This is a genomic window from Amycolatopsis lexingtonensis, from assembly GCF_014873755.1.
GTDB lineage: Bacteria > Actinomycetota > Actinomycetes > Mycobacteriales > Pseudonocardiaceae > Amycolatopsis > Amycolatopsis lexingtonensis.
In genome coordinates, this window is the sequence record NZ_JADBEG010000001.1 from 9,978,678 (window position 1) to 10,036,348 (window position 57,671).

Genomic DNA, 57,671 nt, shown 5'->3' on the forward strand with positions numbered 1-57,671 from the left:
GCGTGACGATCGGGCCGGGGCCCGGCGCGGAGCGGCGCTCGCCGCTCCGGCCGGGCAGCCCTTCGTGCACAGCGGTCATCAGCGCTCCGGGAGGTACGCCGCGACGCACGTGTTGACGGTGAGGCTCGCGGCCACGCACGTGTTCACGACGAGGCTCGCCGCGACGCAGGTGTTGACGACCAGGGCTTCCGGGGCGGTCTCGACGGAGAACTGCTCCTGCTTCATGGTGTTGCCCTTTCCATCGACGGCCCACCACCGGTTCCGGTGGCGGGTGCCGGGGATCGCTCCCCGTTCCGCGCGTCGGAGGCGCCCACCTCGCGCGGAAGCTTGGTACCGAACGCGAACCCCGCGGCGGCCAGCACGCCAAGAGCGGCGCACGCCGTCCAGACGGCCGCGGGGCCACCGCGATCGAGCAGCCAGCCGCCGCCGGCGGGCCCGAGCAGGGCCGCGGCCGACCACGCGCCGGTGTACAGCGCCGCGTACCGGCCGCGCTGCGTGCCGGGTGCCCGGTCCGCGGCCACGGCGCTGCCGACGGGCAGCTGCAGGATTTCCCCGACGGTCCAGACCAGGGCGATGACGGCGAAGCCGAACAGCCCCTCGGCGAACAGGTTGAGCCCGAAGCCCCACCCGATCAGCAGGGCACTGGCCACCAGGACCGGCCGTCGCCCGTGCCGCCGGCCCCACCGGGTCAGCGGGAGCTGCAGGAACGCGATGAGCAGCCCGTTCAGGGCCTGCACGAGACCGAACGCACCCACGGTGAGCCCGGCGCCGACCATGACGACCGGCAGCGTCGTCGCGCTCTGTTCGTAGACGGAGCCGATCGCGAGCGTGGCGAGCAGGAAGACGGCGAACCGCCGGTCGAACCGCAGCGGCGGCCGGGGGACGCGGGTCCGCGGCGGGCCCGGCGGCCGGGTTTCGGGCACCTTCAGCAGCACGACGAGCGCGCACAACGCGGTCGCGGCGGCGTCGGCGACGAACACCACGGGGTAGCCGAAGCCGACCATCACGCCGGTGAGCGCGGCGGACACCGCCACGCCGACGTTGACCGCCCAGTAGTTCAGCGAAAAGGCGGCAGGCCGGTCGGCGGGCGGGACGACGTCGGCGAGCGCGGCGTTCATCGCCGGCCGGGCCGCCACCGAGCCGGCACCGACGGCGAAGGCCGCCACTTCGAGCTGCCAGCGTCCGCTCGCCGTGCCGAGCGCGACCATCGCCACCGCGGTGACGACGTGCGCCAGCACCAGGGTGGGCCGCCGGCCCAGCCGGTCGGCGAGGACGCCGCCGGCCACGGTGCCGAGCACACCACCCAGCCCGATCAGGGCGATGACGTACCCCGCGTAGGACACCGGGTACCCGTGCCCGGCCGTCAGGGACAGCGCGAGCACGGGCCGGGTGAAGGCGCCGGCCCAGTTGACCAGGAGGCTGATCCAGATCCACCAGAACACCGGCGGCAGGTTCCGGGGGCTCCGGCGGGACGTCATCGTGTGCGTCACCGCCGGCCCCCTTCCCCGTTCCACTGGTTCTCGTCCCGAGCCGGGTGCCGTGACCGTCTGGATCGCAGCGGCGTGGGCGTACCCGGGGCTCCTCGCAGGAGAGCCTGTTGTGCGGTTCTCCCATCGAGCCGGGTGCCTTCCGCTGGGTCTCAGCTGGGAGGCGCACCCCCGGACTCATGGATAAATCATGGCTTCCGGCATGGAGATCGCTCCTCTCCTCGATTGCCCGCTGATCGGCGGGCACCCGTTGACAGTGCCGAACCGGTTGGGGCAAGCCCGCTCACGCTGGGCCGCGCCGCGGTCCGGGCTCGGGTGCCGCGATCGGCATAGGTCTGGAATGAGTCATTCAGGACCTCCGAGGTCCTGAATGACTCATTCAAGACGCCGACTCGCCCGCCGGCGCCGCTGAAAGATCCACGAGCGGGCCCGGCGGCACCCGTTGACAGTGCCGAACCGGTGGGGGCAAGCTGACCCTGTCGGTAAACTGAAATGAATGCGGCGACGCCTCCATTTCAGGTCGGCTGATCGGGGTAGGGGCCCCGATCCGGGGAGGACGTCGTGAGGGTTGTGCTGCTCGGCGGAGCGGGGGCGCTCGCCGGCGGGAGCGGTCGGTGGGGTGCGCTTTCGCTGGTACAGGGCGCCGTTCCGCGGCTCGTGCTGGTGCCGGTCGTGTTCCGGCTGGCGTTGTTCCTCCAGGCGCTGTGGGCCGGCGGCGGGCCCGCCGCGCCGGTGCTCTGGCTCGCCGTGGCGTTCTTCCTGGTGCCGAACCTCCTGGAGGTGGCCTGGGTCTTCCGCCGCGCCACCGGCATCCGGCCGGTGCTGGTCGCCGACACCGCGTACACGCTCGTCACCAGCCTGGCCGCGGCGGCGTTCGCGCCCGGCCTGCTGGCGCTGACCTGGCCGAACATCATGGGCACGGTCATGGTCTGGACCCTGCTGCGCGGCGCGCCCGCCGGTGCCGCGGCGATCGCCGGCGCCGTGCTCCTGCGCTACGGCATGGCCGCCGTCTCGGGCACCTCCGCGCCGGCGACGTGGATCCTGCTCGCGCTGCTCGCGGCCCTCGTCACGGCGCTCGCGATCGTGCTGCTGGTCGCCGGCTCGATGCGGTTCGCGCACCGGCTGGGCGAGCAGCGCGGCCGGGCCGCCGAACGCGAGCGGCACCGCCGGGACGTCCACGACACCGTGCTGCAGGTGATGGAATCCCTCGCCCTGCCGGCGCCCCGTGACGCCCTCGACCCCATCGGCAGCCTCGACGAAGTCCGGCGCACCGCCCGCGCGCACGCCCTGCGCCTGCGGCTGAGCCTCGACGGCGACGCGCCCGCCGAGCCGGGCGGGCTCGAACACCGCCTCGGCGCGCTGGCGGTCGAGATGACGGCGGACGGCCTGCGCGTCGACCTCGTCGTGCTCGCGAAGGCCGCCGACGTCCCCGAAGCCGTCGTCAACGCGCTGCACGACGCAGCCCGCGAAGCACTGCGAAACACCCTGAAGCACGCGAAGACCACCAGAGCCGTCGTCTGCCTCGAAGAGCGCGAAGGCGTCGTCACGGTGTCCGTGCGCGACCACGGGACGGGCTTCGACCCCGGCGCCCGCCGCGCCGGGTTCGGCATCGACAACTCCATCCACGCGCGCCTGGCCGAGATCGGCGGTGCCGCGCGCATCGATTCGGCGCCCGGGCAGGGCACCCGCGTCGTGCTGACCGTGCCGCTAGAGCTGCGTTTCGCCGTCGGGTGAGTCCCGCCACTGGGCGAACGGGCGGTCCAGCGACCACTTGCCGTCCTGCTCTTCGAGGACGCGGTACTCGCACGTCCCGGGGTTGGACAGCGACTCGAACAGCTCGATGCTCCAGCCGAAGAGGCGGCGGCACAGCAGCCGCAGCGTGAGCCCGTGGGAGACGATGAGAACCGTCTCCGGGTGACGTTCGTCGCGCAGCCGCAGGTCCGAGAGGAACGCCGCGACGCGGTCGTCGACGTCCGCGCCCGACTCGCCGAACGGCAGCCGGTAGAAGAAGTGCCCGAACTCGTTGCGCCGCGCCTTCTGGACCTCCTGGTCGGCCGGGTCCTGCAGGTTCCCCCAGTCCTGCTCGCGCAGCCTCGGCTCCTGCAGCAGCCGCTCGCAGGACGCCTCGATGTCCAGCAGCCGCAACGTTTCCCGCGTGCGCAGGTACGGGCTGACGTAGACGGCGGGCCGCTCGCCGCCGAGCAGCCGGGCGATCTCCGGACCCGCCGCGCGCGCCTCGCGCTCGCCCTTCGGCGTCAGCGGCAGGGCGTGGTCGGGGATCCGCGTGTAGGCGAGCTCGTCGACGTTGCCGAGCGACTCGGCGTGCCGCACCAGGATCATCTTCACGTTCCCATCCTGCCCGTCACACGGGCCTGACCGGGGCTGGGCATACCCTCAGGGGCGTGTCCGAGCAGTCCGTGAAGGAACCCGACGTCCCCACGCAGCGCCGGGCGAGTGTGCTGCCCCTGCTCTCGGTCGGCGTGCTGCTGGCCGCCGTCGTCGCGGTCGGGCTGATCGCCCTCACCGGCGGGGCCGGGTACGTCATCGCCGGCCTGCCCGATCCCGGCCTGGTCACGCAGTACGGCGTCACCGTCGTGCGCGTGCTGTCCGAGGCCGCGTCGGTGATCTGCGTCGGGTCGCTGCTGCTGGCCGCGTTCCTGGTGCCGCCGCAGCAGTCCGGCACGCTCGGTCCCGAGGGCTACGGCGCCCTGCGCGCGGCGGGGATCGCCGCCTGGGTGTGGTTCGCCGCCGCGCTGCTCTCGGTCGCCTTCACCGCCGCCGACACCGCCGGGAAGCCGTTCGGCGACGTCCTGGACCCGCAGACGCTGCTCGACCTCGTCGGCGCCATCGAGCAGCCGAAGGCCTGGCTGTGGACGGCGCTGATCGCGGTGCTCGTCGCGCTCGGCTGCCGGCTCGCGCTCACCTGGGGCTGGACGGCGGTGCTGTTCGGCCTCGCCGTCGTCGGCCTGGTCCCGGTCGCCGTCACCGGGCACTCCGCCAGCGGCGGCTCGCACGACGTCGCCACCAACAGCCTGCTGTTCCACCTGGTCGCCGCGGCGCTGTGGGTCGGCGGGCTGATCGCGCTGCTGGCGCTGGGCTACCGGCGCGGGAACCACCTGAGCCTGGCCGCGCGGCGGTTCTCGCGGCTGGCGCTGGTCTGCTGGATCGTGATGCTGCTCTCCGGCGTGGTCAACGCGCTGGTCCGGATCGGCCTGAACGACCTCTTCACCACCGATTACGGCCTGCTGGTGGTCGCCAAGACCGTCGCGCTGCTGCTGCTCGGGGTGTTCGGCCACCAGCAGCGCGAAAAGGGCGTCGCGAACCTCGTGGACGGCAAGGGCGGCGCGCAGCTGCTGCGCCTCGCGTCGGTCGAGATCCTGATCATGTTCGTGACGATCGGGATCGCGTCCGGGCTCGCGCGGACACCGCCACCGGCGGACGCGATCACCCAGCCCTCCACGACCGAGCTGCTGATCGGCTACGACCTCGACGGTCCGCCGACGCTGTGGCGGCTCCTGTTCGACACCCGCTTCGACCTCGTCTACGGCGTCCTGGCGCTGGTCGTCGGCGGGCTGTACCTGGCGGGGGTCCGGCGGCTGCTGCGGCGGGGCGACACGTGGCCGGTCGGCCGCACGGTCGCCTGGATCAGCGGCTGCGTGGTGCTGCTCATCGCGACGTCGTCCGGCATCGGCCGGTACGCGCCCGCGATGTTCAGCGTCCACATGGGCAACCACATGCTGCTGTCGATGGTGGCGCCGGTGCTGTTCGTGCTCGGCGGCCCGGTGACGCTCGCCCTGCGCGCGCTGCCCGCCGCGGGCAAGGAGAACCCGCCGGGGCCGCGCGAGTGGCTCGTCGCCTTCGTGCACTCCCCGGTGTCGCGGTTCCTCACCCACCCGGTGGTCGCGCTGCTGCTGTTCGTCGGCTCGTTCTACGCGCTGTACTTCTCCGGCCTGTTCGACAACGCGCTGAACTACCACTGGGCGCACCTGGTGATGAACGGGCACTTCCTGCTCGCCGGGTACGTCTTCTACTGGCCGGTGATCGGCGTCGACCCGGCGCCGCGGCGGATCCCGTACCTCGGGCGGCTCGGCATGATGTTCGCCGCGATGCCGTTCCACGCCTTCTTCGGCGTGATCCTGATGAGCAAGCAGACCGTCATCGGGCAGTCGTTCTACAGCCAGCTGCACCTGCCCTGGGTGTCCGACCTGCTCACCGACCAGCGCCTCGGCGGCGGCATCGCCTGGGCCGCCGGCGAGGTCCCGGTGCTGCTCGTCCTGATCGCGCTGCTGGTGCAGTGGGCGCGTCAGGACGAGCGCGAGGCGAAGCGGCGTGACCGGCGCGAGGCGGTCACGGGCGACGAAGAGCTGAACGCCTACAACGCGATGCTCAAGAACCTCGCCGAGGGCAAGCGACCCTCGGGTTCCAGTTGAGGTTGAGGGCTGGTCGGGACGCGGCGAAAACCACGCTCGCGGTGATCCCGGCCTGACAATCGGTAGTCCGGTGGTGACCGGCGTCGAGACGCGATCAGGCGCGCTCTACGATCGTGGGTATGGCCGAGTTCATCTACACCATGAAGAAGGTGCGCAAGACCGTCGGGGACAAGGTCATCCTCGACGACGTCAGCACCGCGTTCTACCCCGGCGCCAAGATCGGCGTGGTCGGGCCGAACGGTGCCGGTAAGTCCACCGTTCTCAAGATCATGGCGGGGATCGAGCAGGCCAGCAACGGCGAGGCGTTCCTCCAGCCCGGTGCCTCCGTCGGCATCCTCATGCAGGAGCCGGAGCTCAACGAGGACAAGACGGTCCGCGAGAACGTCGAAGAGGGCCTGGGCGAGGTCAAGGTCAAGCTCGACCGGTACAACGAGGTCCTCAAGCTCATGGAGACCGAGTACACCGAAGAGCTGATGGAGGAGATGGGGCAGCTCCAGGAGGAGCTCGACCACGCCGACGCCTGGGAGCTCGACTCGACCGTCGAGCAGGCCATGGACGCGCTGCGCTGCCCGCCGCCGGACGAAGGCGTCTCCCACCTCTCCGGTGGTGAGCGCCGCCGCGTCGCGCTGTGCAAGCTCCTGCTCTCGGCGCCCGACCTGCTGCTGCTCGACGAGCCCACCAACCACCTGGACGCCGAAAGTGTCCTGTGGCTGGAGCAGTTCCTGGCCCGCTACGCCGGCGCCGTCCTCGCCGTCACCCACGACCGGTACTTCCTCGACAACGTGGCCCAGTGGATCATGGAGCTGGACCGCGGCCGCGTCGTCGGCTACGAGGGCAACTACTCCACGTACCTGGAGAAGAAGCGCGAGCGCCTCGAGGTCCAGGGCAAGAAGGACGCGAAGCTCGCGAAGCGCCTGAAGACCGAGCTCGACTGGGTGCGGTCCAATGCCAAGGCGCGCCAGACGAAGTCGCGCTCGCGCCTCGACCGCTACGAAGAGATGGCGGCGGAGGCGGACAAGCACCGCAAGCTCGACTTCGAAGAGATCCAGATCCCGCCGGGCCCGCGGCTGGGCAACGTCGTGGTCGAGGTCGAGAAGCTCAAGAAGGGCTTCGACGACCGCGTTCTCATCGACGGCCTGTCGTTCGACCTGCCGCGCAACGGCATCGTCGGCGTGATCGGCCCGAACGGCGTCGGCAAGACCACGCTGTTCAAGACCATCGTCGGGCTCGAGGAGCCGGACGACGGCGTGGTCAAGATCGGCGAGACGGTCAAACTGTCCTATGTGGACCAGAACCGCGGCGGGATCGACCCGAAGAAGACCGTCTGGCAGGTCGTTTCCGACGAGCTGGACTACATCCACGTCGGCCAGACCGAAATGCCGTCGCGCGCGTACGTCAGCGCGTTCGGCTTCAAGGGCCCGGACCAGCAGAAGCCGGCGGGCGTGCTCTCCGGTGGTGAGCGCAACCGGCTCAACCTGGCGCTGACGCTCAAGCAGGGCGGGAACCTGATCCTGCTCGACGAGCCGACGAACGACCTGGACGTCGAAACCCTGGGCTCGCTGGAGAACGCGCTGGAGCAGTTCCCCGGCTGCGCCGTCGTGATTTCGCACGACCGGTGGTTCCTCGACCGGGTCGCGACGCACATCCTGGCCTGGGAGGGCACGGACGAAGACCCGGCCAAGTGGTTCTGGTTCGAGGGCAACTTCGAGGGGTACGAGAAGAACAAGGTGGAGCGGATGGGCGCCGAGGCCGCCCGCCCGCACCGTGTCACCCACCGCAAGCTGACCCGCGACTGAGGGGGCGGGTTTCCCCGTGGAAGCCAGCAAAACGCACCGGACGGGCCCGCTCTCGCAGGAGAGCGGGCGCGCCGCCAATGCCGGGGGAACCCTCTCCGCAGTCGGCAGGCTGATCGAACGCGCGGACGCGCTGCACCTGCGCGCGCCCGAGCTCGCGCTGGTCCTCGGCGAGCGCGCGGCCGCGCTCTCGGAGGCCGCCGGCGCCGACGAGCAGTGGATCCGGGCCGAGAGCCTGGTCGTGTCCTCGCGCGTCCGGCTCGGGATGCGCCCCGCCACCGTCGGGCGGGCGGTCGCGGCCCTGCGCGCGGCCGAGCACGCCGGCTACGGCGACATCGCCGCACGCCTGCGCATCGACCTCGCCGTGTGCGCCCGGAGCCTGGGCGTGCCGTTGACCGGCCTCGCCGCGTTGCGGCCGGTGCTGACCGATCCCGTGGTCTCGCCGGTGCACCGCGCCGCCGCGCTGAGCCACCTGGTCGGCTGCCTCGGGCTGCTGGGACGGAAGGCCGAGCTGGACCGCGTGCTCGTCGAGGCCGACAAGCTCGTCCTCGGCGACGAGTCGGCGGGCGCCGACACCCAGCTGCTGGTCCGGGCGCTGCTGCGCGTCGGCACGGCGGCGCACCGGCGGCGCCACGGCGACCTGACGGCCGCGGCCGACGCGGCCCGCACCGGGCTGGGTTTCCTGGAGAAGCTCGACAACCCGGCCGACGACGGCGGCCTCGTCCGCATCCGGCTGGTCCTGCTGCTGGTCAGCACGCTCCTCGACCGCGGCGACACGGAAATGGCGTACGAGATCGCCGAGCCGGTACTGGCCGAGCCGGTCCGGGCGGCGGGCGTCGCCCCGATGGGCTGGCTGCGGCTGGCCGTGGCGACCCGCATCCACCTGCCCGCCGGTTCGGGCGAGGCGGCGATCGAGCTGGTCCGCGAAGCCGTGGCGAGCACCGAACGCCACGGGCTCCCGGCGGTCACCGCGCGGTTGTGGCTCGAGCTGGCGCAGCTGGAGGAGCGGTTCGGCCGGGCCGAGGAGGCCATCGCGTGCCTGTACCGCTCGCGGGCGGCCGAACAGCTGCACGCGCGCGCCCGGCGGCAGGCGTGCAGCGTGCTGGCCGGCGAGTTCGGGACCGGTGAGCCGGCTTCGGTGGACCTCGACGAGGTGTTGAAGGCGGTGCCTTCGCGGCCTGTTCCGGTGGTCGAGCCTTCATCTTCGGCGCCTGCGTGGTCGTTCGGGCGCGAGGAGAAGGCGACGCCCGCGTGGTCGTTCGAGCGGCCGCGGGTGACGGCGGACGCGGCCGAGACGACGGTGATGCCGGCGATCCGCGACGAGCCGGCGCGCCCGGAACCCGTCGTGGTGGAGCGGCGTCCGGAGCCCGTGGCTTCGCGTCCTGAGCCGATCGAGGTGCGTTCGGAGACCCGGCCCGCGGTGCGTGCGGTGCCGAAGCGTGGTCGCGAGGCGGCCGAGGTCCGGGCTGCCGTGGAGCGTGAGCCTGAGTTCCGTGCGGCGCCGGTGGAGACGCGGCGCGAGCCCGTCGAGGTGCGTTCGGAGCCGGTCGAGGTTCGGCGGGAGCCGGTCGAGGTGCGGCCAGTGCGTGCGCGGGCGGTGGAGTCGCGGGCGGAGCCGGTTGAGGTGCGTTCGGAGCGTGCGCGGGGAGCGGAGCCGGTCGAGTCGTTCGAGAGCGAGCGGCGTCGGTCCGAGCCCGTGCAGGTCGAACGTGGGCGTGCGGACTCGCGGCCGGAACCCGTCGAGGTGTCCGAGCCCGTGCCGACCGGACGTCGCCGTGAAGCGGAGCCGATCGAGGTGCGGTCCGAACCCGCGCCTGAGGTGGGCGGAAAGACGAAGTTCTCCTGGGCCGCGCTGGCCGAAGCCCGGCTGAAGGAGACCGCCGCCGAGCGGGAGTCGGCGCCCACGCGCGTCACGCCCGCGCTGCCGCTCGCTCCGGAGCCCGCCGCCGAGCGGGAGCCCGAGCCGCGGTCGCGCCGCGAGCCGCAGCCCTCGACCCGGCACGACTCCGAACACGGGTCCGTCGCCGCACGGTCGGTGCTGGACCGCCTGGGCATTTCGTCGTCCGGTGGTGCCGGGGGCCGTCGCCGCGCGGAGGATTCCGACACCGCCCACGCCGACGAGCGGCCGGAGCCGCAGCTCGCGCCGCCGCCGCGTCCGGAGGACCAGCCGCCGTCCGCGCCGGATTACCGGGACGAGGCCGAGCCCTGGCTGCCGCGGCTGCGGATGCCACCGTCGCTGGAGCCGATGGAGGACTTCGGCCACTGGACCCCGGCCACGGCGCCGTTCCCGGAGAGCTACGCCCGCGCCATCGCGGAGGACGAGCCACCGCCGGACGCCGGCCTCGCCGACCTCCTCGCCCGCGCACTGGCCGAACACCAGGCGGGCACCGCCAGCGCGGCCGCGCTGGTGAAGCAGCTGGGCTCCGAGGACACGGGCCGCCGCAACGGCCACGGCCGCAACGGCCACGGCGCCGAGGTGTCGGACTCCCGCCGCCACGGCTCGGGCGACTGACTCGCTGCTCGGGGCCGACTCACGCCGCTCCGCTGCTGTCTTGAATGAGTCATTCAGGGCACCAGAGGTCCTGAATGACTCATTCAAGACCCTCGTGCACCGCCAAGCCGCTCCGAGCGGGAACCAGCACGCGCGGCGTCCGGCGAGCAGAGCAGCGTTCGGCCGATCCCCGCCCGGGTCGCCGAGACGTCCCGTTTCGTCGCCGACCTGTCCCCACCCCCACCCCCGCGGGACCCGCCTCCGTCCGGGGTCGCCGACCGGCCGACAACGTTCGCCGAGCGGTGCCGGACCCCCACAGCTGAACCGATCACGACGCCCCGCCGCCGGACTACCGCCCTCCCGCGTGGCTGGTCAGCGCCACGCGAGCGGCTCCTACGCAACCCGTCGGTAGCTTTACCGATACCGCGAATCCGCTGGCCCAAAAGGGTTTTCACCGTCGATCCAACCTCCGGGTCTTCGTGTGGGCCGACGGCCCGGCGCATTAGTGTGGGGTGGGTCCGGCTCAACGACGAGCCGGCGCGGTGCCACCTCACGCAAACTGGAGAGTTGTCTCAAATGAGCTCGACCGGAGTCTCGTCCCCATCCGGAACCGGCGCGGAAACCGAACCCGAGTTCGGCCGGCGCGCCCCGGCCAGTCCGGAGCAGATCAGGGACGACCTGATCGACGCCGCCGCGGGGCTGGCGCCGGAGATCGGTGAGCTCATCCGGCTGTACTACCGGCACATCCCGGCCGAAGAGATCGTCGGCGACGAGCCCGTCAACCTCGTCGGCGCGGTCCGCTCGCACCTGCAGCTGGCGAAGCACCGGATGCCCGGCCGCCCGGCCGTGCGGCTGCTGAACCCGACCGTCGCCGAGGACGGGTGGGCTCGCGAAGCCACCGTCGTGCAGGTCGTCACCGACGACATGCCGTACCTGGTCGACTCGATCGCCGCGGAGTTCGCGCGCGACGGGGTGCAGGTGCAGCGGATCGTCCACCCGATCGTCGTCGTCACCCGCGACCTGACCGGTGAGCTGCAGGAAGTGCACCCCGACGCGGACCCGGGCGAGCCGCCCGCGAACTCGGCCGCCGAGTCGTGGATGTACATCGAGATCGACTTCGTCACCGATCGCAACCGCGCGCGCGAGCTCGACAACCGGCTCTCCAGCGTGCTGGGCGACGTGCGCGAGGTCGTCGAGGACGCCGACAAGATGGCCCAGACGGCCTGCCAGCTGGCGAGCGAGCTGGAAACCGACCCGCCGAAGCTGCCCCAGGCCGAGGTGGCCGAGGGTGCGCGGCTGCTGCGCTGGCTTGCCGACGGCCACTTCACCTTCCTCGGCTACCGCCGCTACGAGCTGGTCGACAACCCGCACCCCGACTCCGACGACCCGGCCCTGCGCGCGGTCCTGGCCTCCGGCCTCGGCGTGCTGCGCCAGGACAGCCTCGCCGCCCGCGGCCTCACCGCCGGGCCGGACACCGCCGCCACCGCTCTCGCGCCGTCGCTGCTGGTGCTGACCCAGGCGAGCGCGCCCTCGACCGTGCACCGGCCGGTCTACCCCTACTACGTCGGCGTGAAGACGTTCGACGCCGAGGGCACCGTCACCGGCGAGCACCGCTTCCTCGGCATGTTCACCACCACCGCGCTGCACGAGAACGTCCTCGACATCCCGGTGGTGTGCAAGCGGGTCCGCGAGGTCATCCATCGCGCCGGCTTCCCGATGGAGTCCTTCTCCGGGCAGCGGATGCTGGAGGTGCTGCAGAACTGGCCGCGCGCCGACCTGTTCTCCGCCGACACCGACTCGCTGTACGCGACGACGACCGGCGCGATCACGCTGTCCGACCGCCGCCGGCTGCGGCTGTTCCTGCGCCGCGACCCCTACGGCCGCTTCTACTCCTGCCTCGTCTACCTCCCGCAGGACCGCTACACGACGCGGTCGCGGCTGGCCATGCAGGAAGTCCTGCTCGAAGAGCTCGAAGGCACCCAGCTCGAGTACAGCGCCCGGATCGGGGAAACCGTGCTGGCGCAGGTGCACTTCATGGTGCACACCGATCCGGCGCGCCGCCTGGAGCCGGACACGCAGCGGATCCAGGAGCGGCTCAACGCCGCGGTCCGCAGCTGGGACGACCGGATGGTCGAGGCGGTGCTCGACGAACGCCGTGAGCGCTCGGACGGCGGGGTCGCGGTCGGGATCGTCGGCGAGGAGTCGGCGACCGAGCAGGGCCAGCGCTACGCGGGCGTGTTCCCCGAGGGCTACAAGGAGGACTTCACCGCCGAAGAGGCGCTGGGCGACCTCCGCGCGCTCGACTCGCTGACCGACGAGGGCGACCTCGCGCTGTCGTTCTACCTGCCGGCCGGCGCCGAGCCCGGCGAGCGGCGCTTCAAGCTCTACCTGCGCGGCGAGGGCGTGACGCTGTCCAAGGTGCTGCCGGTGCTGCAGGCGATGGGCGTCGAGGTCGTCGACGAGCGGCCGTACGAGCTGCACCGCGAGGACGGCGGCGCGTGCTGGATCTACGACTTCGGCCTGCGCATCGACCAGAAGGTCATCGCCAAGACCGACGCCGGGGCGATCACCGAGCTGCGCGACCGCTTCCAGGACGCCTTCGAGGCCGCCTGGCGCGGCGAGGCCGAGGTGGACGGCCTCAACGGGCTCGTCCTGCGCGCCGGGCTCACCTGGCGGCAGGTGGCCGTGCTGCGCGCGTACTCGCGGTACCTGCGCCAGGCCGGCAGCGCGTTCTCCCAGGACTACATCCAGAACACGCTGCTGAACCACACCCAGGTCGCCACCAAGCTGCTGCGGCTGTTCGAAGCCCGCTTCGACCCGCAGCTGGGCGAGACCGACCGCGAAGCGGCCACCGAAGCGCTGGCGAGCGAGCTCGGCTCGATGATCGACGAGGTCACCAGCCTCGACGAGGACCGGATCCTGCGCCGCCTGATGGCCGTCATCCGGGCCACCCTGCGGACGAACTACCACGTCACCGACGCCGCCGGGGCCAACCGGCCGTACCTGGCGATCAAGCTCGACCCGGCCGGCGTGCCCGAGCTGCCCGAGCCGCGGCCGAAGTTCGAGATCTTCGTGTACTCGCCCCGCGTCGAGGGCGTGCACCTGCGCTTCGGCGAGGTCGCGCGCGGTGGCCTGCGCTGGTCGGACCGGCGCGAGGACTTCCGCACCGAAATCCTCGGCCTGGTCAAGGCGCAGGCGGTGAAGAACGCGGTGATCGTGCCGGTCGGCGCGAAGGGCGGCTTCGTCGTGAAGCGCCCGCCGGCCGCGACCGGTGACGCGAGCATCGACCGCGACGCCCAGCTGAACGAGGGCATCGCCTGCTACCGCATGTTCATCTCCGGCCTGCTCGACCTGACCGACAACCGGATCGAGGGCAAGACCGTGCCCGCGCCGGGCGTCGTCCGGCACGACCCCGACGACTCCTACCTGGTCGTCGCGGCCGACAAGGGCACCGCGAAGTTCTCCGACATCGCGAACGAGGTCTCCGGCCAGTACGGCTTCTGGCTGGGCGACGCGTTCGCCTCCGGCGGCTCGGTCGGCTACGACCACAAGGCCATGGGCATCACGGCGAAGGGTGCCTGGGAGAGCGTCAAGCGGCACTTCCGCGAGCTGGGCAAGGACACCCAGACCGAGGACTTCACCGTCGTCGGCATCGGCGACATGATGGGCGACGTCTTCGGCAACGGCATGCTGCTGTCCGAGCACATCCGGCTGGTCGCGGCGTTCAACCACATGCACGTCTTCCTCGACCCGGACCCCGACGCGGCGACGTCGTTCGCCGAACGCCGCCGGCTGTTCGACCTCCCGCGCAGCTCGTGGGACGACTACGACCGCTCGCTGATCAGCGAGGGCGGCGGGATCTACCCGCGCACGGCGAAGTCGATCCCGATCAGCCCGCAGGTGCGCGCGGCCCTCGGCCTCGACGAGGGGATCACCGCGCTGGCGCCGATGGACCTGATCCAGGCGATCCTGCTGGCGCCGGTCGAGCTGCTGTGGAACGGCGGCATCGGCACCTACGTCAAGGCGGAGACCGAAACCCACGCCGCCGCCGGCGACAAGGCCAACGACGCCATCCGCGTCGACGGCAAGCAGCTGCGCGTCAAGGTGTTCGGCGAAGGCGGCAACCTGGGCCTCACCCAGCTCGGCCGGATCGAGTTCGCCCGCAACGGCGGCAAGATCAACACCGACGCGCTGGACAACTCCGCCGGCGTCGACTGCTCGGACCACGAGGTCAACATCAAGATCCTGCTCGACCACCTGGTGCAGACCGGGAAGCTCGAGGAGGCGCAGCGCAACGAGCTGCTGGCGGAGATGACCGACGAGGTCGGCGCACTGGTGCTGGCGGACAACTACCGGCAGAACGCCGTCCTCGGCGTCAGCCGGGCGCACGCCGCGCCGATGCTTTCGGTGCACCAGCGGCAGGTCCAGGCGCTGGTGGCCGCGGGCGCGTTCGACCGGAAACTCGAAGCCCTGCCGAGCAACTCGGAGTTCCGCGAGCTGGAGAAGGCGGGCAAGGGCCTCACGTCGCCGGAGCTGGCGACGCTGCTGGCCCACGTCAAGCTGGAGCTGAAGGGCGAGCTGCTGGCCAGCGACCTGCCCGACTCGAAGGTGTTCGCGGCCCGGCTGCCCGAGTACTTCCCGCGGCCGCTGCGCGAGCGGTTCCCGGACGCGATCGGCGAGCACCCGCTGAAGCGCCAGATCATCACCACGCTGGTCGCCAACGAGGTGGTCGACGGCGGCGGCATCTCCTTCGTCTACCGGCTGATGGAGGAGATGAACGCGACCGCGACCGACGCGGTGCGCGCGTACGCCGTGGTGACGCAGGTGTTCGACCTGCCGTCGCTGTGGGCGGAGATCGACGCGCTCGACAACGTCGTGCACACCGACGTCGCCGACGCGATGGTGCTGGAGACCCGGCGGCTGCTCGACCGGGCCGCGCGCTGGTTCCTCACCAACCGCCCGCAGCCGCTGGCGCTGCTCTCGGAGATCAAGCGCTTCGGCCGCGTGCTCGGCGACCTGGTCCCGAAGATCGGCGACCTGCTGCGCGGCCGCGAGGCCGAGTCGGTGCAGAAGCACGTCGACGAGCTGATCGCGGCGAAGGTGCCCGAGGGACTGGCCCGCCGCGTGTCGCTGCTGCTGCACACCTACGGCCTGCTCGACGTCACCGAGGTGGCCGAGCTCGCCGAGCAGCAGATCGGCGTGGACGCCACGCACAGCCCGGCCGAGACGGCGGAGCTGTACTACGCGCTTTCGGACCACCTGGACATCGACAAGATGCTCACCGAGATCAGCGCGCTGGAGCGCGGCAACCGCTGGCACGCCCTCGCCCGGCTCTCGCTGCGCGACGACGTCTACGGCTCGCTGCGGGCGATCACGCTGGACGCGTTGCGGCACAGCGATCCCGGCTCGTCCGGTGACGCGAAGATCGCCCAGTGGGAGAAGACGAATTCCTCGCGCCTGCAGCGCGCGCGGGTCGCGCTCGAGGAGATCCACAACTCCGGCCGGCTCGACCTCGCGACGCTGTCGGTGGCGGCCCGGCAGATCCGGAGCACGGTGCGGTGACCTACGTTTCGCACGTCCGCCCGCGCTGGACGGACATGGACGTCTACGGCCACATCAACCACGCGAAGATGGTGACGCTGCTCGAAGAGGCGCGGATCCCGCTGCTGTTCAAGGGCGCCGTCGAGGCGGGGCTCGACCAGCTGCCGAAGGGCATCGTCGTGGTCAAGCTGGCGGTGGCCTACAAGGCGCCGATCGTGGTCTCCGGCCAGGAGCTGCGCGTCGGCATCGACCTGACCGAGCTGCGCGCGGCGACCTTCACGCTGGCCTACCGCGTGCACACCGGGCCGGCCGAAACCGACCCGGTGGCGGTCACGGCGGAGACGGTGCTGGCGCCGTACGACACGGTCGCGTTGCGGCCGCGTAGGCTCAGCCCGCCCGAGTCGGAGTTTCTGAAGCAGGGGTTCGCGGATGCCTGAGTTGTTCGTGCCGGACGCGGCGGACCGGGAGACCCTCGGTGCGTTCGTCGCCCGCGCGGTCCGGCTGGACGGCCAGACGGCCGTCCGACTGCGCCAGCGTGGTGACGGCGTGGTCGAGGCCTGGACGGCGACGCCGTTCGAGTGCTTCGCGACGCGCGCGGTCGCCGGGGACGTCACCCCCGGCGACGTCACGGTGTCCGGCAACGAGCTGCTCGCCGCGCTGACGGTGGCGGGCGGCCCGCGGATGGACCCGGGCCCGGCCCGCGACCTGCTGTGGCACGGCGAGCTGCCCCCGTCCGGCCGCTGGCCGCTGGTCGACGAGCTCCCGGCGCGGGTCGTCGCGGAGCTGGCCGATCGGGGCGTGACCCTGGCCAGGGACAACGCGGGCCCGCACGGCAACCCGCCGGCGTCGCTGATGGACCAGGCGGTGCTCACCGTGTCCGGGGACGCGGTGGAGGTCAAGGTCCAGATGCGCTGCCTGTTCGCGATGTCGGGCATGGGTTTCGTGGACTCGGACCTCACGGACGACGTCGTCCGCGTGTCGGCGACGGACTCGTGGCTGCGCCTGGACGCGCGCTACGGCGCGATCGTCCGGCGCCGCCACGCGCTGCTGCCGCTGCTGTTCTGACGGATTCCTTACGGCTGCCACCCGCGCCCGCCGCCGGTGGCAGTCTGGAGGGGTGAGCCCGGAAGACGACCCGACCGCGGAGTTCCTGGACGGCGTGCGCGCCGAGGAGACGCCGTGGCGCCGTGACCGTCCGGCGGGCGAGCCGGCGCCGGAGCGCGCCGAACGACCTGAGAGGTGGGGCCGCACGCGCGCGGCGGGCCGGGCGGCCGCCCAGGCGGCGCCCTACCTCCAGGCTGCCGCGTTGGCGGTGTGGCTGGCGAGCGGCGCCTTCGACGACGGCTCGGGGTCAGGCGACCAGAACGGCTAGAAGCACCCCAATGTGGCGTTGGTTGCGTCAGACGCACCGAACGCCACATTGGGTGCGCTGGACGCACCGAACGCCACATTGGGGCGCTTGAACCGGCCTCAGACCAGCCAGGCGGCCGAGTCGGCCGGGAGCTTCCCGTCCACCAGGGGGCTGCTCGACAGCAGCACCTCACCGGGCGGCAGCGCGATCGGGCTCGCCGACGTGTTCAGCGCGCACACCAGTCCACCGCCGCGGCGCCGGAACGCGAAACACCCCGCGGGCGCGCCGTACCACTCCAATTCGTCGCCGCCGAACGCCGGATGGGTCTTCCGCAGCTCGATCGCCTGGCGGTACAGGGACAGCGTCGAGTCTTCGTCCTCGATCTGCTTCTCCACCGTCAACCCGGCCCACGACGGCGGCATCGGCAGCCACGTGCGCGGGTTGCGCGAGAACCCGAACGGCGGAAGGTCGCCCTCCCACGGCAGCGGCACGCGTGAGACGTCGCGACCGAACTCGGCGCCGCTCGTCTTCGCGCGCGGGTCGGCCATGTCGGCCGGCGCCAGCTCGACGTTCGCCAGGCCCAGCTCTTCGCCGTTGTACAGGTAGACCGTGCCGGGCAGCGCCAGCTCCACCAGGGCCATCGCCCGGGCGCGCCGGACCCCGGCGTCGCCGCCGCCGTAGCGGCTGACCTGGCGCCAGACGTCGTGGTTGCCCAGCGTCCAGGTCGCGGGGGCGCCGACCTTCGCCGGGACGGTCAGGGAGCGCTCGATGGCCGTGCGCATCGCGTCGGCGTCGAAGTGGGTCAGCACCAGCCGGAAGTTGAACGCCAGGTGCAGCTCGTCGGGCCGCAGGTAGCGCGAGAGGCGCTCCTCGTCGGTCACCCAGATCTCGCCGACCGCCATCGCGTCCGGGAACTCGTCGAGCACCTTGCGGATCATCTGGTGGATCTCGTGGACGCCGTCGTTGTCCCAGCGCGGGTCGTAGTAGTGGCTAGGCCCGAGCGCGTCGGCGCGCGGGTCCATGTCCGGCAGGCCGGGCGGCTTCGCCATGCCGTGCGCGACGTCGATGCGGAAGCCGTCGACGCCGCGTTCGAGCCAGAACCGCAGCGTGCGCTCGAGGTCGGCGGCGACCTCCGGGTTGGCCCAGTTCAGGTCCGGCTGCTGCGGCGCGAACAGGTGCAGGTACCACTGGCCGTCCGGCACCCGGGTCCAGGCCGGGCCGCCGAACGCGCTGACCCAGTTGTTCGGCGGGTCTTCACCGGTCGGCCCGACGCCGTCGCGGAAGATGTAGCGGTCGCGCTCCGGGCTGCCCGGCTTGGCCGCCATCGCGGACTTGAACCAGGCGTGCTGGTTGCTGGTGTGGTTCGGGACCACGTCCACGGTGACCTTGATGCCCCGCTTGTGCGCCTCGGTCAGCAGGACGTCGAAGTCGCCGAGGGTGCCGAACATCGGGTCGACGTCACGCGGGTCGGCGATGTCGTAGCCGTGGTCGGCCATCGGGGAGCGGTAGAAGGGCGTCAGCCACAGCGCGTCCACGCCCAGCAGCTCCAGGTAACCGAGCCTGGAGTGGATGCCTTCCAGGTCTCCGACGCCGTCGCCGTCCGAATCGGCGAACGAGCGCACGTAGACCTGGTAAAAGACGGCGTCCTGCCACCAGGCTCCGGGTCTCATACGAAGCTGTTCATCATGCTGTGCGCCGCCATCTCCAGGTACGCCCAGAGCTGACCGCGGTACGGCTCTTCCAGGTTCTCCTCGTCGACGGCGATCCGGATGCAGCGCAGCCAGGCGTCGCGCTCGATCGGGCCGATCTTGAACGGCGCGTGCCGCATCCGCAGCCGCGGGTGCCCGCGCCGGTCGGAGTAGGTGTGCGGGCCGCCCCAGTACTGCATGAGGAAGAGGCGGAAGCGCTCCTCGGCCGGGCCGAGGTCCTCCTCGGGGTAGAGCGGGCGGAGGATCTCGTCGCGCGCGACCTCTTCGTAGAACCGCCCGACGATGCGGCGGAACGTCGGTTCGCCGCCGACCGCTTCGTAGAGGTTCGCCGGTTCGCTCACTGCAGACACGCCTTCCATTTTGCCCTCCTGGGTGCGGGTTCCCGACGCCGGTCCCGCTCCTTCCGGATGGTCGCGAACCCGCTTCCCAGCGTAACGGCGCTACTTTTCGACGGCCGGGGTCACGCTCGGGAACAACCGGCCGAGCGGCGGCTCGAAACCGGCCTCCTCCAGGGCCGCGAGCAGCTGCGCGCGCAGGGCGCGCTGCACGGCCCACTGCTTGCCCGGGCGCACCTTCACCGTCAGGCGCAGCTGGAGACCCTCGGGTGTGACACTTTCCACACCCAGCATCTCCGGCGGCTCGAGGATGTTGTCCTTCAGCGCTTCGCTCTCGGTGGCCGTCGCCGCCGCCCCCGCGAGCACGGTGGTCGCGCGCTCGACGTCGGCCGTGTAGCCGAGCGGGACGTCGACGACCGCGACCGCGAAGCCCTGGCTGGAGTTGCCGACGCGCAGCACCTCGCCGTTGCGGACGTACCAGACCGTGCCCTTGAGGTCGCGCAGCGTGGTGATCCGCAGGCCGACCGCCTCGACGGTGCCGGTCGCCTCGCCGACGTCGACGACGTCGCCGACGCCGTACTGGTCCTCGACCATCATGAAGATGCCGGACAGGAAGTCCTTGACGAGGTTCTGCGCGCCGAACCCGATCGCGACGCCGATGATGCCGGCCGAGGCGATGATCGGCCCGAGGTCCAGGCCCAGTTCGCCCAGCACGAGGATGAACGCGAGGCCGTAGACCAGGAACGTGGCCATCGACTTCAGCACCGAGCCGATGGTCTGGGCGCGCTGGCGCCGCCGTTCGATCACCGCCGAGCCGAGCACTTCGGGCGCGCGCTCGCGCAGGGGCCGCAGCAGGGCCGGGAGCTTGCCGCCGGAGCGCGGGAACGTCGTGACCCGGTTGATCATCCGTCTGATCAGCAGGCGGACCACGAACGCGATCACGACGATCATCAGGATCTTCAGCGGCTTGGTGAGCAGCCAGTTCGCCGATCCGGCCAGCCACGCGTTGCCGGTGGCCTCGTACACCTGGAAGCAGAATGTGCCGGGATCGGTCGCGCACGGCGGCGTCGCGACGGTGAACAAGGGGGACACGGGAGTTCGATCATCCTTCCGATCAGGTCGGTCTGCCCAACTTCAAGTGGATGTTGGGTCGCGCGGATGTGACACGTCTTGTAACACACGTGCGCTGGGGGGCTGTTTTGTGGTCGACTATGCCTACGCCCCTGGAGGTGGTCGAGTGCCAGACCGACAACCCAGCCCCCGCGGCGTCTCCGGCCAAGCCACGGCCGATGAGACGCCAGAGGTGGTCCTGCGCGCCTATCCGGGGGGTTCCGCATCCGGCGGAACCGTCCCGGCCGGGCCGGGGAACCGCCCAGGGGGAGTTACCCGCCCGCCCGGACAGCGTAGTAGAGGCCGGGATCCGGCTGCCCCGGCCTGGGGCCGGCGCCGGGTTCTCCTGCTCAACGCCACCTTCGAGCCACTGACCGCGCTCCCGCTGCGGCGGGCCGTGGTGCTGGTGATGTGCGGCAAGGCCGAAGTGGTGCACGGCGACCCCGGCGGCATCGAGCTGCATTCGGCGAAGGTGTCGCTGCCGGTGCCCTCGGTGATCCGGCTCAGCACGTACGTGCGGGTGCCCTACCGGGCGCAGGTGCCGCTCACCCGCGCCGGGCTGATGCACCGCGACCGGTACCGCTGCGCCTACTGCGGAGGGCGGGCCGAAACGATCGACCACGTCCAGCCGCGCAGCCGTGGCGGGCCCCACAGCTGGACGAACTGCGTCGCCTGCTGCGCCAAGTGCAACCACCGCAAAGCGGACCGGCTGCTCTCGGAGATCGGCTGGCGGCTGCGCGTCGTCCCGCGGGCGCCCCACGGCCCGCACTGGCGGCTGCTCGCCCACTCCAAAGAGGCCGACCCGCTTTGGCAGCCCTATCTGGGTTCGGCGGCCTAGACATGCCGGCGCCCCGGCTGCCTTGACGGCGGCCGGGGCGAGCCGGGGTGCTTGCGCGCGGTGCTCAGGTAGTGCGTGCGTCCCTGGAGTACGGGGTCAGGCAGCGAGCGCGTAGTCGCTCTGGCAGGTGACGCGGGTGCCCATGGTGACGCGCGTGCCGCGGGTGACCCGGGTGCCGCGAGTGACGCGGGTGCCGCAGGTGACTCGCGTGCCGGCCGTCACACGAGTGCCCATGGTGACGCGCGTGCCACGCGTGACGCGGGTACCGCGCGTGACCCGCGTGCCCGCCGTCACCCGGGTGCCCATGGTGACGCGGGTTCCGGCCGTCACGCGTGTACCGCGAGTGACGCGTGTACCCCGCGTAACCCTTGTGCCCGCCGTCACACGTGTTCCGGGCACAAATTCGATGTCGCTCGGTGACGAGAAGGTCTCGGTGATCGCCTGTGCGGGGGTCTGGGCGCTGTTCATGGCAAGGCCTCCTGGGACCGGTGCGTTACCTGCTGGGGCTGGGGAGCGGGGCGCAAGGCCCGTACAGGTGAAAAAGCTACGAGGATTTCAAGGCTGCGACAAGACGACAGCGGCGGGTGCGGCCGCCTGTACGTTGAGTTGCAACCTTTCGGCCCGACGGTCTTCGCCCCAACGTTCCAGTGGCCGCGAGCCAAGCGGCGGACGGCACCCGGCTTACGACGAACGGTCGAGTGCGGCGCGCGCGGTGGGCGCGGAGGTCATCCGATACGCTCAGCGCCGTGAACGTTGTCGAGACGATCGTGGTCTTCGCCGTGATCCCGCTGGCCATCTACGGTCTCGCCGGGCTCCTGACGCTCCGGCGCAGGTCCGGCGGCGCCCCGCGGTACCGGTCCGGCCAGCCTTGGGAGTACCCGGCCATGTGGTGGAGCGCCAACCCCGACGGGGTCGGCGAGGGGCACCGGCACGCCGGCGCCGAAAACAAGGCGCCCTCGGGCGCCGCGACCGCGGCGGGAGGCGCTCGTGGCAACTGGTGAGCTGACGAAGCGCGTCGACGAGTCCGAGCTGGCCTACGGCGAGGGCCTCACGTCGAGCGGCCGCGTGTCGGCGGCCAAGATGTACGAGCCGGCCGCGCCGTCGGGCCCGTTCGACACCCGCCAGCTGGCCCGCCTGGACGAGGCGCTGACGTTCGCGAGCCGGGAGACCGGCCTCGACTTCAGCCTGTACCTCGGCGAACTGGGCGAGGACAGCCGCGCGACGGCGGAGAAGCTGCACTCGACGACGGCGGACCCGGCGAACGCGGTCCTGATCGCGGTCTCGCCCGGCGAGCGCAAGATCGAGATCGTGACGGGGAAGACGGCGTACACCCGCCTGCCCGACCGCGGCGCCAAGCTGGCGGTGGCGAGCATGGTGGCGTCCTTCAAGGAGGGCGACCTGGTTCGCGGGCTGGTCAACGGCCTGGTGAACGCGCTGCGGATGCTGTCCGACCAGGCGGGTCCGGCGCCCCGCTGATCCTTCAGACACGCGAAGAGCCCCGCACCTCGGTGAGGTGCGGGGCTCTTTTACGTCCGGCCCCCGCTGGGGCAAGGGAGCGCTGGACGCCAGCGGGTGTCTTGAATGAGTCATTCAGGACCTCCGAAGACCTGAATGACTCATTCAAGACCTCGGGACCACCCCGGAACGCCGGAGAGCCCCGCACCCGAACCAGGTGCGGGGCTCTCCGCCGAACTCACTTCTGCGCGTCGAAGTCCCGTGCCGCCAAGGCCCGCACGATGCCCGCCCGGCCCTCCGACACCAGCCGGCGCAGGGCCTGGGAGTGGTCGCCCGCCAGCCACTCGTCCGACGCCGTCACCGTCTCCGGGGCCACCGCCCACGACGGGTACAGGCCGATCGCGATCGGCTGCGCGCGCTCGCTCGACCGCCGCTGCCACACCTCGTCGATCACCTCGAAGTACTTCGCCACGTACGAGCCCAGCAGCGCCTTCTGGCCCGGGTGCGAGAAGCCCGAGATGAGCGAGTCGCTGACCGCGTTCGGCAGCTCGTCGTCGTACACCGCGCGCTGCCACGCGTCCGCCTTGGCCTCGGCCGTCGGGCGCAGGGCGCGGGCGCGCTCCGCCTGGCGGCGGCCGGTGGCCGTGTTGTCGCGGGACAGTTCCGCGTCGATCTCCGCCGCGTCGGCCTTGCCGTGGGCCACCAGCGCGTGCAGCAGGCGCCAGCGCAGGTCCGTGTCCACCGTCAAGCCTTCGAGCGGGGCCGAACCGTCGAGCCAGCCGGACACCACCGACAGGGTCGCGTCGTCCAGCACCGAGCCCGCCAGCGAGTTCACGAACGCCAGCTGGTGGTCCGAACCCGGCTCCGCGGCGCGGACCAGCTCCAGCAGCCGGCCGGTGAACGCCGGCCAGCCGGTCGAGGCCGCCCAGTCCTGCTCCGCGTAGGAGTTCAGTGCGGTCTGGGCCTGCAGCAGCAGCCGCTGGACCACGCCGACCTCGGTTTCGGTGTGGATGCCGCGCTGCACCAGCGTGACGAAGTCGCGGGCCTTCAGCTCGGCCTCGCGGGTCATCTCCCACGCCGCCGACCAGCACAGCGTCCGCGGGAGCGGCTCGGTGATGTCGGCGATGCGGTCGATCAGCGTGGTCAGCGACGCCGGGTCGAGGCGCATCGTGCAGTACGTCAGGTCGTCGTCGTTGACCAGCACCAGCTTGCCCGCGGGCAGGCCGACCAGGTCCGGCACCTCGGTGCGCTCGCCGTCGACGTCCAGCTCCACGCGGTGCGTGCGGACGATCTTGCCCGCGGCGTCCTCGTCGTACACGCCCACCGCGACGCGGTGCGTGCGCAGCTCGCCGGCACCCGGCTTCGCGCCGGACTGCACGACGGCGAACGCCGTGAACTTCCTGTCCGAGCCGATCTCGTAGCGCGGGCTCAGCGAGTTGAGCCCGGTGGTCTCCAGCCACTGCGCGCTCCACCACGACAGGTCGCGCCCGGACGCCTCTTCCAGCGCGCCCAGCAGGTCGGCCAGCGTCGCGTTGCCCCAGGCGTGCTTGCCGAAGTACACCTTCAGGCCGTCGAGGAAGTGGTCCAGCCCGACGTAGGCGACGAGCTGCTTGAGCACGCTCGCGCCCTTGGCGTAGGTGATGCCGTCGAAGTTGACCTCGACCGCGTGCAGGTCGACGATGTCGGCCGCGATCGGGTGCGTCGAGGGCAGCTGGTCCTGCCGGTAGGCCCACGACTTCTCGATGTTCGCGAAGCTGGTCCACGCGTTCTTGTACTCGGTGGCGTCGGCCTGGGCCAGGACGCTCGCGAAGGTCGCGAACGACTCGTTCAGCCACAGGTCGTCCCACCAGCGCATGGTGACCAGGTCGCCGAACCACATGTGCGCCATCTCGTGCAGCAGCGTCTCGGCGCGCCGCTCGTAGGCGTAGCGGGTGACGCGGCTCCGGAAGACGTAGTCCTCCAGGAACGTCACCGCGCCGGCGTTCTCCATCGCGCCCGCGTTGAACTCCGGCACGAACAGCTGGTCGTACTTGGAGAACGGGTACGGCGTGCCGAACTTCTCGTGGTAGAAGCCGAAACCCTGCTTGGTCTCGGTGAAGAGGCGGTCGGCGTCCATGTGCTCGGCCAGCGACGCGCGGCAGTAGACGCCGAGCGGGATGGTCTTGTGGGCGTCGGTGTACTCGTCGCGCCACTCGGCGTACGGGCCGGCGATCAGCGCGACCAGGTACGTCGAGAGCCGCTCGGACTCCTTGAACACCGTCCGGACGGCGCCTTCCGGCGTCTCCTCGGTGGACTCGGCCATCGTGTTCGAGACGACCTTCCAGTCCCGCGGCGCGATGACCGTGAGCCGGTAGACGGACTTCAGGTCCGGCTGGTCGAAGCAGGCGAACATCCGCTTGGCGTCGGCCGTCTCGAACTGCGTGTACAGGTAGACGCCGTCGTCGACCGGGTCGACGAACCGGTGCAGGCCTTCGCCGGTGTTCATGTACCGGCAGTCGGCGGTCACCGTGAGCTCGTTCGCCTCGGCCAGTCCGGCGAGCGCGATGCCCTTGTCCTCGACGTACGCGCTGACGTCGACGTCCGCGCCGTTCAGGGTGGCCGCGTGCACGCGGTCGGCGACGATGTCGATCCACGTGTTCTCGCCGGCCCGGGCGCTGGAGAACCGGACGGTCGTCGTCGACGCGAAGGTCTTCTCCCCGGGACCGCCGTGGCCGTCGGTCAGATCCAGCTCGATGTCGTAGGCGGTGACGTCGAGCAGATCCGCGCGCAGCTTGGCTTGGTCGCGGGTCAGGTTGGGGGCGGGCACAGGCACCTCTGGTCGTTGGTATCGGTTTTCAACTCCCCGCATCCAATCATGGCGACGGGGTGCCCGGCGATAAGGGAACAAGCTCGGGTGCGCCGGTGTTGGCCCGTCGTGTGGGGGTCCGCCCACATCGAGACGTCACACAGGAGTTCCCCGATGACCGCTGCCGAGCAGCCCACGAAGGTCGATTTCTACTTCGACCCGATCTGCCCGTTCGCGTGGATCACCTCCCGTTGGATCCTGGAGGTGGAGAAGCACCGCAACCTGGACCTGCGCTTCCGGATCATGAGCCTGTCGGTGCTCAACGAGGGCCGGGACGAGCTGCCCGAGCAGTACAAGGAGCTCCTGTCCCAGGGCTGGGGCCCGGTGCGCGTGGCCGTGGCGCTGTCGCAGCTCAAGGGTGAAGAGATGCTGCGGGAGTACTACACCGAGTTCGGCACCCGCTACCACAACCAGGGCAACAAGGACCGCGACCAGGTCATCAAGGAGGCCCTGGCCGCGATCGGCGCGCCGGCCGAGCTCTTCGACGCCGCGGACTCCACGGAGTACGACGAGGCGCTGAAGAAGAGCCACCACGAGGGCATGGACCCGGTCGGCCAGGACGTCGGCACCCCGACGATCCACATCGACGGCGTGGCGTTCTTCGGCCCGGTCCTGAGCTCCATTCCGCGCGGCGAAGACGCGCTGAAGGTGTTCGACGGCGCGGTGGCGCTGGCGAGCTACCCGGACTTCTTCGAGCTCAAGCGCACCCGCACGGGCGAGCTGAACTTCGACTGAGCGCCGCTTTCACGTGAAAGCGGCGCCCCCAGGTGGGAGCTTTCACGTGAAAGCGACGCGTTAGGGCGTGGCGAGGGCGGCCAGGGTGACGTCGCCGGGGTAGCGCGAAGCGGCCACGGCGGCGGCCTCGGTCGTCTCGCCGCGGCCCATCGCCGCCTTCAGGGCGATCAGCTCGTGCAGGCCGTGGCGGTGGTAGCGGACGAAGTCGGCGTCGACCGGGTCGCCGTGGCCGGGCACGATCACCCGCGGTTCGAGGGCGAGGATCGCGTCCAGGGTGTCCGGCCAGGCGGTCAGGTCCGACTCGCCGCTGAAGGAGAACGCGCTGAAGCCGTGTTCGGCGTTCTCGACGACGTCGCCCGCGAAGACGACGTCCGCGTCGGGCACGTGCACGACCGCGTCGTGGTCGGTGTGGGCGCGGCCGGGGTGCAGCAGGACGGCGGTGCGGCCGCCGAGGTCGAGTTCGGCCCGGTCGGTGAACAGGTGGTCGGGGACCACGAACGTCGTCCGCACGATGGCGTCGGCGATCTCGGCCTTGCCCGCTTCGCGGTAGTAGGCGATCCACTTGGCCCGGGCGTCTTCGGCGTACTCGGCCAGCTCGGCGCGGCAGCCTTCGTGCGCCCAGACGGCGCAGGGCGTGAACGCTTCGGTGCCCCACGTGTGGTCGAAGTGCGCGTGCGTGAACGCCACCGACCAGGGCAGCGGCGTGATTTCCCGTACCGCCGCGGCGAGTTCGGCGCCCTGCTCGAGGTCGCCGCGCGTGTCGACGACCAGGCAGCGCTCGGCGCCCACCACCAGCCCGACGGTCAGGTCCAGCTCCTCGTAGCGGCGCGCGTGCACGCCGTCGGCGACGTCGATCCAGCGGCCGGTCATGCGAGTACTCCTTCGTTCAGGACAGGGGCAGCCTGGCTCACGTCGAGCTCGGTGGCCAGCGCGACGTCCCCGCCGTGGCCCGCTTCGGTCAATTCGCGTCCGGACACGCAGGCCGCCACGGCTCCGACGTCGACGCCGCGCGCGGCGAGGGCGGCTTCGGGGGACAGCGACGCGCCGAGCCGGGCCAGCGCGGCGGCGATCGCGCCCGCGCCCACCTGGTCTTCGACGCACGGGCGCAGCGGCCCGAAGGTGTCGCCGTCGCCGAAGATGTCCACGCCCCAGCGTTCCCCGGCGGCGATCAGCCCAATCGGGCCGCCGAGTGCGAGCGCCTTGGCGGCGATGGCCGAGGCGTTGCGCAGGCACCCGGCGAGGACGGCGGCGCCGGTCCGCGCGGCCGCTTCGCACAGCGTCGCGCCGTTGGGGGAGGGGAGCGCGAGCAGCGTCCCGGGCGGGATCTGCGTCACAGACGAGGGCCGCAGCGTGAATTCGGCCTCACCGGCGACGACCGCGCCCGCCGCCTTCGCCCGCGCGACGCCGCGTTCGTCGCGCCACCGCACCGGCAGCACGCGGCCGCCGCGGCCGACCACGAGATCCGTGGTGGTGCCGAAGGAAAGCACGTCGACGACCACCAGCACCGCGCATTCGCGGCCGAGCGCGGCCACGCCTTCGCCGCCCCAGTCGAGCCGCACGTCGTGCCCCGATTGCTCCCAGATGCCCACCCCCGGAGCATGCCCGAAACCGGGCGTGGTGGCAGACTCCCAGCCGTGCGTGTCTACTTGGGATCCGACCATGCCGGTTTCGAGCTGAAGAACCACCTGGTGGCTCACCTGGAGAAGCAGGGCCACGAGGTGACCGACGTCGGCCCGCACGTCTACGACGCGGCCGACGACTACCCGGCGTTCTGCGTCGAGGCGGCGCTGCGCGTGGTGGCCGACGAGGGCAGCCGCGGCATCGTCGTCGGCGGCTCCGGCAACGGCGAGCAGATCGCCGCGAACAAGGTGCCCGGCGCGCGGGCCGGCCTCGCGTGGAGCGTCGAGACCGCGAAGCTGTGCCGCGAGCACAACCACGCCCAGCTGATCGGCGTCGGCGCCCGGATGCACACCGCCGAAGAGGCCACCGAGATCGTCGAGGCGTTCCTGGCGACCGAGGTCTCGCCGGAGGAGCGGCACGCCCGCCGCGTGCAGCAGCTGCTCGACTACGAGCGCACCGGGACCCCGCCGGCGTTGCCGGAGGCCTGATGCCCGAGGGGCACACGCTCCACCGGCTCGCGCGGCTGCACAAGCGCCGGTACGCCGGCGCCCCGGTCGAGGTCAGCAGCCCGCAGGGCCGGTTCGCCGCCGAAGCGTCCCGTTTGGACGGTCAGGTGTTCGTCGGTGCGCAGGCGTACGGCAAGCACCTGTTCCACGACTACGGCCCGCACGGGATCGTGCACATCCACCTGGGCTTGTACGGCACGTTCGGCGAATCCCCGCTGCCCGCGCCGGAGCCGGTCGGCCAGGTCCGCCTGCGGCTGGCCGGCCGGACACATTGGACGGACCTGCGCGGGCCCACCCGCTGCGAGCTGCTGTCCCCGGACCAGGCGGACGCGATCAAAGCGCGGCTGGGCCCGGACCCGCTGCGCCGCGACGCGAAGCCGGAGAAGGCATGGGAGCGCGTTTCGCGCTCGAAGACGTCGATCGCGGCGCTGCTGATGGACCAGGCCGTGCTCGCCGGGGTCGGCAACGTCTACCGCGCCGAAGTGCTGTTCCGCCACGGTGTCGCGCCGCTGACGCCGGGCCGCGCGCTCGACCGCGCGCTGTGGGACGACCTGTGGGCCGACCTGGTGACCCTGATGCGCGACGGCGTCCGCGTCGGCCGGATCGACACGGTCCGCCCCGAGCACCTGCCGGAGGCGATGGGCCGCGCGGCACGGGTCGACCGCCACGGCGGCGAGGTCTACGTCTACCGCCGGGCGGGCGAGCCCTGCCTGGTGTGCGGGACGCCGGTGGCGAACTCGGAACTGGTGGGCCGCAACCTCTACTGGTGCCCCACCTGCCAGCCCGCCTGACCGCCCGCGAAAGCCGTGAAGGCCTCCTTACCGGCATTTCGAGCCGGTAAGGAGGCCTTCACGGACGTTCGGGGTCAGAAGTCGAAACCGCCGCCGTCGAAACCGCCACCATCGAAGCCGCCGCCGTCGAACCCGCCGCCGCCCCAGTCGCCGCCGCCGTCGCCACCGAAGTCGCCGCCGCCGTCACCGCCCATGTCACCGCCGCCGTCGCCGCCCATGTCGCCGGACTCGAGCGCGTCCTGCTGGCCCGCGTCGTAGCCCGACTCCCAGGCCGACGCGCTGGCGATGCCGCCCATGCCGGAGAACATCGCGCTGAACAGGAACATCGACCCGAGGCCCCAGGCACCCGCGACGAGCGCGGGCTTCCACCACGGCTCGCTGTACCAGCCCTGCGGCACCGGACGGCCCGCGACGCGGCCGCCGGGGTAGTAGTACGGCGTGTCCTGGCCGGCTTCGGGCGAGGCCGCGTAGTGCTGGCCCTCGACGTCGACCTCGCGGCGCTCGGTGACCTTGCCGGCGCGCTCGCGCTCGGCTTCCTCCGGCAGCTGCGGGCCGGGGTCCATGCCCATCGCGACGCGCGCGGCGCGGACGTAGTAGAGGCCCTCGACGGCGGTGTCCTTCACCAGCCGGGCCTGTTCGATCGTGCGTGCCTGCTCCAGCTGCGAGCCGGCGGCGTTGTAGCGCTCGCTCGCGTCGGCCATCGCCTGCATCGACGCGGTGTCGTTGCCGTTGAGGTTGAGGACCTGGCCGCCGAGCCGTTCGACGAGGCGCCGGGCGTCGGCCTTCGCGTCGTCGAGCTCCCGCTGCCGGGCCGCGGCGCGCTGCCGCGAGAAATAGAGGCCGCCACCGACGATCACGACGACGAGCACGATCAGGAAGATCGCGGTGCCCATGGACCACTCCCAGAAGTTCGGGGCTCGGTGACCGGTAGTCACCTTTGATTTGGACAACGCGGACGCTACGCGGAGGGTTCCCGGGCCGTGATCCGGCACACCCCGAGGCCTGGCTCAGCAAACTAGAACACGTTATAGTTCGACACCATGAAGTTCACCCTGTCGATCGCGATGAACCCCCTCGATCAGCTGGGCGAGCTCGCCCGGGCCGCCGAAGAGGCCGGCTTCGCCTCCATCGCCCTGCCGGACTCGCTCTTCTACGCCGAAACGGTGGACACGGACTACCCGTACACCCCCGACGGCAGCCGGTTCTGGACCGCGGACACCCCGTGGGTGGACCCGCTCGTCGCGACCGCGGCGATGGGGGCGGTCACCAGCCGGATTCACTTCTACACGTCGGTGCTCAAGCTCGGCTCCCGCAACCCCGTGCTCCTGGCGCGCCAGGTGGGCTCGGCGAGCGTGCTCACCGGCGGCCGGTTCGGCCTCGGCCTCGGCGTCGGCTGGCTGCCGCAGGAGTTCGAGTACTGCGGCGTGCCGTTCGAGCGGCGCGGCAAGCGCGTCGACGAGGCCATCGACGTGCTGCGGCTGATTCTCGACGGCGGCATGGTCGAGTACCACGGCGAGTTCTACGACTTCGACAAGATCCAGATGAGCCCGGCGCCCCCGTCGCGGGTGCCGTTCTACATCGGCGGCCACACGGAGGTGGCGCTGAAGCGCGCCGCGCGGGTCGCCGACGGCTGGTCGTCGGCGATGATGAAGCTCGAGGAGCTGCGCGACACCATCGCGCGGATCAAGGAGCTGCTGGCCGAGCGCGGCCGCGCCGACGACCCGTTCGAGTACCAGGCGGTCTGCATCGACCGCTTCGGCCTCGACGGCTACCGCGAGCAGGCCGAGGCGGGCGTCACCGACGTCATCACCATGCCGTGGGTGTTCGACGGCGTCGGGTTCGACGCGCCGGTCGAGCCGAAGCTGGAAGCGATCCGCAAGTTCGGGGCCGAGATCATCGCGAAGTTCGAGGAGTGATCGCCGTGGGTGTGCAGGTCAGCTGGGACACGACGGCGGAGCAGCCGCTCGCACGGCGCGCGGCGCTGGCGTCGATGACCGCCGCGGCGGCGGGGGACAAGGAAGCGTGGCTGGCGCTGTTCGCGCCGGACGGGGTGGTCGAGGACCCGGTCGGGCCCTCCTTCTTCGACGAAGAGGGCAAGGGCCACCACGGCCGCGACGGGATCAGCGCGTTCTGGGACAAGACGATCGCGAACGTGGAGCGCTTCGAGTTCGTCATCCGCGACTCGCATGCGGCTGGTGACGAGGTGGCGAACGTCGGCACGATCACGACGTACCTGCCGGGTGGCTACCGCGTCGACACGGACGGGGTGTTCGTCTACCGGGTGGGCGAGGACGGGCTGATCCGGTCCATGCGGGCGTTCTGGGAGACCGAGCGGGCGATGGCGACCGCCCGTCAGGTGACGGAGTAGCGCTCGCTGCTGCCCCGGCCCCGGCAGAGGTCTTGAATGAGTCATTCAGGACCTCCGGCGACCTGAATGACTCATTCAAGACACCGCGCCCGCTGCCGCCCGGCTCCGAAGCAAGGTGAAGGCCGCCCCGCGGACACCCCGGGGCGGCTTTCCCATTTCCCGGGAAATGATCGACACGTACCGCAACCGCTCGAGTGCGGAAAGACGGCATTCTGGCGATTGTTTGCTCGACCATGCTACCTTTTGCTCATGCAAGCAAAAACGTTCACCGAGACCGCCCGGCGGGCGCAGATAGTCCGCGCGGCGATCGAAACCATCGGTGAACTCGGGTACGCGAAGGCATCGTTCGGGCAGATCGCGAAGCGGGCCGGGCTGAGCAGCACCGGCATGATCTCCTACCACTTCGACGGCAAGGCGGACCTGATCGCCGAGGTCGTGCGGGACGTGCTGACCACGAGCCTCGCGTACATGCGGGAGCGGATCGACGCGGTGGACAGCCCGGCGGCGGAGCTGCGGGTCTACATCGAGTCGAACCTGGCGTTCATCGCCGAGCACCCGGTCGAACTCACCGCGCTGCTCGAAAGCCTGCGCCATGGCGGTGCTCCCGGCGGCGAGGCCGACGGCGGCACCGGCGAGTGGTACCACGGCGCCATCGACGTCCTGGAGACCTGCCTGCGCGAGGGACAGAAGACCGGCGACTTCGGCCGGTTCGACCCGCGCGTCATGGCGATCACCATCCGCCAGGCCATAGACGGCTTCCACACCGAATCGATCCGCCGTCCGGGGATCGACGTCACCGCCTACGCGGCCGAACTCGTCCGCATCGTCGAACGTGCCACCGCGCACGACTGAACTGGGGGAACCATGGCCACCTCGTCTTCGACCGGCCGCGCGCTGCGGCCGGTCGTCTTCCTGCTCTACCTGAACCTGCTGATCAGCATCGCGTTCGCGGTGCTGACGTTCCTGAACAAGGAGGCCATCCTCGACTACCAGGTGCTGCACTGGGAGTCGACCGGCCAGGCCGACCCGGCCGACCACGCGGGGACGCGCGCCTCGCTCGAGAGCGTCCTGTGGATCCGCCCGGTGTCGGTCCTCGTCATCGCCATCGTCTACGTCCGGCTGGCCGCGCGGCTGAAGCTCGGCAGGCGGCGCACCTGGGTCCGGGTGATGCTGGTGACCGTCCTCGGGCTGGCCGGTCTCGTGTACCTCGTCGTCTCGGCCGAGTTCCCGGACTGGATGCGGGCCGGCCAGGTCGTCCAGGCCGTGGTGCTGCTCGTGCTGTTCCTGCTGCTCTGCTCCAAGGGCGTCCGCGGGTACTTCTCGAAGGAGGGCCGCGTTCCCGCGAAGGTCTGACCCCGGTGGGCGCCGCGTCCCGGTCCGTGGGCGCGGCGCCCGTCAAAAAACTGTTCACATTCTGTTTTCCTCCGGGCGATTTCAACTGCGCCGGAAATAAGTGCGCGCCGCGGCGCGCAACAAAGTGGTGCGGCTCATAACGCCCGCCTACTTTCGATCCTTGCCCGACGACCGGCGTTTCCCCGTGGTAAACGCTGGTCGGGGCGGGTTTGCGGAATGTCCCGCCGAACGGGACCAAACGGACATCACGGTCCGGGTGGACCCCCTTCGTGGCTCGTTGCGGCACGTAGGGGCAGGTGGTAGCTTCTGGTTCGTTATCTCCTCGCGGGAGACCGGGTGATCGGGGCAGTAATCACCCAACCGGGAAACTGCGGGGATCTGGGGTCTGGGGAAAGGTTCGTCTGATGAACGGTTACCGCTGTCCTTCGTGAGGGACACCGAATAGACGCTGAAGCCGGCTCATGCGCGAGCCGGCCGAGTTCGTAATCGCCGGCAGGCGCCGTTGGGGAGCGGTGTGCCGTGTGATTGCCGTGAAGCAATGCGTGCGGCGGCGTCATGCCCGCTCGCACACGTGCTGTGCTGGTGATTCACGGAACAACGGGAGCCGGCGGCCTGGGGGCCGTCGTTCCGGCCGTGGATCAGAGGAGTCCACCACACAGAGAATTTCTGGGGGAAGTTCCGTCATGCTCATCGAACGTGACTTCGAAACGGCGACACTGAGTCAGATGCTCGCCGACTGCCATTCCGGGGCCGGCGGTGTCGGCCTCGTGCTCGGTCCGGTCGCCAGCGGGAAAACGGCCCTGCTGGAGGAGTTCGGCAGGCAGGCCGCCGGTACCGGCGCGGTCGTCCTGTCCGCTTCCGGTGCCCGGTCGGAAACCGCCGTCGGGCTCGGTGTCGTTTCACAGCTGGTGCACACCCCGGGTGTCCGCGCGGACATCGTCGACCAGGTTTCGGCGTACGTGGAGGACGCCGAAGCCGACGCGACGCTGCTCGACAGCCGGTTCCTGCACCGCCTGTCCAGCGCGGTGATCGGCTGGTCGGCCGAGACCCCGCTGGTGATCTGCGTCGACGACGCCCACTACGCCGATCCCGCGTCGCTGCAGTTCCTGCAGCACATGGCCCGGCGCATCCGGCCCGCCCGGGTGCTCGTGCTGCTCGCCGAACGCGCGGACCCCGGCGAACGGCGCCCGGTGCGCCACGTCGACCTGATGCGGCGGCCGCACTGCCGCCAGCTGCGGCTGGCCCCGTTGTCCCGCAACGGCGTCGGCGTCCTGCTGGCGGGCAAGCTCGACGAGGGCAAGGCCCACGCACTGGCCGCGGAGTGCTTCGCGGTCAGCGGCGGCAACCCGCTGCTGGCCACCGCGCTGGTGCAGGACACCAGGGCGGCGGGCGCGGGCGGGGTCGTCGCCGGGGCCGCCTACCGGCACGCGGTGCTCAGCTGCCTGCACTCCAGCGAGCCGCGGGCGCTCGAACTCGCCAGGGCGCTCGCCGTCCTCGGCGACGGCGAGCAGTCGCCGATCCCGCTGGCGGGCGGCATGGTCTCCTTCGCGCCGGCCACCACCGAGCCGGTGCGGAAGGCGCTGGAGTCGGCCGGCGTCCTCGACGGGCACCGGTTCCGCCACGCCGAGGCCCGCGCCGCGGTGCTCGACGAGCTCGACCCGGCCGTCCGGTCCGCTCTGCACGGCCAGGCCGCGCGCCTGCTGTTCGACCAGGGCGCCCGGCCGACCGCCATCGCCGCGCACGTCGTGGCGGGGAACCTGGACGAGCCGTGGACCGAGCACCTGCTGTCCGAGGCGTCGGAAGCGGCGCTGCTCGAGGACGACGTCGAACTGGCCCGCGCCTGCATCGCGCTGGCCAGCCGCTGCTGCACCGACGACCGCGACCGCGCGATCGCCAAGGCGTCGCTCGCCGAAATCGAGTGGCGGACGACGCCGGCGAAGGCGATGCGGCGGCTGCCGGAGCTGGTGCACGCGACCCGCGCCGGGCACCTGCCGGGCATCCGGGTCGTCGGCATCTTCGAGTTCCTGCTGTGGTTCGGCCGGGTCGACGAGGCCGTGGAGATCGCGAACGCCTTCGGCGACCTCGTCGACTCCACCGACCGCCGCACCCGGGGCGAGCTGCTCACACTCGACTCGTGGCTGGCCAGCTCGGTGCCCGGGATGCGGCACCTTGTGGAGCCGATGCTCGCGACCTGCGCGGGGGACGCCGCGGCACCGCCGCTCGGGCTCGCGGTGAACTCGCAGCAGAAGGCGGTCGACGCGCTGACCAGCGCCGTGCGCGAAGGCCCGACCGAGGCCGCCGTGCTCGACGCCGAGCAGGTGCTGGAAGGCACCCGGATGACCGACACCAGCCTGCGGCACCTGGTGTTCGCCGCCACGGTGTTGATCTACGCCGAGCGCCTCGACAAGGCCGCGACCTGGGCCGAGCACCTGATGGCGCAGGCCGCCGGGCGCCCGGCCCCGACGTGGCAGGCTTCGCTGGCGGAGCTACGCGCCGAGGTCGCCCTCCGCCAGGGTGACCTGCCGCTCGCCGCCCGCAACGCGAAGATCGCGCTGACGAAGATGACACCGGAGGCCTGGGGCATCGGGGTCGGCGCCCCGCTGGCCACGCTGCTGGCGGCGCTGACCGAAATGGGCCGGTTCGACGAGGCGGCGGAGCTGCTCAACCAGCCGGTGCCGGACGCGCTCGGCGAGACCCGGTTCGGCCTGCACTACCTGCACGCGCGGGGGCACTACTACCTCGCGACGGGCCGGCTCCCGACCGCGCTGAACGACTTCCTCGCCTGCGGGGAGCAGATGGCGCGCTGGGGGCTCGACCAGCCGTCGCTGGTGCCCTGGCGGTCCAGCGCCGCCGAGGTCTACCTGAAGCTGGGTGACCGCGAGAAGGCCAGGGAACTGGCCGAGGCGCAGGCGGCGAAGCTCGGGCCGGACTGCGGCGACCGCACGCGGGGCATCACGCTGCGGACGCTGGCGCTCGTGGCCGACCCGGCCCGGCGGCCGAAGCTGATGCAGGAAGCGGCCGACGCGCTCGAAAAGTCCGGTGCCAAGCTGGAACTGGCCCGGACGCTGGCCGAGCTGAGCCGGGCCGGCGGCGATCCCGTCACGGCGCGCACGGCGAGCCGGGACGCGCGGGCGCTGGCCAAGGAGTGCGGGGCGGAGCTGCTGCGGCGGTCCTTCCTCGACGGCGGGAACGACGACGTCGTGGTCTCCCTCCGCGGCGCGGTGGCGCCCACCGACGTCAAGCTGCTCACCGACGCCGAACAGCGGGTCGGCTGGCTGGCCGCGCGGGGCCACACCAACCGGGAGATCGCGAGCCGGCTCTACATCACCGTCAGCACCGTGGAGCAGCACCTGACGCGCGTCTACCGCAAGCTGAGCGTCACCCGGCGCCGCGACCTGGCGTCGGAACCGCAGCTGCGGGTGCCGGAGCAGCAGGAGCGGGTGCCGGGCACGTCCCGTCAGCCCGTGGCGGTCAACCACCAGGGGGTGCCCCCGGTGCGCCGTCCGCTGCGGCCGGTACCGCCCGGCCGCTGACCTTCGGGGTACTCGAAGGAGCCGGGACCCGCTTCGGCGGGCCCCGGCTCCTTCGCGCGTTTCGGGGCCACCCCTAGGTTTTCCGCTCCGCCCCTAGGCCACTTCGGACGGGGTAGGGGCGGCCCATTGACTTGGCGCCGATCTCCTTGACTTCGAAGCGGCCTGCCGCGAGCGTGGACGTCGTTGCCGACCACCGGACGCGGATTCGGCGGTACAGCGCGATTTTCGCGGCGGCAGGGTTCACTGAAGCTGCTCGCAAGGCGGCCGGACGACGCCACGGCGGGGGCTCTACTCGTTACGTGGCAAGGAAGGCACACATTCATGGCGAAGCGTGCGTTGATCACGGGCATCACCGGGCAGGACGGGTCGTACCTGGCCGAACACCTCCTGGCCGAGGGTTACCAGGTCTGGGGCCTGGTCCGCGGCCAGGCGAACCCGCGCAAGTCGCGGATCAGCAGGCTGGTCTCCGATCTCCACTTCGTGGAAGGCGACCTGATGGACCAGGTCAGCCTCGTGGCCGCGGTGGACCTGGTGCAGCCGGACGAGGTCTACAACCTCGCGGCCATCTCGTTCGTGCCGATGTCTTGGCAGCAGCCCGAACTCACCACCGAGGTGAACGGCATGGGCGTGCTGCGGGTGCTCGAAGCGGTCCGGATGGTGTGCGGGCTGGACAAGTCGCGGCCCACCGGTGGCGGCGGGATCCGGTTCTACCAGGCGTCGTCGTCGGAGATGTACGGCAAGGTCGCCGAGACCCCGCAGAACGAGCAGACCATCTTCCACCCGCGCAGCCCCTACGGCGTCGCGAAGACCTACGGGCACTTCATCACCAAGAACTACCGCGAATCCTTCGGCATGTTCGGGGTTTCCGGGATCCTGTTCAACCACGAGTCCCCGCGCCGCGGCGCCGAGTTCGTCACCCGCAAGATCACCATGGCGGTGGCGGAGATCAAGCTGGGCCTGCGCGACAAGCTCTACCTCGGCAACCTGGACGCCGTGCGCGACTGGGGCTTCGCCGGCGACTACGTCCGCGCGATGCACCTGATGCTGCAGCAGGACACCGCGACCGACTACGTCGTCGGCACCGGCGAGATGCACTCGGTCCGCGACGCCGTCCAGATCGCCTTCGACGCGGTCGGCCTGAACTGGCACGACTACGTCGTCATCGACCCGGCCCTGGTGCGGCCCGCGGAGGTCGAAACCCTCTGCGCCAACCCGGACAAGGCGCGGGTCGAGCTCGGCTGGAAGCAGTCGGTCGACTTCGAAGAGCTGATGCGCATGATGGTCGAGGCCGACCTGCGCAAGGCGTCGAACGAGCACAAGTACAGCGAGCTGATGCTCGCCGGAAGCTGGTGAGGCGCCGTGGCCCCCATCCTGTTCGCGTCGATCGCAGACGCCGGCATGATCAACCCGCTGCTGGTCATCGCGGGTGAGCTCGCCCGCCGCGGTGTGCCGGACCTGTACTTCGCGTCCACAGAGGACCGCCGTGCGGACGTCGAAGCGATCTCCGCCGACAACCCCGTGAAGTTCGTTTCGTTCGGGGAGCGCCTCGAGCGCCCGCCGGGTGAGTGGAACCCGGACCTCTACGCCGCCGCGACGCAGCCGGCGAAGCCCGGCAGTCTCACCGCGCGGCCGCAGAACGTGATCGCCTACCTGAGCGGCGTCACCGACGCGAGCATCATGGTGACGATGTACGAGCGGGCGCTGGCCGTCGTCGACGAGGTGCAGCCGGCGCTGATGGTCATCGACTCCTCCAGCGTCTACCCGACCGACGCGGCGATCGCGCGGGACATCCCGTACGTGTACAGCGTGCCGATCTCGGTCAGCGAGGTCTTCGCCGACCGGTTGCCGCTGAGCTACCCGAGCCCGAACACCGGGCTGCCGCGCGAGCTTTCCGGCCGCCAGAAGCTCGCGAACCTCGGCTTCCGGCTGCGGCTGCTCCTCGGCATGCTGACGAAGGTGCCCGCGGTGCAGTTCACCAAGGCGCGCAAGGAAGCCGGCATCCTGAACGCGACCGCGGGCCAGTCCACCTACGCCGACCGCGCGCAGGCGATCCTGGCCTATTCGGTGTTCGGCATGGAGTACCCGTTCGCCGCGGCGCCGTCGCACCTGAAGATGGTCGGCCCGGTCGTGCCGCCGCTGCCCGAGGCCGTGACGCCGGACCCGGCGCTGTCGGCCTGGCTGGACGCGCACGAGTCGATCGTCTACCTGGCGTTCGGCACCCACATGCGGCTGACCGCGCCCCAGGTGACGGCGATCGCCGAAGCGGCGCGGAAGATCGGGCCGGAGCACCACGTGCTGTGGAAGCTGCCCAAGGCCCAGCGCGCGCTGCTGCCGGCCGACCTGCCCGCGAACGTGCGGCTGGAGAACTGGGTGCCGTCGCAGTTCGACGTGCTGGCCCACCCGCACGTGCGCGTCTACTACAACCACGGCGGCGGCAACAGCGCGTACGAAGGCGTCTACTTCGGCAAGCCCGGCCTCGTGCAGCCGTTCTGGATGGACTGCCACGACCACGCGGCCCGCGTCCTCGACAGCGGCTGCGGGCTGGTGCTGTCGCACGAGGAGACCGTGTCCGCGGACGCGATCGTCGCCAAGCTGCGCAGGCTGCTGGAGGAGAAGGAGTTCACGGCGAACGCCGAGGACTGGGCGGACCGCTTCCGGTCGGCGGGCGGCGCGTCGGCCGCGGCGGACGCCGTGCTGGCCGCGGTCCGGTGACCGGTCCGATCGTCGGGGAAGGGAAGGGCATGTCCATCAAGTACCCGGTGTCGCAGCCGTACTTGGACGAGGCGGAGCTGGCCAACGTCACCGAAGCCGTCACGAGCGGCTGGATCTCGTCGCAGGGCCCGTACGTGGCCCGCTTCGAGGAGGCGTTCGCGGCGTACAACGGGATCGAGCACGGCGTGGCGTGCTCGTCCGGCACGACGGCGCTCACGCTGGCGTTGCGGGCGCTCGGGATCGGCCCGGGCGACGAGGTGATCGTCCCGGAGTTCACGATGATCGCGTCGGCGTGGGCGGTGACGTACACGGGCGCGACCCCGGTGTTCGTCGACTGCGGCGACGACCTCAACCTGGACGTGTCGCTGATCGAAGCGAAGATCACCCCGCGCACCAAGGCGATCATGCCCGTGCACATCTACGGGCGGCGGTGCGACATGGACGCGATCATGGAGCTCGCGTACGAGTACAACTTGCGCGTGGTGGAGGATTCCGCGGAGGCGCACGGGGTGCGGCCGGTCGGGGACATCGCCTGCTTTTCGCTGTTCGCCAACAAGATCATCGCGTCGGGCGAGGGCGGCATCTGCCTCACTTCCGACGCGCGGCTGGCTGCGCAGATGAAACACCTGCGGGGGATGGCGTTCAACCGGGACCACACGTTCCTGCACAAGAAGATCGGGTACAACTTCCGGATGACGAACCTGCAGGCCGCCGTCGCGGTGGCGCAGGTGGGGAAGCTGGACTCGATCCTGGCGCTGCGGGCTTCGATCGAGGCGCGCTACGACGACCGGCTGCGGGACGTGCCCGGGGTGACGCTGATGCCGCGCCGGGACGTGCTGTGGATGTACGACTTGCTGTGCGAGCGCCGGGAAGAGCTTCGGGAGTTCCTGGCTTCCGAGGGCATCGAGACCCGGGTGTTCTTCAAGCCGATGAGCCGGCAGCCGATGTACCTCGATCCGGTCTGGCCGTCGTTGAAGGCGAACCAGTTCGCGGAGGAGGGGTTGTACCTGCCGACGTACACGTCGTTGACGGAGGCGGACCAGGAGTACATCACCGACCGGGTGCGGAAGTTCTACGGCTGCTGAGCACACCCTGAAGGGCACCTTCCCTGTCAAGTGCCGGGGAAGGTGCCCTTCAGCGCGTCCGGCGATAGGGCTCCGGCAAAATCGCCGGGCGGGTCCGCGGTGTCTTGAATGAGTCATTCAGGACCTCTGAAGACCTGAATGACTCATTCAAGACGTCAGCGAAGCCGCCCAGCGAGCGAGCCGCCGCAACATTGCCGGACCCTGGCCCCGCACGTGGTGAACGACTGCGGGCGTACTCCGCTAGGGCTTGGGCACCTTGCTGCTCAGGTAAGTCAGCACGGCCAGCACGCGCCGGTTGTCGTCCTCGTGCTGAGCCAGATCCAGCTTCGTGAAGATGCTCGCCGTGTGCTTGCCCACCGCGGCCTCGCTGATCACCATCCGCTGCGCGATCGCCGCGTTGGACCGGCCCTCCGCCATCAGCTCCAGCACCTGGCGCTCGCGGGGCGTCAACGCCTCCAGCGGGTCCCGGCGCGACCGGCTCGCCAGCAGCTTCGAGATCACCTCGGGGTCCATCGCGGTCCCGCCGGCCGCCACCATCCGCAGCGCGTCCACGAACTGGTCCGCGTTGAGCACGCGGTCCTTCAGCAGGTACCCGATCGCCCCGGTGCCGTCGGCCAGCAGCTCGCGGGCGTACGTCTGCTCGACGTGCTGGGAGAGCACCAGCACCGGCATCCCCGGACGCCGTTTGCGCGCCTCCAGGGCCGCGCGGATGCCCTCGTCGCTGAACTTGGGGGGCAGCCGGACGTCCACCACCGCGATGTCCGGTTCGTGGTCGTCGATCGCCTTCAGCAGCTCGGTCGCGTTGCCGACCGCGGCCACGACGGTGAACCCCTTCGCCTCGAGCAGCCGGGTCATGCCGTCTCGAAGCAGGTAGAGATCCTCCGCGAGGACAACGCGCACGAACCGCTCCTGGGTTTCCGGGCCGGGCGGGGCCGGGGCTGGGTGGTCCAACCGTACCGTCGCCGCACCCGCCCGGTTACCCCGCGTCAGTCCAGGGCGCGCTTCAGGAAGCCGCGGATCCCGAAGATCCCGAAGATCACCGTCGCGACCACCATGACCAGCACGGAGATCCACAGCGGGATCGACTGGACCTGGGTCGGCATCACCAGCCGGCGCAGTGCTTCCGACACGTAAGTCAGGGGATTCGCCGCGCAGATCACCTGGAACCACCGCAAACCGGACAGGCTGAGCCACGGGAACTGGCCGGAGCCGGTGAAGATCAGGGGGACCAGCAGGATGGTGAAGACGAGGTTGATGTGCCGGGGCGGGACGATCGTGCCGAGCACCATGCCCACCGCCGCGCCGGCCAGCGAACCCAGGGCGACCACGCCGGCGACGCCCGGCAGGGCCGCGGGGTCCCAGCTGACGCCGTCGAGGATGAGCAGGCCGATCGGGATCATCACCAGGCCGGCGATGACGCCGCGGATCGCGCCGAACAGCATCTTCTCCACCGCCACCAGGCGGATCGACAGCGGCGCCAGCAGCCGGTCCTCGATCTCCCTGGTCACCGAGAAGTCCAGCACCAGCGGGAGCGCGGTGTTCTGCAGCGCCCCGGTGAACGCGTTCATCGCGACCATGCCGGGCAGCAAGATCTGGGCGTAGCCCGCGCCCGCGTAGCCGATCTGCGAGAGCACCTTGCCGAAGATGAACAGCAGGAACAGCGGCTGGATCAGCATCTGCGCCAGGAACGGCAGCAGCTCGCGCCCGGTGACGAAGACGTCGCGGCCGAGCACGGCGAAGAACGCGCGGGCCTGGCCGGGGTTGGCGTCTTGGCCGGTTCCGGTGCCGAGGCCGGGCGGCGGGGTGAGCGTCGTGGCGGTCATCGGAGGTCCCGTCCGGTGATGGAGATGAACACGTCTTCGAGGGTCGGCTTGCCGAACGAGATCCCGGTGACTTCGCACCGTTCGCGGCCCAGCACGGCCAGCACGCCGGGCAGCAGCGACGCCGGCTCCGCTTCGGTGTAGAGGCGGAACTGGACAGCGTTTTCGTCGTCGGCGGCCCGGCCGGTCGCGGCGAGCCGCTCGACCCGGACGACGGCGGGCACCAGCTCCAGCTCCTTGGCGACGGCTTCGGCGGGCGCGTCGGCCACCTTGACGCCCACGGTGAGCGTCGTGTTGCCCGGCAGCGACCGGGTCAGCGCTTCGGTGGTGTCGAGGGCCAGCAGCTTGCCGTGGTCGACGATGCCGACCCGGTCGCACAGCTTGGCCGCCTCCTCCATGTCGTGCGTCGTGACGACGACGGTGACGCCCTCGGCCGTCAGCTCGGCGACGCGCTCGTGCACGAACAGCCGCGACTGCGGGTCCAGGCCGGTCGCCGGCTCGTCGAGGAACATCACCTTCGGCCGGTGCATCAGGGCCCGGGCGATCATCACGCGCTGGGCCTGGCCGCCGGACATCTCGTCCACCCGGGCCTTCGCGCGCGGGCCGAGGCCCATCCACTCGATCAGCTCGTCCGCCCGGCGGTGCCGCTGCGCGCGGCCCATGCCGTGGTAGGCGGCGTGGAACAGCAGGTTCTGCCGCACCGTCAGCGACTGGTCGAGGTTGTTGCGCTGCGGCACCACGGCCAGCACCTGGCGGGCCGCGGTCGCGTGCTTGACGACGTCGATGCCGGCCACCTCGGCCCGGCCGGACGTCGGCAGCGCGCGGGTGGTCAGCATGCTGACCGTCGTCGTCTTGCCCGCGCCGTTGGGGCCCAGCAGGCCGAAGACCTCGCCCGCGGCGATCGTGAAACCGAGGCCGTCGACCGCAGGCCGTTCTGCTTTCGGGTACCTCTTCACGAGGTCCCGCACCACCACAGCGTCCTGCACGCTGGTCCTCCAGGGAAATCAGGGTCGAAAGGGCAGACGGGGGTGAGGAAGGGCCGTGGTGCTGGGGGACAACCTCGGCCCTTCCCCACTGGCGGCTGGTCCGGAAAACGAACCAGCGGGTCAGGAAACGCGCTTGAGGTGCCGTTCGAGCTCGTCGGCCGCCCGGACGGCACCGCCGGCGGCGCGCACCTTCGCGCTCATCGCCGCGACCGCGGCGTCGATCCGCTCGTCGGCCGCCGTGGTGCGCACGGCTTCGCGCAGCAGCTCCGGAGTGGGCTCCTGGCCGGCGAGGCTGGTGCCGAGGCCGAGTTCCGCGACGCGCTGGGCGACGGCGGCCTGCTCGACGCTCTGCGGCAGCGACACCATCGGGGTGTCGAAGTAGAGCGCCTCCATCGTCCCGCCCATGCCGGAGTGGGTGATGAAGGCCGAAGCGTGCTTCAGCACCGCCAGTTGCGGCACCTGGGCGTGCGCCTCGAAGTTCGGCGGCAGCTCGCCCAGCTCCGCCGGGTCGAGCGTGCCGATCGACAGCACGACGTGCCAGTTCTCGCCGGTGAACGCCGTCACGACGGCGCGGAAGAAGTCCGGGCGGTCGTTGAACGCCGTGCCGAGGGAAACCAGGAGCACGGGCTTCCCGTCGGACGGCGGCTGCCAGTCGCCCTGGAACGCCCGGTCGCCCAGGCACGGGCCGACGAACGCGAAGTGGTCGTCGAAGGTTTCGCCGTGGTACTGGAACTCCTTCGCCACGAACGCGAGCGCGAACTCCTCGCGGCCGATGGCGAAGTCGGCGGGGGTGATCTCCGGGACGCCGTGCGCCGCGGTCAGTTCCGCGATCTTCTCGCGGAAGGCCACGCGCGCCGGGTGGTCCTCGCTGAAACCGTTTTCCTCCCCGAGGAACTTCGCCAGCGACCACTCGTCGTTGTAGGCGAAGGACGGGAACAGCTCCACCGCGGGCACGCCCCACTTCGCGGCGAGCACCCGCCCGGTCGCGTAAACCGTGCGGTCGTACAGGATCAGGTCCGGCACGTCGCCGGCGAAGGCCGCTTCGAACACCGGGATGGTCGCGGTGCTCTCCATGACCAGCACCAGCGGCAGCCAGGCGGCGAAGTCGGCGGGCGGGTCCTCGGTGCGCGGCTTCGGCGTCAAGGACGATTCGTAGCGCAGGACCCGGGCCCCCGTCGGCGCCACGAGGTCGGCGAACTGGTCCGTGGTGGCGTAGGTGACGCGGTGACCGCGGCGGACCAGCTCGGCGGCCACGTCCAGCGTCGGCATGACGTGCCCGTACGCGGGGATGTTCAGCAGCGCGATGTGTGCCATGGGAAAGCTCCTCGGAGTGCGGTGGTCGGCCGGGGGCCCTCAGGCACGCAGGTCGTGCTTGCGGGTGTAGTAGGCCATGAAGCCGATGAGCCCGCCGAGGACCACGATCCACTGCACGGTCGTCACCAGGTTGATGTCGTCGAGCGGCAGGGAGTAGGCGAGCACGACGCGGACGACCGCGTCGACGATCATGCCGACGCCGAAGACCACCGTCAGCAGGCGCAGCCCGTGGCGCATCTTGGGCTCGGTGTCCCAGCGGCGCTCCCAGACCTCCGCGCCGGCGCCGCCCCGCTTGGTGCGGGCGATGCTGACCCCGGCGTGCAGGAAGAACGGCTTTTCGAAGAACAGCGTGATCAGCATCCAGATGCCGAACATGGCGGTGAGCCAGCCGTCCTTGGCGAAGAAGAACCGGGCGTCGCCGGAAATCAGGGAAACCGCGGTGCCGATGACCATCATCGTCACCATGAAGAGGCCGAGCCCGTCGATCTTGCGGTACCGGGCGAAGACGTACACGGTGCGGACCACCGGGACGATGCCACCGATGATCGCCGCGGTCAACAGCGGGACACCGTTCTGGCGCAGGATGTAGTAGACGGCGAGGGGGACGATCAGGTCGAATGCGGCGGAAGCGAACAGCGCCAGCCGCGGGTTCCGGGGTTCCGCGTGGGACTGCGTGCCCGCTTGGGTGCGCTGGATGCCGGCTTCGTTCATTGCTGCTCCTGGGTCATCGCGAGTTCGGTCGCGTTTCCGGTGCCATTCGCTTGAGTCGTGGCGCCGCTTGCGTTGACAACGGTAGTGTCGCGATGCTGGTCGGCGTGAGCCTGTTAGACCGAACATAGGGGTAGGGCTGGCTATACCCCTATGTGTGGCCTAAGCCGATTGTCCCGTTCCCCGGGGCGCCCCAGACTGGGACGACCTCGAGTGCGAGCGGACCCCGCCGGGCCGCCCGGAGGCGGATGGGGGGCGAGATGAGCCGACCGGGAACACTCTCCCGCGGAGAGTATGATCTGCCGATGTCGACGATTCCCCAGCGGAGCGCGTCGGCCGTCCGGCGCGGCTTCGCCGGAATGGCGCGGCTGCTCGTTTTCGTGCTGTTCGCGGCCGCGCAGGTGTGCGTTCTCACGTTGCCCGCGGTGATCTGGCTGCCGGAATACGTCGCCGCGGCGGGGCTGACCGTGGTGGTCGCCATTCCCGCGTGCCGGGTGCTGCCCGCCCTTTCCCGGAAAAGCGCGCCGGCGCTCTACGGCCGCGCGATCGAATCGCCGTACCTCCCGTTGCCGGCGCTGGAACGCACCGAAAACGGCTGGTACTGGAACGGCTACGACTTCCACAAGTCCCGCTGGATCTCCCTGGCCCAGCGCCGCGGCCGCTGGTTCTTCACCGACCCGGCCACCTGGCGCGACCTGTGCTGGCTGGTGGTCAACCCGCTGACCGGCGGGCTGCTGGCGGCCCTGCCGGTCGCGCTCGCCGCGTTCGGGGCGTTCCTGCTGGTCTCGCCGCTGACCGCGCCCCACCTGGCGACCGGCGAGTGGTACTTCCCGCTGCCGATGGACACCCCGGCCGGGGTCGCCGGAACCGCCGTCGCCGGGCTCGCGCTGCTGGTGCTGGGCCTGGTGGCCGCGCCCGGCGCGGTCAGCCTGCACGAGGCCTGGACGAGGTGGCTGCTGGCGCCCGACGAGCGCGCGCTGCTGGCCCGGCGGGTCGAGCGGCTGTTCGCGACGCGGGCCGCGGCCATCGACGCGCAGGCCGCGGAGCTGCGGCGGATCGAGCGCGACCTGCACGACGGCGCCCAGGCGCGGCTGATCGCGATCGGCATGTCGCTCAGCACCGCCGAGATGCTGCTCGACACCGACCTCGACGAGGTCCGCCGCCAGCTGGCGGGCGCGCGGGACCTGTCCGCGGCCGCCCTGCGCGAGCTGCGCGGGCTGGTGCACGGCATCCAGCCGCCGATGCTCGCCGACCGCGGGCTCGGCGCGGCCCTTGAGGACCTCGTGATGGACGCGCCGGTGCCCACCGACGTCGAGGTCGGCCTGGTCGGCCGGCCGGACGCGGCTTTGGAGTCGGCGGTCTACTTCTCCGTCGCCGAGCTGCTGGCCAACGCGGCCAAGCACGCGGCGGCCAAGCGCGTGCGGGTCGGCGTCACCTACCGGCCGGGCGCGCTGAAGGTCGTCGTCGCCGACGACGGCAAGGGCGGGGCCGACTTCAGCCGCGGCAGCGGGCTCCTCGGGGTCCAGCGGCGGGTCGCGGCGTTCGACGGCGTCGTCGAAATCGACAGCCCGGCCGGCGGCCCGACCGAAATCACCATCCTCATTCCGTGCGTCCTGCCATCAGCTCACTAGAAAACTGATACCGGGGGATCGAAATGCGTCGTGGGATCGTGGTGTGCCTGTTCGCTCTCGTCACTGCTTTTTCGGTGGCCGGTTGTGACCATTTGATCGATCTGGGGTGCGCGGATCGGTCGTGTCATTTCAACCTCACCAGTGGTGGCAAAGTCGACCTCGGCGGGCAGGAACTGGAAGTGCAGAAGGTCGACAACAATTCCGTGACCCTGCTGTCGAACGGGATCAGCGTGTCCCTCTTCCAGGGCGTCGACATCGATTTCCTCGGGTACCACCTGCACCTCGGGGAGATCCGCGGTGGCGAAGCCAGTTTGGACGTCAGCCGGAATTAACCGGGAGTTCGTCCGGTAGCCGCTCTGAACCGGTGAAGGCCCTGGTCAAGACAGGGGTTACGGTCCGTGCAGTAGTCACCTAGGTTGGTCCTCAATTGGACCAACAAGCGGGAGGGGCGACCCTTTCGCGGGTTTCTGGGGTGACTATGCGTAATGATCTTCTTCGTGCGCGGCCGCGGTCGCGCACGGTGGCGGTCGTCGTGGCCGGCGTGCTCCTCACGTCCGGCCTGGCGGCGGCCGGTGCCGCGGCCGACCCGGCCGCGAAGTTTTCGCCGCGGGTGCGCGACATCGTCGGCGAACTGACGCTCGACGAGAAGCTTTCCCTGGTGCACGGCGGTACCGACCCGAACAGCGTCGGCGAAGCCGGGTACGTGCCGGGCGTGCCGCGCCTCGGCATCCCGTCGCTGCGGCTGGCGGACGGCTCGGCCGGGGTGCGCGTCGACAAGCCGTCGGTCGTGATGCCGGCGCCGGTTTCGCTCGCGTCCAGTTTCGACGAATCGCTCGCGACGCGGTACGGCGCCGGCGTCGGCCGCGAAGCCCGGGCGCTGGGCACCGACGCGCTGCTGTCCCCGATGGTCAACACCATCCGGATCCCCTACGGCGGGCGCAACTTCGAGACCTTCAGCGAGGACCCGCTGCTGACGTCGCGGATCGCCGCCGCGGAGGTCAAGGGCATCGCGGGCCAGGGCACCATCCCGGTGGTCAAGCACCTCGCCGGCAACAACCAGGAGAACGACCGGCAGACGATCAACGTCCAGATGGACGACCAGACGCTGCACGAGGTCGAGCTGCCCGGGTTCGAGGCGGCGGTGAAGGCCGGCGCCGGCGCGGTGATGTGCTCGTACAACAACTTCAACGGGCCGTCCGCGTGCGCGAACGGCGACCTGCTGACCGGGATCCTGCGGGAGCAGCTGGCGTTCAAGGGCTGGGTGATGTCGGACTGGCGGATGTCGCTGACGCCCGAGTCCCTGCCCAAGGGCCTGGACCAGGAGATGCCGGACGGTACGTACTTCGGCGACCAGCTCAAGACCGCGATCAGCGAAGGAAAGATCCCGCAGTCCGCTTTGGACACCGCGGTGGCGCGCATCCTCGGGCAGATGGACCGGTTCCACCTGCTCGACAACCCGGCGCGCCCGTCGCGCGACCTGGCCGGGCTGACGGCGACCGCGCAGGACGTCGCCCAGGCGGGCGCGGTCCTGCTACGGAACGAAAAGGCGGCCCTGCCGCTGAGCACCACGCGCTCGGGCAGCGTCGCGGTGATCGGCTACAACGCGAAGACGCCGAAGCTCAACGGCGGCGGCAGCTCCCACGTGCTCCCGTCGGCCACGCCGGCCAGCCCGCTGGACGTGATCAAGCAGCGCGCGGGCAGCGCGACGACGTACACCCCGGGCTACGACCCGGCGGGCGAGGCCGTCCCGGCGGACGCGCTGTCCCCGGCGTACACCCAGGGCGGCGGGCTGCCCGCCGGCTCGGAAGGCGTGTTCTACAACGGCACGATCACCGCGCCGACCGAAGGCGACTACAGCATCCAGCTGCAGGCCACCGGCGGTGGCGGCTTCCTCCAGGTCGACGGCGTCGCGAGCGGCCTGTTCGGCGATTCGATCGCGACCGGCTACACCGGCATCACCGTGCACCTCACCGCGGGCCAGCACTCGCTGCTGCTCTACGGTTTCGCGGACTTCGTCAAGCCGCTGCAGGTGAACCTGCACTGGCTCACCCCGGCCGCGGCCCAGACCAAGATCGCCGAGGCGGTGGCGGCGGCCAAGGCGGCCACCACGCCGATCGTGTTCGCCTACGACGACAGCTCCGAAGGCCTCGACCGGCCCGACCTCTCGCTGCCGGGCTACCAGGACGAGCTGATCGACGCGGTCGCCACGGCCAACCCGCGCACGGTGGTGGTGCTGAACACGGCGTCCGCGGTGAAGATGCCGTGGCTCGCGAAGACGGCCGCGGTGCTGGAGATGTGGTACCCGGGCCAGAAGGGCGCCGAAGCGACGACGGCGCTGCTCTACGGCGACGCCAACCCGCAGGGCAAGCTGACCCAGACGTTCCCGGTGGACGAGGCCCACACGCTCGTCAGCGGCGGCGCGGGCCTGTACCCGGGCCAGGACGGCCAGGTGAAGTACACCGAGGGCGTCGACATCGGCTACCGCTGGTACGCGGACAAGAAGATGACCCCGCTCTTCCCGTTCGGCTACGGGCTTTCGTACACGTCGTTCGCCTACAGCGGCCTGACGGCCACCAACGCGTCGGACGGCGGTCTGGACGTGCGGGTGACGGTGCGGAACACGGGAACCCGGACGGGCACCGAGGTGGCGCAGGTGTTCCTCGGCCCGAGCCCGCTGGTGACGGCCCCGCAGGCGCCGACGGCGCTGGGCGGGTACGCGAAGGTGACGTTGACGGCGGGGGCGTACCGGACGCTGACGATCCACGTGGACCCGCGCCAGCTGAGCTACTGGGACTCGGCGGCGAAGGCGTGGAAGCGCGGCGGTGGGACGCGGTCGGTGAAGGCGGGCTCGTCTTCGGCTTCGCTGCCGCTGAGCACTCAGGTCGCGGTGAACTGACCCGGTAGGACGGAACGGCCGGTGCTCCCGTTGGGGGCACCGGCCGTTTCGTATTTGTGCGCAAGGCAAAGCGAACGGCCGGCACCCTGGTTGGGGTGCCGGCCGTCCGGGAAGGGATCGTCAGCCGTTCGTCACCGGTAGGTGGCGGAGGCCTCGGATGATCGCCGAGCGCCGGCGGTCGGCCGGGCCCGTCTGGCGCAGTTCCGGCAAGCGCGTGGCCAGGACCCGGAACGCCACGTCCGCCTCCAGGCGGGCCAGCGGCGCGCCCAGGCAGTAGTGGGAGCCGCCCGAGAAGGACAGGTTGTCCGGGGTGGTCGGGCGGGTGATGTCGAAGACGTCCGGGGAAGCCCACACGGCCGGGTCGCGGTTGCAGCCCGCCGTCAGGACCACCACCGCCGTGTCGGCCGGGATCACCGTGTCCCCGATCTCGACGTCCACTGTGGACACCCGGCTGGACTGCTGGACCGGCGCCTCGAACCGCAGCGACTCCTGCGCCGCCTGCGGGGCCAGCTCGGGGTCCGCCACCAGCTTGTCCCACTGGTCACGGCGTTCCAGCATCGTCTTGACGCCGACGCCGATCAGGTTCACCGTCGACTCCGCGCCCGCGAGCGTCAGCAGCTGGCACATCGACACCAGTTCGTGCGTCGTGAGCCGGTCCTCGGCGCGGGCGGTGAGGAGCTTGCTGACCGCGTCGTCGCCCGGGTGGGCCAGGCGCATTTCCATCAGCTCGGTGAACAGCGCGTCCAGCTCGTCCAGCGACCGCTGCACGCTCGCGATGTGCTCCGCCGACGTGATCTCGTCGAAGATCGTGCCGAACTTCGGGCCGTGCTCGAGGTAGCGGCTCAGGAACGGCTCGGGGATGTCGAAGATGGCCGCCACGACCGTCACCGGGATGAGGTCGGCGAACGACGCCATGAGGTCGAACTCCCGGCTCGTGTCCACCCGGTCCAGCAGCTCGTGGCAGATCGCCGTCAGGCGGTCGCGGAAGCCGAGGATCGCCTTGGGGCTCAGGAACGGCGTGGCCAGCTTGCGCAGCCGCGCGTGGTCGGCGCCGTCGGCGCCCAGCATCGAGTTGTCGAACGTCGTGATCACCGGGCTGATCGGCTTGCCGTCGGACTTGAGCACCCCGAACCGCCGGTCGCGCAGCACCTTCGTGGCCGTCGCGTGGTCGACCGTCGTCCAGGCGCCGAGTTCGCTGCGGTGCAGCGGCCCCTTCGCGCGGATCTTTTCGTAGAGCGGGTAGGGATCCTCCGGGCCGCGCAGCAGCAGCGCCAGGGGATCGCCGAGTTCGCCGAGGGTCCACAGCACCCGCATCTGGGTGGTCATGTCCTCGGCCGTCTGGACCGGCATGGCTTTCCTCCTACGGCTTTCCGGCGGTGATCAGCCCGGCCACGCCCCGCACGGTCGGCGCCTCGAACACCTGGGAGATCCGCAGCTTGACGCCGAGGTCCCGGCTGATCCGGGAGCACAGCTGGGCGGCGGACAGCGAGTTGCCGCCCTGCCGGAAGAACGAGACGTCGGTGGCGATCGTGGGCACGCCGATGATTTCGCGCAGGATCCGCGCGACCGTGGCTTCGGTGTCCGAAAGGTCTTCCGCCACCGGTGCCCCCGATTCGGCCCTGCGGCTCGCCGCCAGCTCGGCCAGCGCGCGGCGGTCCAGCTTCCGGTCCTCCAGCACGGGCAGCCGCTCCAGGCGCTGCACGAGGGCGGGCACCAGGTACCCCGGCAGCCGCTCGGCCAGCCGGGTCCGCAGCTCTTCCTCTCCCGGCGTGTCGTCGCCGGAACCGGTGTAGAACAGGCACAGGTCCTCGTACGCGCCGTCCGCGCCGGTCACCGGCACCACCGCGCAGGCGCCGACCCCCGGCACGCGGCCGGCGTTGTGCTCGACGTCGTCGAGTTCGATGCGGTGCCCGCGGATCTTGACCTGGCGGTCCGCGCGGCCTTCGAAGCGCAGCAGCCCGTCGGCGGTCCAGCGGCCGAGGTCACCGGTGCGGTAGACGCGTTCCGGCCCGGACGGCAGGGCGATCTCGACGAACTTCCGCGCGGTCAGTTCGGTGTCCTCGAAGTACCCGAGCGCCAACCCCTTGCCACCCAAGCAGATCTCGCCGCTCTCGCCGACGTCGCACCGGCGGTCGCCGTCGAGGATGTACGCCTGGGTGTTGGGGAACGGGACGCCGAGCGGCACCTCGGTGCGGTCCTCGGGCCGGACGCGGTGACACGTGGCCGCCACGCTCGACTCGACCGGGCCGTACATGTTGTACAGCGGGATGTCCGGGTACGCCTCGAGGAACCGGGCCGCGTGCCGGGCCGAGAGCTTCTCGCCGCCGGTCCCCACGGCCCGCAGGCCGGCGAAGGCGTCGAGGTCGTTGTCGACCATGCTGTGGAACACCGCGGTGGGCGGGAAGATCGTGGTGACGCCGTGGATCGCGACCAGGTCACGCAGCTTCGTCGCCAGTTCCAGGGTGTCTTCCAGCAGCACCAGGGTGCCGCCGTTGAACAGCACGCCCCAGGAGTCCAGGCCGAAGGCGTCCCACGTCGCCGCGAGCGCCTGCGGCATCACGGCGCCGGAGTCCAACGGGGTGAAGAGCCAGTCGTCGAAGAGCCGCACGTTGCCGCGGTGCGCGGTCACCACGCCCTTCGGCGTCCCGGTGGTCCCCGAGGTGAAGAACACGGCGCAGGCGTCGTCGGCGCCAACCTCGACCGCGGCCGGGCGGGCGCCGAGAATCGGCTGCGATGGCGGCGCCCACGCCGACGGCCACTCGGTCCCGCGCTCGGCGGCGACCACCGGACCGCCGAGGTGCTCGATCAGCTCGGCGAGCCGGGTCCGCGGCCAGCGCAGGTCCAGCGCGGCGTAGGCGGCGCCGCACTTGAGCACGGCCAGCAGCGTCGCGAACAGCTCGGGGGAGCGGGGCAGCAGCACCGGCACGATCGAGCCGCGCTCGACACCGCGCGCCTGCAGTTCGGCCGCGTACGCGTCGGCCGTCTCCGCCAGCTCGCGATAAGAGATGTCCCGGCCCTGGTGGTGCAGCGCGGTGCGGCCCGGCCAGCGCTCGGCGCACCACTCGAACAGGCCGTGCATGGTCTCGGCCCGCTCGAACGGCCGGGGCTCCGGGTTGAAGGACGTCGTCATCGGGTGCTCCCGCGTTCGGTGATCAGCTCCGCCAGCGCGGCCGGCGTCGGGTGGGAGAAGGCGGCGGACAGCTTCAGCCGGACCCCGGTCTGCTTCTGGATCGACTGGACGAGCTGGGCGGCCAGCAGCGAATGCCCGCCGCTGGCGAAGAAGTTCGTGTCCTCGGTGACGTCGGTGCGCTTGAGCAGCTTCGCGAACAACGCCATGACGGCGGTGGTCGTCGGGTCCGTGACGGCCTCGGCGGGCACTTCGGCGGCCGGGCCCGCGGTGGCGGCCAGCTCGGCGACCGCCGCCCGGTCCACCGTGTGGACGGCGGTCTCGGGCAGCGCGTCGACCCGCAGGTACCAGGCCGGGCGGGCCCGCGGCGGCAGGGCCGTCTCGGCGTGCCGGGCCAGGTCGGCGGCCAGCTGCGGCTTGTCCGGCGCCTGCACCACGGCGACCAGCTCGGTCCCGCCGTCGGTGACCCGCGCGGTGACGGCGGCCGCGACGACGTCGGTGTACGCGGTCAGGGCGTCCTCCACGGTCGCCAGGTCGACGCGGGTGCCGCCGAGGGACAGCTGGCGCTCGCGCGGGCCGTGGACGTGCAGGGACCCGTCGGTGCGCCAGTGCGCGAGCACGCCCGTGTCGATGCCGTCCAGCCGGAGTTCGCCGCGGACGCCCAGGGGCAGCTGCCGCCCGTCCGGCGCGACGACGTCGGCTTCGAGGCCCGCGACCGGCATGCCGTCGCCGAGCACCCAGCGACCGGCGCCGGAAAACACCGTGTGCACGTCGGCCCCGAGCGCGCGCAGGGTGCGCACGAGCGGGGCGGGCGCGGGTTCGGCGCCGATCAGCGCGGTCCGGCCGCCGACGGCCTCGCCGAGGTGCTCGACCACGCGCGACCAGACGGCCGGGGTGGCGTGCACGACGCCGACGTCGTGGCGGGTGAGGAGTTCGGCGAGCAGGCGGCCGTCGGTGCGGGCCGCGTCGGGCGCCACGACCAGCGGGGCGCCGGTGGTCAGGGCCAGCAGCAGCTCGGCGACGGCCGCACCGGCGGCCGGGGAGGTCAGCCACAGCACCGGGCGGCCCGGCGGCACGAGGGCCGCGCTGTGCCGGGCGGACGCGGCGAGTTCCCGGTGGGTCACGCCGATCAGCGCCGGGGTGTCCGGGGCCACCCCCGCGGCGTCCGGCTCGACGGCGACGGTGACCGCGTACGAGATCGGCCGCCACGGGATCGAGGCGTGCGGCGCGGTTTCCGCCGCGCCCAGCACGAGTTTCGCGGTCGACACGGCTTCGGCGACGTTGTCCTGGCCGGGGTCCACGGTGGTCACGGTGGCGCCGGCCAGCCAGCCGCCGAGCACCGCGGCCGCGAGCCCGGGCCCGCGCGGGGCGACCACGGCGACCTGGTCGCCCGCGCCGGTCCCGGCGTCGGCGAGCAGGGTCGTGACCGCCGAGGCGGCCCGCCAGAGTTCGCGGTAGGACGTCGTGCCCTCGTCGGTGACGAGCGCGGGCGCGCCGGGGTTTTCCCGCACCTGGCGCGCGATCGCGGTGAGCGCGGTGTCCGGGGACGCCGGTTTCGCGACGGCGTCCAGCACGCGGCGGTCGGTCGCGCCCCAGGCGTCCAGCTCGCCCAGCGGCCGGTCCGGCGCGCTCGCCGCCGCCACGAGCAGGGCGTCGTAGCGCTCCAGCAGCAGGGCGACGTCGTCGCCGCCGAGCACCTCGGCCCCGTACACCGCCTTGACGCGGCTCTCGTCCGCTGACGGCAGGATGACGAACTCGAGGTCGAACTTGCTGTGCCCCGGGTCGATCTCGGCGACTTCGGCGGGCGCGCCGCCGATGCTCGTGGCCGCCCGCCCGCCGAAGGGCAGGTAGTTGAACACGTGCCGGAACATCGTGGTGCGCCAGGAGGAATCGGCGCGCTCGACCTCGGGCAGCAGGACGTCCATCGGCACGTCCGCGTGCGCGATCGCCTCGAAGAACAGGTCGCGCACCCGGCGGCTGAACGCCCGGAACGTCTCGGCCGGGTCGATGCGGACGCGCAGCGGGACGATGTTGACGTGGTAGCCGATCGCGCGCTGCGCCTGCTGGCTGCGGACGTTCACCGGGAAGCCGACGGCGAGGTCGGGGCCGGCGCCGTGGGCGTGCAGCAGCAGGTAGTAGGCGGCCAGCAGCAGGACGACGTCGGGTGCCTTGAGGTCCTTCTGCAGCGCGGTGACGACGTCCTTCGCCGCGGGCGAGAACGCGCGGACCAGCTGCTCGCCGCGCAGGGTCGGCTGGGCGCTTTCCTGGCCGCCGCACCACAGTTCGAGGCCGCTCGCGTCGAAGTCGCGCAGGTGCTCGCGCCAGAACGCGAGGCTGGCCGGCTTCGGCTCGGACTCCGGCCAGAGCGGGACGGGCTCGCTGGCGTCGGGGAGGTCCCCGGCGAGCACGGCGTCGTACGCGGCCGCCAGCTCTTCCAGGAAGATCGACATCGAGGTGCCGTCGAAGATCAGGTGGTGCACGGCCACGCCGACGGAGTCGTGCTCCGGGCCGTGGTAGAGGCCGACGCGCAGCAGCGGGGAGCCGTCGAGCGCGAAGGGCCGCGTGATCAGCTCGCGCAGGCCGGCGTCGACGTCGGTGCTGTCCTCGCCCTCCAGGCGGAGCGGGATGGCCGGCAGCACCTCCTTGGTCAGCTTGGTGTCGTCGGCGTGGAAGACGGTCCGCAGCGCGTCGTACCGGCGCACGATCCGCGCGACGGCTTCCTGCAGCACGGCCCGGTCGAGCCGGCCCGCGACCCGGAGCGCGACGCCCGGCACGTTGTTCACGCCCTCGCCGGGGACCAGCCGCTCCAGCAGCCAGAGGCCTTCTTCCTTGCGGGTCGCGGGGATCCGCGTGCCCTCAGTGGTCGGCATGTCCGGTCCCTTCGGGGAGGTCTTCGACGGTGGTGAAGGCGTGCGGGATCGCCTCGGCGGGCAGCCGCGCGGCGAGGTAGGCGCGCAGCTCGGCGACGAACGAGCTCGTCTTCGCCGCGCGTGAAGGCGCGTTCGCGTAGGCGGTGAAGGGCAGTCCCGGGGTGGCGGCCGAAGCGGGCACGACCACTGCGTCGCCGTCGCGGGTGTAGACGACGTCGACCAGGCCGGGGCCTTCGGCGGACCAGGTCACCGCGGCCTGGTAGCCGCGCCGCCTGCCGATCTCGTGGAGGTCTTCCGGGTCCGGCGCGGTGACCGCGGCGGGCGTCCGGCCGGTGTCGAGCTTCGCCAGCTCGGCCAGCTCGCGCGCGACCCGGCCGTTCGGCACGCCGGTGATCCGCGCGGACGCCGGCCGGACGTCGCTCAGCAGCGTTTCCAGCGCACCCGGGTCCCAGGCCGCGGTCAGCGCCGGCTCGATCGGCTCCGCGGGTTCCTTGCGCAGCACGGCGTCGTAGCGGTGCCGGCTCAGCTCGTTGTGGTGGTGGGCCCGCTTGAGCCGGACGTCCGCCGCCGCGATCCCGGGCAGCGTCGCCGCCAGCGCCGGGAAGAAGTCGGGGTCGACGAGCAGTTCCTTCTCTTCCAGCACGCTGTTCTCGACGAGCTCCCGTGCCGTCTCGGGCGCGGCGGCGATCTCGTCGGCCAGCACCGCGGTCCGGAAGGCCCGCAGCAGCCGCAGGTTCCGCACGTCGCCGACGAACACCGCGCCGCCGGGCGCGAGCAGCGCGGCCGCCTGGCGCAGCACGTCCGCGAGGTAGCCGATGTCGGGGAAGTACTGGATGACCGAGTTGATCACCACGGTGTCGAAGTGCTGGTCCGGCAGCCCGGCGAAGTCGTTGGCCTCGCGGTTGTGCAGCGTCACGTGGGCCAGCGCGGGGTCCGCGGCGACCTGGCCGGTGAGCGTCTCGACGACGGTGGCGGAGAAGTCCGTGGCCACGTACTCCTCGCACGAGGGCGCGAGCTTGGCCATCAGCAGGCCGGTGCCGACGCCGATCTCCAGCACCCGGCGGGGCCGCAGCGACTTGATCCGCTCGACCGTCGCGTCCCGCCACTCCCGCATCTGCGCGAGCTCGATCGGCAGCCCGGTGTAGGTGCTGTGCCAGCCCACGAAGTTCTCCCCGAGCCCACCGGACTCGGGGAGTTCGCCGTAGACCCATTCGTAGATCAGCTGCCACTCGTCGACGCGCTTGCGGTCGTCGCCGTCCTCGGCGACCGGGTCCCGCGGCACGACGTGGGCGACGAGCCGCCCGGTGCCGGGTTCGCGGGTCACGCGGGCCCGCGCGATCCCGGGGTGCCCGGCGAGCGCGGCTTCGGCTTGGCTTTCCGTGCCGGTGCCCAGACCGGTCGATGACGTCGGCATCAGCTCTCCTGCTGGATTTCCGGAAGAAAAGGGGCGGTCAGGCGAGCAGGCCGCTGACGGCCTGCGCGACCTCCGGCTGGCTGAGCAGGCCGGAGTGGTCGATGTCGAAGCGGACTTCGCGCGCGCCGATCTCCAGCGCGCCGGGCAGCTCGGCCGAGCGGATGACGTCCACCCCGGACAGGTCGGCGGGGACGGTCAGCTGCGAAGCGGCCACGAGGTAGGTCATGTAGCTGCTGAACCAGGAGACGAGTTCCTCGGCGCGGTCGGCTTCCAGGCCGACGCGCTCGAAGGCGGTGCCGCCGACCTCGCGGTAGATGCGCACGAACTCCTTCGTGAGCGTCTCGAGGTCGTCGTGGGTCTGCTGCGCGGTCTCGCCGGCGGCGTGCGCGTCGCGGACCTCGTCGTCGGTCAGGACCGCGGCGAGGGCGTCCACGACGCGGAAGAAGCCGTAGTACAGCACGGTGAACCCGGTCGCGGCGGTCGGGTCGAACAGCACCACCTGGGGCTTCGCCTGCCAGGTGCCGACGCGGTCGGCGATGGCCAGCGCGAAGACGCTGGAGGCGCAGTAGCCGAATACCGCCTTGACCTCGACGCCGCTCTCCCGCAGCTCGGTGGTCCACCGGTCGAGGTAGTCGTCGCCGTTCATGCCGGTTTCGTCGCCGACGGCGGGCGGCAGGCTCTCCCACACGCCGTAGGGCGTCTCGAGGTGGGTCGCGAGCTCGGCGAACCCCGCTTCCGGTCGCCCGGTGACCGTGAAATCAACCGTGATGATTACTTCCTTGTCGTCCGCGTTCTCGTCGATCGGGTGCCATGAATG

At 71.4% G+C, this 57,671-nt stretch carries 47 protein-coding genes (2 of these 47 cut by a window edge); 25 read left to right on the plus strand and 22 right to left on the minus strand.

Annotation, left to right across the window (positions count from 1 at the left end):
* The 3 genes in view from H4696_RS46225 to H4696_RS46235 are tightly spaced (each overlapping or abutting the next) and all read right to left on the minus strand, a layout consistent with a single transcriptional unit that may run on beyond the window.
* Positions 1-79, minus strand: the beginning of a protein-coding gene (locus H4696_RS46225; RefSeq protein WP_192782909.1) for a YcaO-like family protein. Its footprint begins 1,274 nt before the window's first position; 79 of the gene's 1,353 nt are visible here — the first part of the coding sequence; it begins with the start codon at positions 77-79; its stop codon lies off the left edge, out of view.
* The gene (locus H4696_RS46230; RefSeq protein ID WP_158104371.1) at positions 79-225 is read right to left on the minus strand and encodes a hypothetical protein; all 147 of its coding nucleotides are present in this window, start codon (positions 223-225) and stop codon (positions 79-81) included. The genes H4696_RS46225 and H4696_RS46230 overlap by 1 nt, the downstream gene beginning before the upstream one ends.
* Entirely contained in the window at positions 222-1,490 is a 1,269-nt protein-coding gene (locus H4696_RS46235) for an MFS transporter (protein ID WP_086862810.1), read from the minus strand. The genes H4696_RS46230 and H4696_RS46235 overlap by 4 nt, the downstream gene beginning before the upstream one ends.
* Before the next feature lie 567 nt (positions 1,491-2,057).
* Here H4696_RS46235 and H4696_RS46240 point away from each other — a divergent pair.
* Positions 2,058-3,221, plus strand: coding sequence for a sensor histidine kinase (locus tag H4696_RS46240; RefSeq protein ID WP_169735082.1), 1,164 nt, complete (start codon positions 2,058-2,060; stop codon positions 3,219-3,221).
* Here the strand turns inward: H4696_RS46240 and H4696_RS46245 are convergent.
* Positions 3,195-3,833, minus strand: coding sequence for a phosphoglycerate mutase family protein (locus tag H4696_RS46245; protein ID WP_086862811.1), 639 nt, complete (start codon positions 3,831-3,833; stop codon positions 3,195-3,197). The two genes, H4696_RS46240 and H4696_RS46245, sit on opposite strands and share 27 nt — an antisense overlap.
* A 56-nt stretch (positions 3,834-3,889) precedes the next feature.
* On the opposite strand from H4696_RS46245, the gene H4696_RS46250 reads away from it, so the two are divergent.
* The 7 genes from H4696_RS46250 to H4696_RS46280 all read left to right on the plus strand — a co-directional run bounded on the left by H4696_RS46250 (position 3,890) and on the right by H4696_RS46280 (position 17,114).
* The gene (locus H4696_RS46250) at positions 3,890-5,917 is read left to right on the plus strand and encodes a bifunctional copper resistance protein CopD/cytochrome c oxidase assembly protein (protein WP_338078720.1); all 2,028 of its coding nucleotides are present in this window, start codon (positions 3,890-3,892) and stop codon (positions 5,915-5,917) included.
* 119 nt (positions 5,918-6,036) lie between these two features.
* Positions 6,037-7,713, plus strand: coding sequence for an energy-dependent translational throttle protein EttA (ettA, locus tag H4696_RS46255; protein WP_086858625.1), 1,677 nt, complete (start codon positions 6,037-6,039; stop codon positions 7,711-7,713).
* A gap of 16 nt (positions 7,714-7,729) precedes the next feature.
* The gene (locus tag H4696_RS46260) at positions 7,730-10,222 is read left to right on the plus strand and encodes a hypothetical protein (RefSeq protein ID WP_192782910.1); all 2,493 of its coding nucleotides are present in this window, start codon (positions 7,730-7,732) and stop codon (positions 10,220-10,222) included.
* 555 nt (positions 10,223-10,777) lie between these two features.
* Complete coding sequence (locus H4696_RS46265; RefSeq protein WP_086857205.1) at positions 10,778-15,763, plus strand: NAD-glutamate dehydrogenase; 4,986 nt, start codon at positions 10,778-10,780, stop codon at positions 15,761-15,763.
* Complete coding sequence (locus H4696_RS46270) at positions 15,760-16,179, plus strand: acyl-CoA thioesterase (RefSeq protein WP_086857206.1); 420 nt, start codon at positions 15,760-15,762, stop codon at positions 16,177-16,179. Before H4696_RS46265 ends, H4696_RS46270 begins: the two co-directional genes overlap by 4 nt.
* Positions 16,172-16,807, plus strand: coding sequence for a DUF8010 domain-containing protein (locus tag H4696_RS46275; protein WP_086857207.1), 636 nt, complete (start codon positions 16,172-16,174; stop codon positions 16,805-16,807). Before H4696_RS46270 ends, H4696_RS46275 begins: the two co-directional genes overlap by 8 nt.
* 52 nt (positions 16,808-16,859) lie before the next feature.
* Positions 16,860-17,114 (plus strand): hypothetical protein, encoded by a 255-nt coding sequence (locus H4696_RS46280; RefSeq protein ID WP_086857208.1) that lies wholly within the window; start codon positions 16,860-16,862, stop codon positions 17,112-17,114.
* A 98-nt stretch (positions 17,115-17,212) separates the two neighbouring features.
* Here the strand turns inward: H4696_RS46280 and H4696_RS46285 are convergent, their stop codons facing one another.
* From H4696_RS46285 to H4696_RS46295, 3 genes are all read right to left on the minus strand, one after another.
* The gene (locus H4696_RS46285) at positions 17,213-18,763 is read right to left on the minus strand and encodes a glycoside hydrolase family 13 protein (RefSeq protein ID WP_192782911.1); all 1,551 of its coding nucleotides are present in this window, start codon (positions 18,761-18,763) and stop codon (positions 17,213-17,215) included.
* Positions 18,760-19,143, minus strand: coding sequence for a globin (locus H4696_RS46290; RefSeq protein ID WP_086862933.1), 384 nt, complete (start codon positions 19,141-19,143; stop codon positions 18,760-18,762). The genes H4696_RS46285 and H4696_RS46290 overlap by 4 nt, the downstream gene beginning before the upstream one ends.
* A 99-nt stretch (positions 19,144-19,242) precedes the next feature.
* Complete coding sequence (locus H4696_RS46295; RefSeq protein WP_086862934.1) at positions 19,243-20,220, minus strand: mechanosensitive ion channel family protein; 978 nt, start codon at positions 20,218-20,220, stop codon at positions 19,243-19,245.
* Between the two features lie 436 nt (positions 20,221-20,656).
* On the opposite strand from H4696_RS46295, the gene H4696_RS46300 reads away from it, so the two are divergent.
* The gene (locus H4696_RS46300; RefSeq protein ID WP_370966550.1) at positions 20,657-21,085 is read left to right on the plus strand and encodes an HNH endonuclease; all 429 of its coding nucleotides are present in this window, start codon (positions 20,657-20,659) and stop codon (positions 21,083-21,085) included.
* A 96-nt stretch (positions 21,086-21,181) separates the two neighbouring features.
* Here H4696_RS46300 and H4696_RS46305 read toward each other — a convergent pair whose 3' ends face one another.
* Positions 21,182-21,553, minus strand: a complete 372-nt coding sequence (locus tag H4696_RS46305) for a hypothetical protein (RefSeq protein WP_086862935.1) — start codon at positions 21,551-21,553, stop codon at positions 21,182-21,184.
* Positions 21,554-21,831: 278 nt separating this feature from the next.
* Between H4696_RS46305 and ctaJ the strand changes: the two genes are divergently transcribed.
* Positions 21,832-22,086: an aa3-type cytochrome oxidase subunit CtaJ gene (gene ctaJ / locus H4696_RS46310; RefSeq protein ID WP_086862936.1), complete on the plus strand. Its 255-nt coding sequence runs from the start codon at positions 21,832-21,834 to the stop codon at positions 22,084-22,086.
* Positions 22,073-22,561, plus strand: coding sequence for a DUF5130 family protein (locus H4696_RS46315; protein WP_086862937.1), 489 nt, complete (start codon positions 22,073-22,075; stop codon positions 22,559-22,561). Before ctaJ ends, H4696_RS46315 begins: the two co-directional genes overlap by 14 nt.
* A gap of 217 nt (positions 22,562-22,778) precedes the next feature.
* Here H4696_RS46315 and pepN read toward each other — a convergent pair whose 3' ends face one another.
* The gene (pepN, locus tag H4696_RS46320) at positions 22,779-25,346 is read right to left on the minus strand and encodes an aminopeptidase N (RefSeq protein WP_086862938.1); all 2,568 of its coding nucleotides are present in this window, start codon (positions 25,344-25,346) and stop codon (positions 22,779-22,781) included.
* Positions 25,347-25,499: 153 nt separating this feature from the next.
* Between pepN and H4696_RS46325 the strand changes: the two genes are divergently transcribed.
* Positions 25,500-26,120: a mycothiol-dependent nitroreductase Rv2466c family protein gene (locus tag H4696_RS46325; protein WP_086862939.1), complete on the plus strand. Its 621-nt coding sequence runs from the start codon at positions 25,500-25,502 to the stop codon at positions 26,118-26,120.
* Between the two features lie 60 nt (positions 26,121-26,180).
* Here the strand turns inward: H4696_RS46325 and H4696_RS46330 are convergent, their stop codons facing one another.
* Both H4696_RS46330 and H4696_RS46335 read right to left on the minus strand, forming a co-directional pair.
* The gene (locus tag H4696_RS46330) at positions 26,181-26,990 is read right to left on the minus strand and encodes an MBL fold metallo-hydrolase (RefSeq protein WP_086862940.1); all 810 of its coding nucleotides are present in this window, start codon (positions 26,988-26,990) and stop codon (positions 26,181-26,183) included.
* On the minus strand, positions 26,987-27,709 hold the full coding sequence (locus H4696_RS46335; RefSeq protein ID WP_086862941.1) for a 2-phosphosulfolactate phosphatase: 723 nt from the start codon (positions 27,707-27,709) through the stop codon (positions 26,987-26,989). Before H4696_RS46335 ends, H4696_RS46330 begins: the two co-directional genes overlap by 4 nt.
* Before the next feature lie 45 nt (positions 27,710-27,754).
* Here H4696_RS46335 and H4696_RS46340 point away from each other — a divergent pair, with 45 nt between their 5' ends.
* Both H4696_RS46340 and H4696_RS46345 read left to right on the plus strand, forming a co-directional pair.
* The gene (locus tag H4696_RS46340) at positions 27,755-28,228 is read left to right on the plus strand and encodes a ribose-5-phosphate isomerase (RefSeq protein WP_086862942.1); all 474 of its coding nucleotides are present in this window, start codon (positions 27,755-27,757) and stop codon (positions 28,226-28,228) included.
* Positions 28,228-29,037 carry an Fpg/Nei family DNA glycosylase gene (locus H4696_RS46345; protein ID WP_086862943.1) on the plus strand — a complete coding sequence of 270 codons (810 nt, stop codon included), beginning with the start codon at positions 28,228-28,230 and terminating at the stop codon, positions 29,035-29,037. The genes H4696_RS46340 and H4696_RS46345 overlap by 1 nt, the downstream gene beginning before the upstream one ends.
* 74 nt (positions 29,038-29,111) lie before the next feature.
* Here H4696_RS46345 and H4696_RS46350 read toward each other — a convergent pair whose 3' ends face one another.
* The gene (locus H4696_RS46350; protein ID WP_192782913.1) at positions 29,112-29,930 is read right to left on the minus strand and encodes a hypothetical protein; all 819 of its coding nucleotides are present in this window, start codon (positions 29,928-29,930) and stop codon (positions 29,112-29,114) included.
* Between the two features lie 147 nt (positions 29,931-30,077).
* Here H4696_RS46350 and H4696_RS46355 point away from each other — a divergent pair, with 147 nt between their 5' ends.
* From H4696_RS46355 to H4696_RS46390, 8 genes are all read left to right on the plus strand, one after another.
* On the plus strand, positions 30,078-30,953 hold the full coding sequence (locus tag H4696_RS46355; RefSeq protein WP_086863345.1) for a TIGR03619 family F420-dependent LLM class oxidoreductase: 876 nt from the start codon (positions 30,078-30,080) through the stop codon (positions 30,951-30,953).
* Between the two features lie 5 nt (positions 30,954-30,958).
* Positions 30,959-31,405, plus strand: coding sequence for a nuclear transport factor 2 family protein (locus tag H4696_RS46360; protein ID WP_086863363.1), 447 nt, complete (start codon positions 30,959-30,961; stop codon positions 31,403-31,405).
* A gap of 249 nt (positions 31,406-31,654) precedes the next feature.
* Positions 31,655-32,257 carry a TetR/AcrR family transcriptional regulator gene (locus H4696_RS46365; protein ID WP_158104387.1) on the plus strand — a complete coding sequence of 201 codons (603 nt, stop codon included), beginning with the start codon at positions 31,655-31,657 and terminating at the stop codon, positions 32,255-32,257.
* Positions 32,258-32,269: 12 nt separating this feature from the next.
* Positions 32,270-32,758 carry a hypothetical protein gene (locus H4696_RS46370; RefSeq protein ID WP_086863347.1) on the plus strand — a complete coding sequence of 163 codons (489 nt, stop codon included), beginning with the start codon at positions 32,270-32,272 and terminating at the stop codon, positions 32,756-32,758.
* Positions 32,759-33,441: 683 nt separating this feature from the next.
* Positions 33,442-36,291 (plus strand): helix-turn-helix transcriptional regulator, encoded by a 2,850-nt coding sequence (locus H4696_RS46375; RefSeq protein ID WP_158104388.1) that lies wholly within the window; start codon positions 33,442-33,444, stop codon positions 36,289-36,291.
* Between the two features lie 321 nt (positions 36,292-36,612).
* Positions 36,613-37,644, plus strand: a complete 1,032-nt coding sequence (locus H4696_RS46380) for a GDP-mannose 4,6-dehydratase (RefSeq protein WP_086863349.1) — start codon at positions 36,613-36,615, stop codon at positions 37,642-37,644.
* A 6-nt stretch (positions 37,645-37,650) separates the two neighbouring features.
* Positions 37,651-39,003: a glycosyltransferase gene (locus H4696_RS51410; protein WP_086863350.1), complete on the plus strand. Its 1,353-nt coding sequence runs from the start codon at positions 37,651-37,653 to the stop codon at positions 39,001-39,003.
* 29 nt (positions 39,004-39,032) lie between these two features.
* Positions 39,033-40,088, plus strand: coding sequence for a DegT/DnrJ/EryC1/StrS family aminotransferase (locus H4696_RS46390; RefSeq protein ID WP_086863364.1), 1,056 nt, complete (start codon positions 39,033-39,035; stop codon positions 40,086-40,088).
* Between the two features lie 240 nt (positions 40,089-40,328).
* Here the strand turns inward: H4696_RS46390 and H4696_RS46395 are convergent, their stop codons facing one another.
* The 5 genes from H4696_RS46395 to H4696_RS46415 form a co-directional block, all read right to left on the minus strand.
* Entirely contained in the window at positions 40,329-40,988 is a 660-nt protein-coding gene (locus H4696_RS46395; RefSeq protein ID WP_086863351.1) for a response regulator, read from the minus strand.
* A gap of 86 nt (positions 40,989-41,074) precedes the next feature.
* A complete protein-coding gene (locus H4696_RS46400) occupies positions 41,075-41,911 on the minus strand; it encodes an ABC transporter permease (protein ID WP_225956001.1) in 837 nt (278 codons plus the stop codon).
* A complete protein-coding gene (locus H4696_RS46405) occupies positions 41,908-42,894 on the minus strand; it encodes an ABC transporter ATP-binding protein (protein ID WP_086863352.1) in 987 nt (328 codons plus the stop codon). Before H4696_RS46405 ends, H4696_RS46400 begins: the two co-directional genes overlap by 4 nt.
* A gap of 120 nt (positions 42,895-43,014) precedes the next feature.
* The gene (locus H4696_RS46410) at positions 43,015-44,208 is read right to left on the minus strand and encodes a macrolide family glycosyltransferase (RefSeq protein WP_086863353.1); all 1,194 of its coding nucleotides are present in this window, start codon (positions 44,206-44,208) and stop codon (positions 43,015-43,017) included.
* A gap of 39 nt (positions 44,209-44,247) precedes the next feature.
* The gene (locus H4696_RS46415; RefSeq protein WP_086863354.1) at positions 44,248-44,919 is read right to left on the minus strand and encodes a VC0807 family protein; all 672 of its coding nucleotides are present in this window, start codon (positions 44,917-44,919) and stop codon (positions 44,248-44,250) included.
* A 302-nt stretch (positions 44,920-45,221) separates the two neighbouring features.
* Between H4696_RS46415 and H4696_RS46420 the strand changes: the two genes are divergently transcribed.
* The 3 genes from H4696_RS46420 (at position 45,222) to H4696_RS46430 (ending at position 49,443) form a co-directional block, all read left to right on the plus strand.
* Complete coding sequence (locus H4696_RS46420; RefSeq protein WP_158104389.1) at positions 45,222-46,547, plus strand: sensor histidine kinase; 1,326 nt, start codon at positions 45,222-45,224, stop codon at positions 46,545-46,547.
* Between the two features lie 23 nt (positions 46,548-46,570).
* Positions 46,571-46,879 (plus strand): hypothetical protein, encoded by a 309-nt coding sequence (locus H4696_RS46425; RefSeq protein ID WP_143265286.1) that lies wholly within the window; start codon positions 46,571-46,573, stop codon positions 46,877-46,879.
* Between the two features lie 188 nt (positions 46,880-47,067).
* Complete coding sequence (locus H4696_RS46430) at positions 47,068-49,443, plus strand: beta-glucosidase family protein (RefSeq protein ID WP_249027149.1); 2,376 nt, start codon at positions 47,068-47,070, stop codon at positions 49,441-49,443.
* A 120-nt stretch (positions 49,444-49,563) separates the two neighbouring features.
* Here H4696_RS46430 and H4696_RS46435 read toward each other — a convergent pair whose 3' ends face one another.
* The 5 genes in view from H4696_RS46435 to H4696_RS46455 are tightly spaced (at most 37 nt apart) and all read right to left on the minus strand, a layout consistent with a single transcriptional unit that may run on beyond the window.
* Positions 49,564-50,793, minus strand: a complete 1,230-nt coding sequence (locus H4696_RS46435) for a cytochrome P450 (RefSeq protein ID WP_086863356.1) — start codon at positions 50,791-50,793, stop codon at positions 49,564-49,566.
* A 10-nt stretch (positions 50,794-50,803) separates the two neighbouring features.
* Complete coding sequence (locus tag H4696_RS46440; RefSeq protein ID WP_086863357.1) at positions 50,804-52,573, minus strand: non-ribosomal peptide synthetase; 1,770 nt, start codon at positions 52,571-52,573, stop codon at positions 50,804-50,806.
* The gene (locus tag H4696_RS46445; protein ID WP_086863358.1) at positions 52,570-55,440 is read right to left on the minus strand and encodes a condensation domain-containing protein; all 2,871 of its coding nucleotides are present in this window, start codon (positions 55,438-55,440) and stop codon (positions 52,570-52,572) included. Before H4696_RS46445 ends, H4696_RS46440 begins: the two co-directional genes overlap by 4 nt.
* On the minus strand, positions 55,427-56,854 hold the full coding sequence (locus H4696_RS46450; protein WP_086863359.1) for a class I SAM-dependent methyltransferase: 1,428 nt from the start codon (positions 56,852-56,854) through the stop codon (positions 55,427-55,429). Before H4696_RS46450 ends, H4696_RS46445 begins: the two co-directional genes overlap by 14 nt.
* 37 nt (positions 56,855-56,891) lie before the next feature.
* Positions 56,892-57,671, minus strand: the 3' portion of a protein-coding gene (locus H4696_RS46455; protein ID WP_086863360.1) for a hypothetical protein. The gene runs 12 nt beyond the window's last position; 780 of the gene's 792 nt are visible here — the last part of the coding sequence; the start codon falls outside the window, past its right edge — the gene reads right to left on this strand; it ends in the stop codon at positions 56,892-56,894.

Excerpts from the sequence above, each read along its gene's own strand:
- H4696_RS46420 (WP_158104389.1), top strand. The coding sequence starts at position 45,222 with ATGTCGACGATTCCCCAGCGGAGCGCGTCGGCCGTCCGGCGCGGCTTC.
- H4696_RS46345 (WP_086862943.1), top strand. The coding sequence starts at position 28,228 with ATGCCCGAGGGGCACACGCTCCACCGGCTCGCGCGGCTGCACAAGCGC.
- H4696_RS46440 (WP_086863357.1), bottom strand. The coding sequence starts at position 52,573 with ATGACGACGTCCTTCAACCCGGAGCCCCGGCCGTTCGAGCGGGCCGAG.
- H4696_RS46370 (WP_086863347.1), top strand. The coding sequence starts at position 32,270 with ATGGCCACCTCGTCTTCGACCGGCCGCGCGCTGCGGCCGGTCGTCTTC.
- H4696_RS46305 (WP_086862935.1), bottom strand. The coding sequence starts at position 21,553 with ATGAACAGCGCCCAGACCCCCGCACAGGCGATCACCGAGACCTTCTCG.
- H4696_RS46285 (WP_192782911.1), bottom strand. The coding sequence starts at position 18,763 with ATGAGACCCGGAGCCTGGTGGCAGGACGCCGTCTTTTACCAGGTCTAC.
- H4696_RS46400 (WP_225956001.1), bottom strand. The coding sequence starts at position 41,911 with ATGACCGCCACGACGCTCACCCCGCCGCCCGGCCTCGGCACCGGAACC.
- H4696_RS46450 (WP_086863359.1), bottom strand. The coding sequence starts at position 56,854 with ATGCCGACGTCATCGACCGGTCTGGGCACCGGCACGGAAAGCCAAGCC.
- H4696_RS46380 (WP_086863349.1), top strand. The coding sequence starts at position 36,613 with ATGGCGAAGCGTGCGTTGATCACGGGCATCACCGGGCAGGACGGGTCG.
- H4696_RS46410 (WP_086863353.1), bottom strand. The coding sequence starts at position 44,208 with ATGGCACACATCGCGCTGCTGAACATCCCCGCGTACGGGCACGTCATG.
- ettA (WP_086858625.1), top strand. The coding sequence starts at position 6,037 with ATGGCCGAGTTCATCTACACCATGAAGAAGGTGCGCAAGACCGTCGGG.
- H4696_RS46365 (WP_158104387.1), top strand. The coding sequence starts at position 31,655 with ATGCAAGCAAAAACGTTCACCGAGACCGCCCGGCGGGCGCAGATAGTC.
- H4696_RS46350 (WP_192782913.1), bottom strand. The coding sequence starts at position 29,930 with ATGGGCACCGCGATCTTCCTGATCGTGCTCGTCGTCGTGATCGTCGGT.
- H4696_RS46355 (WP_086863345.1), top strand. The coding sequence starts at position 30,078 with ATGAAGTTCACCCTGTCGATCGCGATGAACCCCCTCGATCAGCTGGGC.
- H4696_RS46330 (WP_086862940.1), bottom strand. The coding sequence starts at position 26,990 with ATGACCGGCCGCTGGATCGACGTCGCCGACGGCGTGCACGCGCGCCGC.
- H4696_RS46265 (WP_086857205.1), top strand. The coding sequence starts at position 10,778 with ATGAGCTCGACCGGAGTCTCGTCCCCATCCGGAACCGGCGCGGAAACC.
- H4696_RS46375 (WP_158104388.1), top strand. The coding sequence starts at position 33,442 with ATGCTCATCGAACGTGACTTCGAAACGGCGACACTGAGTCAGATGCTC.
- H4696_RS46425 (WP_143265286.1), top strand. The coding sequence starts at position 46,571 with ATGCGTCGTGGGATCGTGGTGTGCCTGTTCGCTCTCGTCACTGCTTTT.
- H4696_RS46390 (WP_086863364.1), top strand. The coding sequence starts at position 39,033 with ATGTCCATCAAGTACCCGGTGTCGCAGCCGTACTTGGACGAGGCGGAG.
- H4696_RS46275 (WP_086857207.1), top strand. The coding sequence starts at position 16,172 with ATGCCTGAGTTGTTCGTGCCGGACGCGGCGGACCGGGAGACCCTCGGT.
- H4696_RS46435 (WP_086863356.1), bottom strand. The coding sequence starts at position 50,793 with ATGCCGGTCCAGACGGCCGAGGACATGACCACCCAGATGCGGGTGCTG.
- H4696_RS46230 (WP_158104371.1), bottom strand. The coding sequence starts at position 225 with ATGAAGCAGGAGCAGTTCTCCGTCGAGACCGCCCCGGAAGCCCTGGTC.
- H4696_RS46445 (WP_086863358.1), bottom strand. The coding sequence starts at position 55,440 with ATGCCGACCACTGAGGGCACGCGGATCCCCGCGACCCGCAAGGAAGAA.
- H4696_RS46300 (WP_370966550.1), top strand. The coding sequence starts at position 20,657 with ATGTGCGGCAAGGCCGAAGTGGTGCACGGCGACCCCGGCGGCATCGAG.
- H4696_RS46325 (WP_086862939.1), top strand. The coding sequence starts at position 25,500 with ATGACCGCTGCCGAGCAGCCCACGAAGGTCGATTTCTACTTCGACCCG.
- H4696_RS46415 (WP_086863354.1), bottom strand. The coding sequence starts at position 44,919 with ATGAACGAAGCCGGCATCCAGCGCACCCAAGCGGGCACGCAGTCCCAC.